At 37.0% G+C, this 57,671-nt stretch carries 57 protein-coding genes and 1 other annotated feature (1 of these 58 cut by a window edge); of the genes, 40 read left to right on the top strand and 17 right to left on the bottom strand.

What is annotated here, in order from left to right; translation table 11 throughout:
• The first annotated feature begins 79 nt into the window (after nt 1-79).
• Both CRI88_RS23220 and CRI88_RS22935 read left to right on the top strand, forming a co-directional pair.
• Nucleotides 80-283: a phage holin family protein gene (locus CRI88_RS23220; protein ID WP_139149515.1), complete on the top strand. Its 204-nt coding sequence runs from the start codon at nt 80-82 to the stop codon at nt 281-283.
• Between the two features lie 36 nt (nt 284-319).
• Nucleotides 320-664 carry an N-acetylmuramoyl-L-alanine amidase gene (locus CRI88_RS22935; RefSeq protein ID WP_308302777.1) on the top strand — a complete coding sequence of 115 codons (345 nt, stop codon included), beginning with the start codon at nt 320-322 and terminating at the stop codon, nt 662-664.
• 313 nt (nt 665-977) lie between these two features.
• On the opposite strand, the gene CRI88_RS13180 is transcribed toward CRI88_RS22935, so the two are convergent.
• A complete protein-coding gene (locus tag CRI88_RS13180) occupies nt 978-1,493 on the bottom strand; it encodes a hypothetical protein (protein ID WP_036117068.1) in 516 nt (171 codons plus the stop codon).
• A gap of 453 nt (nt 1,494-1,946) precedes the next feature.
• On the opposite strand from CRI88_RS13180, the gene CRI88_RS13175 reads away from it, so the two are divergent.
• On the top strand, nt 1,947-2,180 hold the full coding sequence (locus CRI88_RS13175) for a DUF3953 domain-containing protein (RefSeq protein ID WP_101966718.1): 234 nt from the start codon (nt 1,947-1,949) through the stop codon (nt 2,178-2,180).
• Nucleotides 2,181-2,976: 796 nt separating this feature from the next.
• On the opposite strand, the gene CRI88_RS13170 is transcribed toward CRI88_RS13175, so the two are convergent.
• Nucleotides 2,977-3,603: a DUF4352 domain-containing protein gene (locus CRI88_RS13170; protein ID WP_036117064.1), complete on the bottom strand. Its 627-nt coding sequence runs from the start codon at nt 3,601-3,603 to the stop codon at nt 2,977-2,979.
• Between the two features lie 1,557 nt (nt 3,604-5,160).
• On the opposite strand from CRI88_RS13170, the gene CRI88_RS13165 reads away from it, so the two are divergent.
• The 8 genes from CRI88_RS13165 to CRI88_RS13125 all read left to right on the top strand — a co-directional run bounded on the left by CRI88_RS13165 (nt 5,161) and on the right by CRI88_RS13125 (nt 12,303).
• A complete protein-coding gene (locus tag CRI88_RS13165; protein WP_089932714.1) occupies nt 5,161-5,586 on the top strand; it encodes an acyl-CoA thioesterase in 426 nt (141 codons plus the stop codon).
• An 11-nt stretch (nt 5,587-5,597) separates the two neighbouring features.
• The gene (locus CRI88_RS13160; protein ID WP_089932718.1) at nt 5,598-5,972 is read left to right on the top strand and encodes a DUF423 domain-containing protein; all 375 of its coding nucleotides are present in this window, start codon (nt 5,598-5,600) and stop codon (nt 5,970-5,972) included.
• 162 nt (nt 5,973-6,134) lie between these two features.
• Nucleotides 6,135-7,454 carry an SPFH domain-containing protein gene (locus CRI88_RS13155; RefSeq protein WP_101966717.1) on the top strand — a complete coding sequence of 440 codons (1,320 nt, stop codon included), beginning with the start codon at nt 6,135-6,137 and terminating at the stop codon, nt 7,452-7,454.
• A 14-nt stretch (nt 7,455-7,468) separates the two neighbouring features.
• Complete coding sequence (locus CRI88_RS13150; protein ID WP_101966716.1) at nt 7,469-8,572, top strand: TFIIB-type zinc ribbon-containing protein; 1,104 nt, start codon at nt 7,469-7,471, stop codon at nt 8,570-8,572.
• Nucleotides 8,573-9,110: 538 nt separating this feature from the next.
• Nucleotides 9,111-10,316, top strand: a complete 1,206-nt coding sequence (locus CRI88_RS13145) for an EAL-associated domain-containing protein (RefSeq protein ID WP_036117053.1) — start codon at nt 9,111-9,113, stop codon at nt 10,314-10,316.
• 559 nt (nt 10,317-10,875) lie between these two features.
• Nucleotides 10,876-11,061 carry a hypothetical protein gene (locus CRI88_RS13135; protein WP_058843670.1) on the top strand — a complete coding sequence of 62 codons (186 nt, stop codon included), beginning with the start codon at nt 10,876-10,878 and terminating at the stop codon, nt 11,059-11,061.
• Nucleotides 11,062-11,296: 235 nt separating this feature from the next.
• Nucleotides 11,297-11,578: a hypothetical protein gene (locus tag CRI88_RS13130; protein WP_036117048.1), complete on the top strand. Its 282-nt coding sequence runs from the start codon at nt 11,297-11,299 to the stop codon at nt 11,576-11,578.
• Nucleotides 11,579-11,733: 155 nt separating this feature from the next.
• Nucleotides 11,734-12,303, top strand: coding sequence for a GNAT family N-acetyltransferase (locus CRI88_RS13125; protein WP_374703118.1), 570 nt, complete (start codon nt 11,734-11,736; stop codon nt 12,301-12,303).
• A 192-nt stretch (nt 12,304-12,495) separates the two neighbouring features.
• Here the strand turns inward: CRI88_RS13125 and CRI88_RS13120 are convergent, their stop codons facing one another.
• Nucleotides 12,496-13,380, bottom strand: coding sequence for a LysR family transcriptional regulator (locus tag CRI88_RS13120; protein ID WP_089932724.1), 885 nt, complete (start codon nt 13,378-13,380; stop codon nt 12,496-12,498).
• Nucleotides 13,381-13,509: 129 nt separating this feature from the next.
• Here CRI88_RS13120 and CRI88_RS13115 point away from each other — a divergent pair, with 129 nt between their 5' ends.
• Together CRI88_RS13115 and CRI88_RS13110 are read left to right on the top strand one after the other, a co-directional pair.
• On the top strand, nt 13,510-14,523 hold the full coding sequence (locus CRI88_RS13115) for an alpha/beta fold hydrolase (RefSeq protein WP_089932729.1): 1,014 nt from the start codon (nt 13,510-13,512) through the stop codon (nt 14,521-14,523).
• A gap of 680 nt (nt 14,524-15,203) precedes the next feature.
• Entirely contained in the window at nt 15,204-15,596 is a 393-nt protein-coding gene (locus CRI88_RS13110; RefSeq protein ID WP_089932732.1) for a RidA family protein, read from the top strand.
• A gap of 53 nt (nt 15,597-15,649) precedes the next feature.
• Here the strand turns inward: CRI88_RS13110 and CRI88_RS13105 are convergent, their stop codons facing one another.
• Nucleotides 15,650-15,895, bottom strand: a complete 246-nt coding sequence (locus CRI88_RS13105; RefSeq protein ID WP_036117032.1) for a hypothetical protein — start codon at nt 15,893-15,895, stop codon at nt 15,650-15,652.
• An 839-nt stretch (nt 15,896-16,734) separates the two neighbouring features.
• Between CRI88_RS13105 and CRI88_RS13095 the strand changes: the two genes are divergently transcribed.
• Complete coding sequence (locus tag CRI88_RS13095; RefSeq protein WP_101966715.1) at nt 16,735-17,589, top strand: malate synthase; 855 nt, start codon at nt 16,735-16,737, stop codon at nt 17,587-17,589.
• A 147-nt stretch (nt 17,590-17,736) separates the two neighbouring features.
• On the opposite strand, the gene CRI88_RS13090 is transcribed toward CRI88_RS13095, so the two are convergent.
• The 3 genes from CRI88_RS13090 to CRI88_RS13080 form a co-directional block, all read right to left on the bottom strand.
• Entirely contained in the window at nt 17,737-18,600 is an 864-nt protein-coding gene (locus CRI88_RS13090) for a PhzF family phenazine biosynthesis protein (protein WP_101966714.1), read from the bottom strand.
• Between the two features lie 443 nt (nt 18,601-19,043).
• Nucleotides 19,044-20,084 carry a DUF418 domain-containing protein gene (locus tag CRI88_RS13085; RefSeq protein WP_101966713.1) on the bottom strand — a complete coding sequence of 347 codons (1,041 nt, stop codon included), beginning with the start codon at nt 20,082-20,084 and terminating at the stop codon, nt 19,044-19,046.
• 97 nt (nt 20,085-20,181) lie between these two features.
• Nucleotides 20,182-21,132 carry a helix-turn-helix transcriptional regulator gene (locus CRI88_RS13080; RefSeq protein ID WP_058843679.1) on the bottom strand — a complete coding sequence of 317 codons (951 nt, stop codon included), beginning with the start codon at nt 21,130-21,132 and terminating at the stop codon, nt 20,182-20,184.
• A gap of 100 nt (nt 21,133-21,232) precedes the next feature.
• Here CRI88_RS13080 and CRI88_RS13075 point away from each other — a divergent pair, with 100 nt between their 5' ends.
• Both CRI88_RS13075 and CRI88_RS13070 read left to right on the top strand, forming a co-directional pair.
• Nucleotides 21,233-21,763, top strand: coding sequence for a dihydrofolate reductase family protein (locus CRI88_RS13075; RefSeq protein WP_036117023.1), 531 nt, complete (start codon nt 21,233-21,235; stop codon nt 21,761-21,763).
• 303 nt (nt 21,764-22,066) lie between these two features.
• Nucleotides 22,067-22,588, top strand: coding sequence for an AAA family ATPase (locus tag CRI88_RS13070; RefSeq protein ID WP_101966712.1), 522 nt, complete (start codon nt 22,067-22,069; stop codon nt 22,586-22,588).
• 30 nt (nt 22,589-22,618) lie between these two features.
• Here the strand turns inward: CRI88_RS13070 and ku are convergent, their stop codons facing one another.
• Nucleotides 22,619-23,440 carry a non-homologous end joining protein Ku gene (ku, locus tag CRI88_RS13065; RefSeq protein ID WP_058843681.1) on the bottom strand — a complete coding sequence of 274 codons (822 nt, stop codon included), beginning with the start codon at nt 23,438-23,440 and terminating at the stop codon, nt 22,619-22,621.
• A gap of 107 nt (nt 23,441-23,547) precedes the next feature.
• Here ku and CRI88_RS13060 point away from each other — a divergent pair, with 107 nt between their 5' ends.
• On the top strand, nt 23,548-25,365 hold the full coding sequence (locus tag CRI88_RS13060; protein ID WP_101966711.1) for a DNA ligase D: 1,818 nt from the start codon (nt 23,548-23,550) through the stop codon (nt 25,363-25,365).
• Nucleotides 25,366-25,601: 236 nt separating this feature from the next.
• Here CRI88_RS13060 and CRI88_RS13055 read toward each other — a convergent pair whose 3' ends face one another.
• The gene (locus CRI88_RS13055; RefSeq protein ID WP_101966710.1) at nt 25,602-26,564 is read right to left on the bottom strand and encodes an MBL fold metallo-hydrolase; all 963 of its coding nucleotides are present in this window, start codon (nt 26,562-26,564) and stop codon (nt 25,602-25,604) included.
• Between the two features lie 137 nt (nt 26,565-26,701).
• Here CRI88_RS13055 and CRI88_RS13050 point away from each other — a divergent pair, with 137 nt between their 5' ends.
• From CRI88_RS13050 to CRI88_RS13025, 6 genes are all read left to right on the top strand, one after another.
• Nucleotides 26,702-28,177, top strand: a complete 1,476-nt coding sequence (locus CRI88_RS13050) for a methyl-accepting chemotaxis protein (RefSeq protein ID WP_036117013.1) — start codon at nt 26,702-26,704, stop codon at nt 28,175-28,177.
• A gap of 331 nt (nt 28,178-28,508) precedes the next feature.
• Entirely contained in the window at nt 28,509-28,982 is a 474-nt protein-coding gene (locus CRI88_RS13045) for a GNAT family N-acetyltransferase (protein WP_036117011.1), read from the top strand.
• A gap of 46 nt (nt 28,983-29,028) precedes the next feature.
• Entirely contained in the window at nt 29,029-29,685 is a 657-nt protein-coding gene (locus tag CRI88_RS13040; RefSeq protein WP_058843683.1) for a hypothetical protein, read from the top strand.
• Nucleotides 29,686-29,920: 235 nt separating this feature from the next.
• Nucleotides 29,921-30,667 carry an SDR family oxidoreductase gene (locus tag CRI88_RS13035; protein WP_374703117.1) on the top strand — a complete coding sequence of 249 codons (747 nt, stop codon included), beginning with the start codon at nt 29,921-29,923 and terminating at the stop codon, nt 30,665-30,667.
• Between the two features lie 354 nt (nt 30,668-31,021).
• On the top strand, nt 31,022-31,897 hold the full coding sequence (locus CRI88_RS13030; protein WP_101966709.1) for a cation diffusion facilitator family transporter: 876 nt from the start codon (nt 31,022-31,024) through the stop codon (nt 31,895-31,897).
• 471 nt (nt 31,898-32,368) lie between these two features.
• Entirely contained in the window at nt 32,369-32,605 is a 237-nt protein-coding gene (locus tag CRI88_RS13025; RefSeq protein WP_180957806.1) for a hypothetical protein, read from the top strand.
• A 320-nt stretch (nt 32,606-32,925) separates the two neighbouring features.
• Here CRI88_RS13025 and CRI88_RS13020 read toward each other — a convergent pair whose 3' ends face one another.
• The 4 genes from CRI88_RS13020 to CRI88_RS13010 all read right to left on the bottom strand — a co-directional run bounded on the left by CRI88_RS13020 (nt 32,926) and on the right by CRI88_RS13010 (nt 34,608).
• Nucleotides 32,926-33,042 carry a YjcZ family sporulation protein gene (locus CRI88_RS13020; protein WP_080717009.1) on the bottom strand — a complete coding sequence of 39 codons (117 nt, stop codon included), beginning with the start codon at nt 33,040-33,042 and terminating at the stop codon, nt 32,926-32,928.
• 138 nt (nt 33,043-33,180) lie between these two features.
• Nucleotides 33,181-33,303 carry a hypothetical protein gene (locus tag CRI88_RS22925; RefSeq protein WP_256375530.1) on the bottom strand — a complete coding sequence of 41 codons (123 nt, stop codon included), beginning with the start codon at nt 33,301-33,303 and terminating at the stop codon, nt 33,181-33,183.
• A 229-nt stretch (nt 33,304-33,532) separates the two neighbouring features.
• A complete protein-coding gene (locus CRI88_RS13015) occupies nt 33,533-33,667 on the bottom strand; it encodes a YrzO family protein (RefSeq protein WP_080717008.1) in 135 nt (44 codons plus the stop codon).
• 23 nt (nt 33,668-33,690) lie between these two features.
• The gene (locus tag CRI88_RS13010) at nt 33,691-34,608 is read right to left on the bottom strand and encodes a DMT family transporter (protein ID WP_283778197.1); all 918 of its coding nucleotides are present in this window, start codon (nt 34,606-34,608) and stop codon (nt 33,691-33,693) included.
• Nucleotides 34,609-34,793: 185 nt separating this feature from the next.
• On the opposite strand from CRI88_RS13010, the gene CRI88_RS13005 reads away from it, so the two are divergent.
• The 7 genes from CRI88_RS13005 (at nt 34,794) to CRI88_RS12975 (ending at nt 40,480) form a co-directional block, all read left to right on the top strand.
• A complete protein-coding gene (locus CRI88_RS13005; RefSeq protein ID WP_036116998.1) occupies nt 34,794-35,645 on the top strand; it encodes a LysR family transcriptional regulator in 852 nt (283 codons plus the stop codon).
• Nucleotides 35,646-36,744: 1,099 nt separating this feature from the next.
• Nucleotides 36,745-36,981, top strand: a complete 237-nt coding sequence (locus CRI88_RS13000) for a hypothetical protein (protein WP_036116996.1) — start codon at nt 36,745-36,747, stop codon at nt 36,979-36,981.
• Between the two features lie 66 nt (nt 36,982-37,047).
• Nucleotides 37,048-37,815 (top strand): hypothetical protein, encoded by a 768-nt coding sequence (locus tag CRI88_RS12995; RefSeq protein WP_058843688.1) that lies wholly within the window; start codon nt 37,048-37,050, stop codon nt 37,813-37,815.
• A gap of 253 nt (nt 37,816-38,068) precedes the next feature.
• Nucleotides 38,069-38,434 (top strand): phage tail tube protein, encoded by a 366-nt coding sequence (locus tag CRI88_RS12990; protein WP_170829827.1) that lies wholly within the window; start codon nt 38,069-38,071, stop codon nt 38,432-38,434.
• 2 nt (nt 38,435-38,436) lie between these two features.
• Nucleotides 38,437-38,991 carry a M15 family metallopeptidase gene (locus CRI88_RS22510; RefSeq protein WP_036116908.1) on the top strand — a complete coding sequence of 185 codons (555 nt, stop codon included), beginning with the start codon at nt 38,437-38,439 and terminating at the stop codon, nt 38,989-38,991.
• Between the two features lie 400 nt (nt 38,992-39,391).
• Entirely contained in the window at nt 39,392-40,048 is a 657-nt protein-coding gene (locus CRI88_RS12980; RefSeq protein WP_058843689.1) for a DUF4258 domain-containing protein, read from the top strand.
• Between the two features lie 9 nt (nt 40,049-40,057).
• Entirely contained in the window at nt 40,058-40,480 is a 423-nt protein-coding gene (locus CRI88_RS12975; protein WP_036116903.1) for a hypothetical protein, read from the top strand.
• 106 nt (nt 40,481-40,586) lie between these two features.
• Here the strand turns inward: CRI88_RS12975 and CRI88_RS12970 are convergent, their stop codons facing one another.
• Nucleotides 40,587-40,790, bottom strand: coding sequence for a hypothetical protein (locus tag CRI88_RS12970; RefSeq protein ID WP_058843690.1), 204 nt, complete (start codon nt 40,788-40,790; stop codon nt 40,587-40,589).
• 668 nt (nt 40,791-41,458) lie between these two features.
• Here CRI88_RS12970 and acnA point away from each other — a divergent pair.
• Nucleotides 41,459-44,164 (top strand): aconitate hydratase AcnA, encoded by a 2,706-nt coding sequence (acnA, locus tag CRI88_RS12965; protein ID WP_036120887.1) that lies wholly within the window; start codon nt 41,459-41,461, stop codon nt 44,162-44,164.
• A gap of 191 nt (nt 44,165-44,355) precedes the next feature.
• Complete coding sequence (locus CRI88_RS12960; RefSeq protein WP_058843691.1) at nt 44,356-45,846, top strand: S-layer homology domain-containing protein; 1,491 nt, start codon at nt 44,356-44,358, stop codon at nt 45,844-45,846.
• A 280-nt stretch (nt 45,847-46,126) separates the two neighbouring features.
• Here CRI88_RS12960 and CRI88_RS12955 read toward each other — a convergent pair whose 3' ends face one another.
• Nucleotides 46,127-46,711, bottom strand: a complete 585-nt coding sequence (locus CRI88_RS12955) for a DJ-1/PfpI family protein (RefSeq protein ID WP_036120893.1) — start codon at nt 46,709-46,711, stop codon at nt 46,127-46,129.
• Nucleotides 46,712-46,852: 141 nt separating this feature from the next.
• Here CRI88_RS12955 and CRI88_RS12950 point away from each other — a divergent pair, with 141 nt between their 5' ends.
• The 6 genes from CRI88_RS12950 to ileS all read left to right on the top strand — a co-directional run bounded on the left by CRI88_RS12950 (nt 46,853) and on the right by ileS (nt 52,913).
• A complete protein-coding gene (locus tag CRI88_RS12950) occupies nt 46,853-47,296 on the top strand; it encodes an Lrp/AsnC family transcriptional regulator (protein WP_036120896.1) in 444 nt (147 codons plus the stop codon).
• A gap of 698 nt (nt 47,297-47,994) precedes the next feature.
• A complete protein-coding gene (locus CRI88_RS12940) occupies nt 47,995-48,642 on the top strand; it encodes a hypothetical protein (protein ID WP_058843692.1) in 648 nt (215 codons plus the stop codon).
• Between the two features lie 24 nt (nt 48,643-48,666).
• Nucleotides 48,667-48,837, top strand: coding sequence for a hypothetical protein (locus CRI88_RS22915; RefSeq protein ID WP_257982903.1), 171 nt, complete (start codon nt 48,667-48,669; stop codon nt 48,835-48,837).
• A gap of 258 nt (nt 48,838-49,095) precedes the next feature.
• Nucleotides 49,096-49,272: a DUF2785 domain-containing protein gene (locus tag CRI88_RS22910; RefSeq protein ID WP_231744999.1), complete on the top strand. Its 177-nt coding sequence runs from the start codon at nt 49,096-49,098 to the stop codon at nt 49,270-49,272.
• Nucleotides 49,273-49,285: 13 nt separating this feature from the next.
• On the top strand, nt 49,286-49,411 hold the full coding sequence (locus tag CRI88_RS22905) for a hypothetical protein (RefSeq protein ID WP_257982902.1): 126 nt from the start codon (nt 49,286-49,288) through the stop codon (nt 49,409-49,411).
• Between the two features lie 110 nt (nt 49,412-49,521).
• Nucleotides 49,522-49,760: a binding site (T-box leader), on the top strand.
• A gap of 60 nt (nt 49,761-49,820) precedes the next feature.
• Nucleotides 49,821-52,913, top strand: coding sequence for an isoleucine--tRNA ligase (gene ileS, locus CRI88_RS12930; RefSeq protein WP_058843693.1), 3,093 nt, complete (start codon nt 49,821-49,823; stop codon nt 52,911-52,913).
• Between the two features lie 620 nt (nt 52,914-53,533).
• Here ileS and CRI88_RS12915 read toward each other — a convergent pair.
• Entirely contained in the window at nt 53,534-54,136 is a 603-nt protein-coding gene (locus CRI88_RS12915; RefSeq protein ID WP_058843520.1) for a LysE/ArgO family amino acid transporter, read from the bottom strand.
• A gap of 111 nt (nt 54,137-54,247) precedes the next feature.
• Here CRI88_RS12915 and CRI88_RS12910 point away from each other — a divergent pair, with 111 nt between their 5' ends.
• Entirely contained in the window at nt 54,248-55,681 is a 1,434-nt protein-coding gene (locus tag CRI88_RS12910) for an aminotransferase-like domain-containing protein (RefSeq protein WP_058843521.1), read from the top strand.
• A 225-nt stretch (nt 55,682-55,906) separates the two neighbouring features.
• A complete protein-coding gene (locus CRI88_RS12905; protein ID WP_058843522.1) occupies nt 55,907-57,091 on the top strand; it encodes an oxalate decarboxylase family bicupin in 1,185 nt (394 codons plus the stop codon).
• 202 nt (nt 57,092-57,293) lie between these two features.
• Here the strand turns inward: CRI88_RS12905 and CRI88_RS12900 are convergent, their stop codons facing one another.
• On the bottom strand, nt 57,294-57,671 hold the 3' portion of the coding sequence (locus tag CRI88_RS12900; protein ID WP_058843523.1) for a DUF2975 domain-containing protein. It continues 93 nt past the right edge of the window; only the last 378 of its 471 coding nucleotides appear in the window; its start codon lies off the right edge, out of view; the stop codon is at nt 57,294-57,296.

Below are 57,671 nucleotides of genomic sequence, written 5' to 3'. Positions count from 1 at the left end.
AATGGCAGCTAACTGGGGAACGATTAACAGTAAGCGTCGGTATCAAGGCATCATCAAAAAAAGCATGATGTTGGTTTGAATCGTAGCTAATCTCATCTATTTAGTACTGCAAGATCAAGGATTTACAATTGGACAGATTATTCCAGATGCTGTTGTAGTAATGTTTATCTTAAACGAACTAGTTAGCTTAGGCGAAATTTCAGCAAAACTCGGTGTGAATATGTATGTACCAGTTAAGAGAGCATTAGAGATATTCAATACAAAGAAGAAAAAAGCGAAATGACATATGCTTTAAGCAGTCCTTGCTACCAATAAACAAATATCCAATCAAGGCACCATACACAATGGCGCCTCAATTTATCACTATACGCAACAAGGCCACACAGCTAATGAGATTTCATATAGGATTAGCAACAACAATCAGGTGTCTTATCATGTTACTGTGGATGATAAAGAAAGCATTCAGGCTATACCTTTTAATCGAAATGTTTGGCATTGTGGGGGTAGTACTGATCCTAATGCGATAAAGAAAGGAAACTGGCTTTCTATTGATATCAAAATTTGTCACAGCAAAAGTAGTGGATTACGTTATCGAGTTGCAGAGGAAAACGCTGTTCAACACATTGCGAAACATTTAAAACAATTCGGTTGGGGTATTAAGTAAGTGAAGAAGCACCAGGGTTGGAACGGCACGTATTGTCCGCAATGAATTTTAAATGAAGATCGTTGGAATCGTTTTTTGAAATGAATTAAAGGCATCGATGAAGCCAGCGGAAATCTGAAATACCAACAGAAAAGGATGATGTCATAATGCAATTCACAAACAAGCCAACTATAATCGCAGTAGATAAAAAGCCCAACGATAAATCACATCTAGATAAATTCGCTGTTGGTACACTTACCGGCAGTGATTTTGAAGGGAATTAACATTGCACATCGTAGTGTTTAACAGCAAAGGTCAATTACCTTAATGCTTTTTAACCACCTATTTGAATAACGGTTAACGAACGACTGGCGTAACCAGCGACTAGAGAATCCGACGAGGCACTTACTCCTACTAAGTCTCCGGCAGATAAAGTAGCTTGGACAATGTAGCTTGAACTACTTCTATTTAGTACATTAAAAATAGCTATTCCTTCTAAAAAAATAGGTAGTCCATTTACGGTAATGCTGACAGTGAAATACGGTTGATCTGGATCGGGTAATGCTGTTGCTTGTGCATTTATTGAAATAGTAATTTGATATACGCCATTGTTTTGCACTACTAATTCATTTCCAGATGGGCTGACAGTTACATTAGATAAAGGGCCCACTTGCTCAAATGTAACGGGTGTCGATACAGGCGATAAAAAATCTAATGTATCTCCTCGCAGGGACCCATAACCTAATACGCCAGGAGTGACAGGTGCAACGGGGCCAGGAGTAGCAACAATTTTAGGGAAGTAGTTCGCTTCACTTTGACAACAGCTCGTTTGTGTATGCCTACTAAACATTTCTAGATTCCTCCTTTATAGTTTGTTTAGTATTATATTCTAATCTCTTAAAATGATTTGAATTAATACCCATCAAATAACCAACATAATTATCAACAGCAAGTTATTAATCAAGTTCAGGCGCTCACATGAGTACCTGGTCTTTTTTTATTTCCATAAATCTCCTCGACATTAGGGGAGTTGAAAATAATAATGTACAATCGGAGGTAGGTCGGTGAGGTAAGGTTTTCCTCTCTTGGTATTTATCAAAACCTAAATATTAGGGAAAGATAGATCGAGGACCGATCATCGCTGAGCAAATTCGTTCGGAGCATGACATACACGGTCGATCTATATTTTTAAGAGATTAGGTTTATTAATTAATATAAAAGGTAATTAATTTACATTTATTTGCATTTACTCTTTTTTGTAGTATGATAAATAAATATGAAATTTAAAGAGGTGTAGAAGGTTATGCTGAAAATTTTACCAATTGCCTTTGCTATCATAGCAATATCTCTTTCAACTTATGGACTTATTACACGTGATTACCAGCTGAATTTCCTAATGATATTCTTTTTGGGTTTATCTATGTTAACCTTAGGAATTAGAGAATTTCAAAGTAAGAGAAAAGCTTATGGTTTGTTTCTAATAGGAGTATTTTTCTTTTTAACATATGCATCAATTCAAAGTTTCATATGGAGATAAATAAAGGAATGGTTTATAAATGAACTTCCTCCACTTTCCATTTATTTCAGTTAAACTTACTACAGCAACAAAATGCCCGGAAAAGCACCCAATACAATTTGCTACAAAATAATGTGGTGTGTTCTACCACGAGTCGCAAATGAGCTCTCGACAATAGGGTTATCACAATGTCAAAGCTTTCATCTTAGGATGGAGGCTTTTTATTATGTATTCGAAAGGATGAGGAAAGATGGAATTAAACAACATACAAGAGCTAGAACAATACGCCGATGTGTGGTTAGCCAATAATCAATGATTGGTAGCAGGTATTTTTTATCAACTTATGAACCCACCTATATCCAATATGTTATGCTCTGCTCTTTAACTATGTCTGCAATTATTTTTTATAGTATTACAGATATAATTAATGGACTATTTAATGTTAACTGAATTTCAGAAGTAAACAAAAAATATTGTAAGGGTAATCGCGTAATAATATCAAAAGATATTCTATAATTTTTATAGAAAAGCACTCTTGTTTGAGGGTTAAGGAGAGAGATTCTGGAGCTATTCAGTTTACTAAAATTGACCTAGAACCTGTTTGAACGAAATTAGAAGCTACTAAAATATTAAATTTAAATGATGCTCCTGTTACACTTGGTTTTAATAAAGTCGAGAGTTTAGATATAGTAATTGAAGAATTATTAAAATTACGACATATAATGTCTGGTGAAGGTGAGTACGAATGGACTGCTAGTGGAAGAATTGTAGATAAAAGCTAAATATGAACTAAAAAAAGCCACTCATTTGAGTGACTTTAATAATGTCTTAGATTAATCATACCTGTTTCAGTACCGAAAATACCCGTTTGTACTTGCAGTTGTAAATCAGTTGCTTCTGCTACTTCTGGAGCAAGGTCAAATACAACTTTACCTTTAATCTCCATGTCAGGGTTTACTTCTTGTAAGAAGAAGCTATTTTGAATGTTACCATCTTCACCTTGGTTTGCTGACATGCTAGCAACACTATCGGATTCATATGTTTTTTCACCACGTTTTAATTTGAAGAAACTAGCATCAATTGTTACAGCTTTATTTCCATTGTTTTTGTAAGTAACATCTAACACAACATATGTACCACTTGCTTTTGTAGGTAATACAGAAGGCCCTACTTGATCTGTTAAACTAACTCCATTTAGAGTAAACACTGCATCTCCAACTTCTAAAGGAGTATCAATTACGGCAATCTCTTCTTTTTCTTTAGCTTTTTCATCATCTTTTGATGAATCTTTATTTTCTGGCGCTTTTGCAGAAGTCTCAACTTTATCTTTAGAATCCTTCTCCTTTGTTGTATCATTGCCTCCTGCCATATTACCAATGGCGCCGATTACAATGATGGCAACAATTAAAATAAACCACCATTTTTTGTAGAAAGGTTTTTTCATGTAAAATAGTCTCCTTTGTATATGTTGTTAGTACTATTAAATTATATCAATATTACCATGTTATGTAAACTTATTATACTAGAATATGGTTCAAGCTTAGTAAATCACTCAAAGAAATAGCCAGGTGCTCAACAGAGTACCTGGTTTTTTATTTGTTTATATAGAGTTTTGATAGATATTAACTAGAATAATTATGTATATTTTACATAATTTTGAACATTGTGGGAAGTCTATTATTAAGATGTACCAATTAAACAACACAAGGAGGAAATTATTTATGGCAATTAATAAAGGAAATACTGATTTTAATTTAACTGTTTCACAAACAGGGGATAAGAGTTTAAAAGTATCATGGAACTGAAACTAAAGTAGCCAAGAACAGAACAGTTTTATATAAACAAGATAAGAAGTCACCCATTTAAAATAATGAGTGACTTTCTTTTGTTATTTATCACAAGCTAATCCATCACCATCTCTAAAGGCACTTTCTCTCCGTTTTCTCGTTTTAAAAATAGGGTAGCTACCGATTTATCTTTCCCGATATTAGCTCCCATTGCTCCAGCTATAGCTCCCGCATTACCGAATTTACTTCCGATTACTGTCCAGCCAACTATACTTGAAGTACTCTTTTGGACATTTTCTACACGTTCCCATTTAATTAACTTGAAGGTTTCTGGTTCTTTGTAGTCGACAGCAATATTTACATAGCCTTGTTTGGTTTGTATTAAAACAACTTTCTTTTATCTGTTCTTTTCCATTCAGGATGGTCATGTTTAGTTTGATTGCTTTAGGTGCTTTTTCTTTCTTTTGAGGTATTGTTTTTTCTGGAATGCCGAAGATATTTTCAAGTTCATTCGCGAAAGGTTTGGTTGCATTATCATTAGTTAGTTTGAGTTTAATCTCATTCTTTAAATAGGTGAAATCAACTTCTACAGCAAAAATCTTTCTGTTAACGACTAGTTACTAATAGCATTTACATCATAAGAAATAAAAGATTTTACTTTTTTATCTTTTTCCAATGTAAGCAATCTTTTAGTAGTTAACAAGAATAAAAAATAAGTTAACTTTTTTGAACCTGTTGTTGCAGATATTATCTGTTCATCATGCTCAATATGAGCTGACAAAATATCTATATCTTCTTCAACAAACGAAATAACCTGTTTACCAGCTGGCTATAAATAAACTCTTATTTGTTCTTGTATATTCAAATTAACTTCGTCTTTCCATATAGAATGTTGGTAATAAAAGAAAACTATATCAATCCTGTTTGATGTTGTCAGTACGTTATAAATAATAAATAGGTCACTTATTTGAATGAAATGAGTAACCTACTGTGTGTAAATACAGATTAGTGTAACTGCTCGTGCATGTTTATTTATTAATCATAAAGAGGTACCCCAGTGTTTATATGAATTATATTTCATATTAGAAAAATCCATATATATTTTAGATATTTAAGAAATGCTTCCCTCTATTTTTCAACGTTCCAATTTCCATAGAGCAAAAACCCCACCAAATCAATACTTTTACGCTATAATGTAGGACGAGGTGAAGAAAATGTTTGTGAGTGAAAAACAGATTGAGATTCGATATGCGGAGACCGACCAAATGGGCGTGGTGTACCATGCAAACTATATCATTTGGTTGGAGATTGGGCGTTCGCAGCTGGTAAATGATGTAGGTTTTGAGTATGCTGCTTTAGAAAAAGATGGCTATGTTTCGCCAGTAATGGATTTATCGATTTCGTATAAGGCAGCCATGCATTATGGACAAGTAGCGACAGTGCGTACTTGGTTGGAGAAGCATGATCGTTTACGAACAACCTATGGCTATGAAATTTTACATGAGGATGGCACGGTGGCAGCCACAGCTCAATCCGTACATATTCTTGCGCATAAGGATACATTGCGCCCGGTCTCTTTAAGTAAAATTGATCCTGCTTGGGATGCCAAATATAAAGAAATTGCTGTTGAGGCAAAATAGGAGAGCAACAGATGGAAATGTTTTTAGTGTTAGGTGCGATTTTGGCAGGTCTTGGTGTTATTTTAGGTGCTTTCGGGGCACATGCACTGAAGGATAAGTTTGCTTCACCGCATTATGCAGCGATTTGGGAAACGGCTGTGCAATATCAGATGTATCATGCTTTAGGGATTATGGGGCTAGGTATTCTCTCTAATGAGGCACTTTTAGGAAGCTCTAGTCTGCTTTCTTGGGCAGTATATTTGATGTTTACAGGGATTGTTTTCTTTTCTGGTAGCTTATATGTGCTTGCCGTGACAGGTGTGAAAAAGCTAGGGGCGATTACACCAATTGGCGGAATGTTATTTATCGTCGCATGGGTGCTTGTTATAATAGCTGCCTTATCCTAATAAAGAAAATGTAACGAGACAGCTCTTATGATTCATTTCATAGAGGCTGCTCGTTTTTTTAATTATACGAAGAAAATGAAACAATTTGTCTGATTTTGCGTATTACATAGTATTGATAGATGATAAAATAAGCTAAACATTAATATGAAGGTGGGAAAAATTATGGGTTTATTAAAAGCAGGAGTTGGGGCATTAACAGGCGTCTTAGAGGATCAATGGCGTGAGTATTTCTATTGTGAGGCATTATCTGCAGATGTTCTTGTAACAAAGGGTGTGAAACGTACTTCTAAACGAGGTTCAAATAAAGGCAATGACAATATCATTAGCAATGGCTCGATTATTGCCATCAATGAAGGGCAATGTATGATGATTGTTGAGCAGGGGAAAGTTGTTGAATTTTCTTCAGAGGCTGGAGAATATGTTTATGATACATCAACAGAACCATCGATAATGTTTGATTCAGATTTGTCGCAAGGTATTCTGGAAACGTTTAAGCAAATAGGCAAGCGTTTCACTTTTGGAGGAGAGCCTGCGAAAGATCAGCGAGTTTACTATTTTAATAAGAAGGAAATTGTAGGGAACAAATATGGAACACCTGCACCCATTCCATTCCGTGTCATCGATCGCAATATTGGTTTAGATATTGACATTGCAATTCGCTGTCACGGGGAATATTCATATAAAATTATTGATCCATTATTATTCTATACAAATGTTTGTGGCAATGTAGAGCATGAATTCACAAGAGTAGCAATTGATAGCCAGTTAAAATCGGAATTAATGACAGCATTACAGCCTGCTTTCGCGCAAATTTCAGCAAGTGGCGTTCGTTATAGTGAAATACCTGCTCATACAGTTGCTTTAGCAGATGCACTCAATAAGGTATTATCAGAAAAATGGCTTGCAACACGTGGCTTGGCTGTTGTGTCATTTGGTATCAGTACGCTCAAGGCTTCTGATGAAGATGAAGCCATGATTAAACAGCTACAACGTAGTGCCGTTATGCGTGATCCAGGCATGGCAGCTGCCCATTTAACGGGTGCGCAGGCAGAGGCTATGATTGCAGCTGCTAACAATGAGGGCGGTGCGATGGCAGGATTTATGGGCATGAATATGGCCGCACAAGCTGGTGGCGTCAATGCTAGTCAGCTTTATCAAATAAATGAGCAAAATAAGCAAGCCCAAATGGCTCAAAATCAAGCAACGAAAGCAACGGATACATGGACTTGTGCATGTGGTCATGAAAACACGGGGAAATTCTGTTCAGAGTGTGGTGCGGCAAAACCAGTGGAAGAAGGCTGGGCATGTACCTGTGGTGCGGTCAATAAAGGTAAATTCTGTAGTGAGTGTGGGGCAAAAAAACCAGCTGGCGCTTTACTTTATGTATGTGATAAATGTGGATGGACACCAGAGGACCCAGTGAATCCGCCTAAATTCTGTCCAGAATGCGGCGATGTTTTTGATGAGAATGACGTCAAGTAAGGAGATGATGACTGATGTCAACGCAAGATGTTGAAAATGTCAAACAAGTGCAGCTTGACTTTGATGCGGAATGTCCGTCATGTAGCGCATCAATTGAATTTAATCCTTCCACGGGTAAACTGACTTGTCCGTATTGTGGCTTTGAGACTGAAATAGCAACGCCTGATCAGGAGGAACAAAAAGTTGCCCAGGAAATGGACTTCTTCAACGCAGAAGAACGTGGGAATTTCAATTGGGGCGTGGAGAAAAAAACGGTCATTTGTAAAGCCTGTGCAGCTGAAACGATATATGATGCTCTGCAGGTTGCAGATAGTTGCCCTTACTGTGGTTCCAATCAGGTTATGGAGGCTAGCGCTGAAAATACACTTGCGCCGAATGGGGTATGTGCTTTTGAAGTAACAGATAAGCAAGCAGGAGAACATTTTCAAAAATGGATTAAAGGCAGATGGTTTACACCGAAAGCTGCTAAAACTAGTGCAAGACCCGATGCTTTTAAAGGAGTATACCTTCCATATTGGACATTTGACTCCAAAACAAGCTCTAGATATTCTGCTAGATATGGACGTCATCGAACGGTTACTGATAAAGATGGAAAAACGCACACGGAAACCGATTGGTATTCAACAAGTGGCTTTTATCAGGAGTTTATCGATGATCACTTAGTCAGTGCAACGACCCGATATGATCGAGACATGATGCGCAAGATTGAACCTTTTAATCTTTTAAATAATAAAGCCTATAAACCAGAATATGTAGCTGGATTTTTATCAGAGCGTTACAGTATTGGCTTGCAGGATGGATGGAGCCAAGCAAAAAATGAAATCCATGATTATCTCCATGCACAAATTACGTCCAAAATTCGTTGGGAAAATCGTGCGGATGTAGTATCAAATTTACGCTTTTCCACAAATCATGATGATATTACATACAAATATTTAATGTTACCGATTTGGCTATCCTCCTTCCGCTATAAGGAAAAGATTTATCGCTTTATGGTGAACGGACAAACGGGGCGAGTAGGCGGTAATGCGCCAATTTCACCACTTCGCGTAACCATAGCTGTTCTGTTATCTTTAATGGTACTAGCAATCATTTGGTATTTCTTCCTGTCTGAATAATGATGAGCAGCACTCCAATTTGGAATGCTGCTTTTTTTCATCTCTGACTTCTGGGCGACAGACTGTTTAGATTTTTCGAGCAGACGGGCTATTGGACATAGAGTTTTTTTTACAATAAGTATTGAAGGGTGAAACAACATAAAATTGTCCTAAATTGCTGGGTAAATGACTGATTTATTTAGTGTAGATAGGGTTATTATCATGTATTGTCATGGCTGTTTCCGCGGTATATTGCATACGTTATAGTGAGAGTACACCCTTGAAAAAATGTTTTACTGGTTAAAAATGATCAGATAGTAGAGAAAGCAACCTATGCTGTCTGAAAGTCGTTAGAAATGGTGAAAATCAAACACTGGTTAGAGTGAAGAAAAGGCAAAAATTTAGGTGAGATTTTCCATAAATTAAGATAAGTGAAGTTGCGATTTTACTTTAAACCACTTATTATACAGTCAGAGAGCATTTTTTAAGCTATTAATGCACTATATAATGTTATTTTTGAATAACAAATAAGAAGTTATTCATAATGGAGGTTTCGATGATGGATGCAATTGAAGTGTTAACAAATTTAGATCAAATACATGGGTATTATCAACCGATATTTAGTGCAGACGCGCATACGGTGATTGCCTACGAAATTTCCGGACATCTCCAAATTGAAGGGCAACAAATTAATTTAAAGGATTTCGTCAATAATGAAGATATTCCAGAAGAATATCGAATTGATATGGAGCATAAAATTTTACATGCGGCATTAGCCAAAATTGATGAGATTGCATCTGATATAGATATTTACATTCCAAGTAATCCAAATTTATTAATGCAAGATTTTGGTGAAAGTCATTTTAATATTATCCAACAATATATAGCTGAAGAGGATTTACGCCGTATCGTACTGGTTGTATCAGAGCACCGTTTTTTAGGAGATATAAATAAATTACACCACGCCCTGCGTTATTTTACGACTTTTGGGGTGAAAACCGCTGTGCAGGAAGTAGGAGCAGAAAGTCATTTAGAGCATATTGCATTATTGGCACCTCATATTTTAAAGGTTAATACACGTGATTTAAATTATGATTCTTGGTCAGCTCAATCGGACATGATTTCCGCTATTGGTAGCCTTGCCTATAAAATTGGTGCCAATCTTTTATTTGAAGATATCGAAACGGTGTACCAGCTACAATTTGCATGGAAAAACGGCGGTAGATTTTACCAAGGTCCGTACCTAGCAAATCCAGCAATGACCTTTGTCGATAAAGATGTGTTAAAGGAACGTTTTAAAAAGGAATGCCAGCAATTCATTACTTCTGAAAAGAAAATGCTAGAGGCGCAATATGTGCAGCTGAAAAAATTAAGAGAGGAATTAGAGGCAATTGTTCACCGTGTGAAACCAACGAGCGACAATGTATCCCAGTTAGAATATCTAGCCGAGTTATTGGATAATTACTCTTTCCGACTCTATATATGTAATGAGGATGGTTTCCAATTAACACCTAATATTATGCGAATTGATGGTAACTGGGAAGTACAGCCAAGAGCCATTAATAAAAACTGGAGCTGGCGTCCGTACTTCCTCCAAACAATTATTAAAATGCGGAATGATCAAAGTGGGGAAATCTCAGAATTATACCGTGATATTGAAACAGGGGAAATTACTAGAACATTCTCCATCGCCATCAACGAACATGAATATTTGTTTGTTGACCTTTCCTATGACTATCTTTATGAGCACAGTATTTTTAGGTAAGCCTAGAAATGCTTACCTATCAAGGGTTATGGGGCGTAACTTATGATTGTACCCCAAAGTTGAAGATTAAAGTGATTTATCCGAATTGAACTTAACCTTTACGAATAGTTCTCTTAAAGAAGGTTTTCATGAATTTATGCCATAGACTTTTGTTAACTTACAAAGCTTTCATCTTAGGATGGAGGCTTTTTATATGGAAATATATCCTATGTCATTTTAAATGGTCAGATCAAGTGAAAATAGGTGATGTATTAATGGGAAGTGTAGAAAATGAAATATTCGTGATAAAGTAATGTTGTACTAAAGTATCTGTTGCATCTTTAAAGTTGTTCTTGCGATTATGAGTGATAATGGTGTAATATAGCTTCAACAAATAACCCGAGCTTTGACATGAAAAAATTTAAAACGTTTATTGATAAAGCATTTAAATGGCCAGATACACGTCAAAAAATAATAAAACTTCATCAGATGCCCGAGGATTTTGCAGTTCCACATAATTCCCCTGAATTTAACTATTTTAAAGTTATTATTCAAGTTATAAACAAAAAGGACGGATGTAATGAAATATAATAAAACAACAATGCTAAAGCTTATCAATGAACATCGAGCGTTGCATGATGAATTAAAAAAGCTAAAATCTGAAATGGGTTTAGAGAAAAACTTCGCAGTAAAGGCATTGTATCATTCATTTGTTGCAGAGGAAGGTCCTTACATGAAAGAATACCAGGATTTAGAGCGATTATAATAAATCATGGTACCTCTAAAAATGGTTGGGAAAATAAGGGTAATCCTTAGTTTAATTTAGTGGAGCATCATTCAAATAAGGAATGATGCTCTTTAATTTTAGAAAGAGATATTAAGTGTGTCAGAGAGAGCTTCCTTTGCTTTTTTTAGAGATTAGGCATCAAAAATGTTTTAATTTGCTATTCATAACCATATAATACTATTAAAGCTATTATTAGTATGAATGGAGGAATTAAATGGAAATAAAAACACAAAATAAATTTATTGATTTAGTGAAAAATACCATTAGTAATAACGGACAAACTATCGGAAAGCGTCTTGAAGATAAGCACAAAGGCTTTGAGAGCGGCTGGAAGGTTGATGGAAATGAAGTTGTGTTTTGGGTTAGTCCTACACTAAGTCTTAGTGATTATACAGGAAGCTTAATGAATGAATTTAGTTTCACTATAGCTTTTGACGAAGAAACAGATAAATTTATTGTATCTGGCAATAGTGCCAAGTCTCGAACTTTGTTATAAATAATCAATTATTGAGTCACATCCAATAGATGTGGCTTTTGTTTTTGTAATGATAAAAAGAGTTGCATGTACAAATTGAATAGTTATGATAATTTTCTGAATATAATGTGTTACTATTTATTTATGAATAATGCTAATGATGGTGAAAAGGAGTTATGATGAGTATAAATTTCGAATTTAAAGATTTTCCTAAATTGGAAACGGAACGCTTTATCTTACGAAAAGGTATAGTTGATGATTGCAAAGATATTTTTGCACTTTATTCTGATGAAAAAGTGGTCAAGTATTTGCCATTAACATTATTTGCTTCAGTTGATGATGCATTACATGAATTAAACTGGTATGATAAAATTTTCAAAGAACAAACTGGCTTAAGATGGGTAATTGAAGAAGCTAAGACCAAAAAAGTGATTGGCACTTGTGGTTATTTGAATTATGAAAAAGAACATAACCGCATAGAAATTGGCTATGATTTAAACCCTGAACATTGGGGAAAGGGTATTATGCAAGAGGCTTTAAGTAAGATTATACATTTTGCTTTTACGTCGATGGGAATAAATAAAATCGAAGCGAAAATAGAGCCAGAAAACAATTCATCTATAAGATTGTTGGAAAAATTAAATTTTAGTCAAGAGGGTGTTTTGAGACAACACGAACTTGAAAAAGGGAAGTATGTTGATCTTGCCATTTTTTCAATATTGAAAAGTGAATATCAAGAGATTTAGGAAGAAGTCATGTCCCGTAATGGGAGGTGGCTTTTTCTATTGCTTTGAACATAGCCTCAAGCAGCCTTAATTTGATGTTGTAGTCACATTTTTTAAGTCCTTTGTGCACTAATTTGAGTCTGTTTCCTTTCTTTAGAAAAAGGTCGATTCAGTATCATTAACTTCTGAATCCGCCCCTTCCTCCTAAGAATATTACTGTAGTAAATTTCTTGCTAAATCTGTAAAGGCTTTTATCGATGGAGAAATCCATTTTTCTTGATGCCACAACATTTGAGTGGCAAATTGTATTTCAGATAAATCCCAAGGTAGAGGGATCAGCTCACCTCGCTCCATTTCTCCCTTTAGCGCCATTTTTGGTAATAAGGCAATACCGAGTCCCGCCATTGTACATTGTTTAATGGCTTCTACACTATTAAACTCAAGTTCGGTCAAGCTGTCTGCCCCATTCTTTACCAAAGTACGATAAAAGAAAGTCCGATAAGAGCAACCTTTTTCACTTAATAGAATATGCTCTCTATTAAAATCTTCTATGCTTAATGTAGCACGAGAAGCTAATGGATGGTCGGGGGAAACAACCATAAGAAACGGTTCGTCCAATAAAATTTCTGTATGAAGATCTGATGATACGATCGGTTCATCTAGCATAAAGACCACATCAACATCTCCTTCTCTTAGACTTTGTTTCAAATTTTGACCAGACAAAGGCTTAAAAAGCAGACGAACATGGGGATATTGTTGACGATAATCTCTGAGTAATGCTGGTAAACGGTATGTACAGAGTACTTCGTCTGCACCAATGATAATTGTGCCAGTTAATTCTCCGTTCTGACTGGAGACACAACGGGCTTCCTCTATATCGTTTAATATTTTGGTAGCATAGGGCAATAACTGGTGGCCAGCATCTGTTAATACGACACTCTTGCCCAAGCGATCCAATAACCTGACGCCCAATTCTTCTTCTAACGCCTTGATTTGCATGGTTACAGTAGACGGAACATAGTTCAACACTTCGGCAGTGCGACTAAAACTGCGAGTGGAAGCAAGCGTCCAAAATGTTTTAAGCTGACGGATTTCCATTGATACAGCACCTCTTAATTCAAAAAAAATGAACGTTATATTCAAAAACGTTTCGTTGATTTGATGGTAACAGTATCGTAGAGTAAAAATCAAGCTACACGCAAAATTTTATAAAAGGGGATTTGAATTATGAAAGATTACGAAATTTATTCACTTGGAGATGTCTTGCTACAATCGGGACAAAAATTGCCTCAAGCTTTTCTTGCTTATAAAACCTATGGAACTTTAAATACTGCAAAATCAAATGTGATTGTTTATCCTACTTGGTTTGCTGGCCAGCATACGGATAATGAGTGGTTGATTGGTTCTGGCAAAGCACTTGATCCAGACAAATATTTTATAATCGTGCCTAATATGTTTGGGAATGGATTATCCTCCTCTCCAAGCAATACACAGGCTCCTATGGATAAAGGTAATTTTCCACTTGTAACGATCTATGATAATGTTCGGTTACAACATCGACTCATAACTGAAAAATTTGGTATTAAGAAAATTGCTCTAGTCGTTGGATGGTCACTCGGTGCGCTGCAAACCTTTCAATGGGGAAGAAGTTATCCTGAGATGGTCGAACGGATTGCACCGTTTGGCGGAACAGCAAAGACCAGACCACATGCACAAGTTGTTTTTGAGAGCCTTATCGCAGCATTGCAAGCAGACGCCAACTGGAAGCGAGGCTTCTACACTAATCAGCCTACAGCAGGACTTGCTGCGATGGGACGCGCCTATGCGCCATGGGGATTTTCTCAAGCCTACTATTTAGAACAGCTCTATCAAGAAGAAGGGTACACAACATTAAAGGCATATCTAGAAGATTATTGGGATAAAGTGTTTCTTTCCTTTGATGCAAACGACTTGATTGCCATGCTACGAACAGGTATTAACGGAGATATAAGTGCTAATCCTCAAGACAACAGAAATTTTGAAAAAGCGTTAAACTGTATCACTGCTCAAGCCCTTGTTATGCCAGGGTCGACCGATCTTTTTTTTCCGCCAGAGGATAATACTTATGAAGTAAAGCACATGCCTAATGCAGTTTATCGACCAATCGAATCTAAGTGGGGACATTGCTTCGGAATTGGACAAAACGAACAGGATTCTCTTGAGATAGACAACCAATTGAAACAGTTTTTACAATTGGTATAGCAAATTTATGTATGGAGTAAAAGTGAATTTTTATTTGGCATTCATATTGCGAAGAGGGCTAAACGTATAAAATCAATTCACCTTTAATAGAACCTAATTCGAAAAACACCCTCCAAAAAAGAAGTGACTATCTATGCCTATCCAGTAATGAGTAAGTTAAAAATTGAATGAAGTGCAGTATAGAACCATTATGGCATTTATGAATATAACAATTTTAGATAGTCTGTTCAGAATTTGTTGAGGATGCTATGCTATTTTAGTAATGAACATGCATAGGAACAAAAAAACTAGGTGCTCCGATTAGGAGAGCCTAGTTTTTTAAGATGAGAAGAGTCACTTGGGATGGTGTGACCCTGGTAACAATTTCGGAGGTGTAAGGCTAATTTCGCTTTACACTATTATTTATATGCTGTATTCGTTATAGTTATATAGTTAATTGCCTGAGAAATAATAATAAAGAAACTCATAAATCGTCTCTACGCTTCCTTGATTAGCTAGGATAGAAATGGTAAAGTGAAAATAACTTTAGGGAACAGGAGGAGAATTTACATGAAAAAAAGATCTATTCGTTTTTTAAGCATGGGTATAGGGTTCTCCACGGCTGTTTTTTTCTAAAATCGTTGAACAAGGGATAAGTTTGCCCTTTTTTAGAAAAATAAGAACCTAAAGGAGTATGGAAGATGACAGTAAAAATAGTGCGTAAAAATCCAATGCAGGTGCCTTACCCAGTCGGAAAATATAGCCATGTAACAATCATCCCGAAAGATGCAACAATGTATGCATTTTCAGGACAAATAGGTATTGGTCAAGATGATCAATTGCCTCAAGGATTCGAGGAACAAATAACCAATACATTTAATAATATAGAAACGATTTTAGCAGCTGAGGAATTGGATGCTAGTCATGTAGTCAAGGCTAACATTTGGGCAACAGAGGAGACTGATTGGGCTTATTTCGATCAGCAATGGGAAGCCATGTTTGGTGATTCCTATCCCTCTATGACTGTTGCTTATGTTACGGCTTTAGGGCTACCAGATATTAAAATAGAGATTGATCTTTGGGCTGCTAAATAGCCTAAAAACGACAATATCCAAAAGATATTGTCGTTTTTTGTATAAATACTGTTCTAACGTAACATCCTTTTTAATTGCTTCAATTCATAATTTAATTCGTCAATTTGCTTTTGTAGTTTGTCAATATCATTGCTATTGCTTTCATTTTCCTTCAACTCATCCTCTAAAGCAAGACCAGCCGCAATAGTTGCTATTGCGTCACCGAGTGTTGTAATGGCTCCTGCAATGACCGCCAGCTTAGCTGCTTGGCTAACTGATTCGATCCCCTCGCTATTCCTATAGCCCTTGTTATTTTTCATAAAATCCTCCCTACAAAAAAGGGTATTATTTGCATTATATGTTTAGGATAAGTGACAGGTGAAGAATCATTTGGCATACATAGCCTAAAAGGTTACTGATGTTGGCAAAGAGGCAATAGAAAACCACCTACAACAATATAACACTGGGCTCGTTTTTTAGCTCTGATTGGAGTGGTTGTTGATTCTGCAAGCAAATAGGCGTATAAAATGCATTTTTTTTAAATGACAGGTTTTGAATAATAGTGGTGAGTGAAGGGCAACGGTTATTAACAAAGAGAAATTCACTGGAGCGAAAGCAGACCGACCACAATTAAATAAGCTGCTATCTAAAACAGAGGAAGGTAAGAAGCTTGTTAGAACCAAACCCCTAACTTGATTTTCTTACAAAAAACTTTTGCAACAGGGGGTCTCTTTATAGGGAACATCATTGATTTCATGAAGCCCTCCTATGTTTAGCACCAATAATCAAGTGGTTATTTAAAGAGGCGTTTTCCAGAAATTTTGCGATTTTTGGAGGCTTTTATTACATAGCTATTTCAAGGTAATTCAAAGAATAAATAATCATTTTACCTTATGGTAAAATATGATGTCAATAATAAATTTGTAATTTTTTTAAAAAATGTTATAATAGTCTTACAATTACTTTTTTAAAATCGTATTTCGAATTCAGATGTCCTTTTTTACAGATAGAATTTGGGTACGTTTTTTTAATATCCTTTTTTAAGCCGAAGAAAAAATCAAAACAGTTATGTGTGCTTTAAAGGAAGTTAGTTGAATAAAATGATTAATTTACTATCTAATAGTAACCGAGTTTTTATTCCTTAAGGAGGACTAGAATAATGAATCTAATCAATAAGAAAGTTACACACAAGCGTTTTGGCATAGGTAGTATAGTTAAGCATAATGATTCTAGTATTGAAATACATTTCGGATCGGAAAATAAAAGGTTTGTTTTCCCTGATGTATTTGGAAAGCACCTAAAAATACATGATAAAAGTGATGCTAAGTTACTTGAAGAGATTATACAAAAAAAGGAAATTGAGCGAAAAGAGGAAGAATGGAAGAAGGAAGAGGAAAAAATACTACAAAGAAAAAAACTGGTACTTCGTTTGGAACACGAAAAACTTATGCATAACCATAAACTTCATCCTGCATCACAAATGGTTTTTTGGTGTGACTCAGAAGAACAGGATAGTTCTTTTTCAGAGTGGAAAGTTTTTTCGGGTATATTAAAAAGTGGTAATAACAAAGGAAAGCCAAACAAACCGAGCCGTTTGCACCAAAATAGCGCTGTCCTCTTAACAGCAAAAGATTCCAGCATGCTTGAAAAAGACAGACGTATCTTAGGTGTCTATATGGTGAATGAAAACTTTGTCGGCAAGCTTTGTGAAGATGGATATATTCCAGCTCATTCAAAATACAGAATTCAACTTACAGAACAGGAATCGGATCAGCTGCTTTTCTGGCACTATTATATCAATGAAAAATTCCCTGAAAAAATGACATGGAATACAGGTAAATATCGTTATTTTGAAAATTTATGGATGGCTCAAATTTTGCTTGATATAGTTTCATTAAAAAGTGACACAAATGAACGAGAGCTGGCACAACAATTTTTTAAACATTTTTGCAAAATGAATCAAATAACAGCCCAAGAGTTACCAAAGCCTAATGGCGCATTAACGCGTATATAGATGTTAGTCCAAGGATTATAAGAATGACGAACAACTATTTTTTAGCGGTATATTTGATTGCATTTTACCAAGAAGAAAAGACAAAGCATCGAATAATCAGATACTTTGTCTACAGTCTGAGGTTGAGAAATTATTTTCTCAACCTTTTTATTTACACTCAATATTTTCTACATTTAAACACTTAGTTTCACAATAATAGCCTTTGCCGCCAACATAAACTTTTTCTATTTCATTCTTGCTATTGGTTGCTAATTTAACTAATATTTCGGAAGGTGAGTGTAAAGAATACCCTTGTTCAAATACATAGACTTCTTTTTGCAAGTAGTGCTTTTCATAAAGGTAGCAAGCTAATGCACCGTTTGAAGTTCCAGTCGCTGCTTCTTCATTGATGTCGTATAGTGGAGCAAAATTTCTGCATATAATTCGATTGTCATTAAAAGTATATAGATGCATCCCGACAACATTATAATACTTGCTGATTGTTTTAATTTTTTCAAAATTAGGTTGCAGTGGATGTAATCGTGTTTCGCTTTTTATAGGAATTAAAATATCTTTTAAGCCCGTGGAGACAATTTGAATTGGGTATTTATCGTCTATATCTTTAATGTCAAAACAGTCGATGAACTCGTTTGGAGATACAATATCATAGAATTTCGGTTTGTTTTGTTCCATAAATATGATGTCATCTTTTATGGTAATAGTAAGGACACCGCTGTTCGTTTCAATCGTATAGCTATTCCTGAAAAGTTTATTTAAATGCATCAGTATCGCGAAAGAGCCAATTGTGGCATGACCACATAAATCAACTTCTTCTTTTGGTGTAAAATACTCAAATTTATAATCAGCAATTTCAGATTCTGATATAAATGCGGTTTCCGCATAGCCCAGTTGTTTGGCTATTGCCATTTTTTGAGTAGTGGTCAATGTATTCTCAATAAATACCACACCTGCTTTATTTCCGCCTTTATGATCCTTGCTAAATGCACTTGCAACATAAATTGATATTTTCATAAGACACCCTTCTTTCCTCACTTATAGTAAATTGTAGCATAGAAAGCACTAGGTATAAATGATGTTGGATAAATTTGCTATAAAGCAAGAGACAAACTATTTTTTAGCATCTGAACTCTTCAAAAATAGTTTATCTACAGTTTGAGTCACTAGATTTATTTTCTTGTGTTTCCTATAAAGTGCCCCAAATGTTTACTTTCGGTTCTTAATAGCTATTTTATAAAAATAAAAAAACAGCGTCAGCACTGGGCTTACGCTGTTTTTAAATTAGTCACATCTGCATATTTCTGACCGTAATCGTATGTATGCAATAAGTGACCAAATAAAATGGGGATGTGTTTCTTGCTGAAGATATGAGCAAAGATGGAAAGCGAGTAGGGTACATTACCAATATATGACGTTTAATCCACTACTGATAGGTGTTTATCATTGACGATAAATAATTAGTGCCCTTTTTTGCTTTGGCGTAGGGGAGGGGCTGTCCAATAGGTGCCCATTCGCCACAGCCATTCCATAGGACCAAAGCGGAAAAAATGTAACCATAGCTTGCTAAAGAGCAATTGACAAACATAAATACCTAGACAAATCCACAAAGACTCAATGTAACGAAGCTGTCCAATGAGCTGGAAGGCATGACCGATTACTAGAATAAGTGCGGTTTGCCCCAAGTAATTGGTTAAGGCCATTCGTCCATATGCCTTTAATGGTGATAACAGTTGTTGAAATAAAGAGCTTTGTAGTAATAGAATGATTGTCCCCATGTAAAATGCCGAAGCGAATGGGCTAAACTGTAATCCGATTAATGCAAATTGCTCGATATTTGTAATATGGACGTCTAGCTGATCCTTGGACAGCTGATCCATCGTATCGATTGCATCAGGGACATACTGCCATTGATAAATCCAGCTAGCAATACTTATACAGCCCATAACAATCGTTACTAGTATGATTTTATGTCGATGAATTGAGATATTTTCAAATAAGCGATATTGACCAGCAGTTAGACCTAGCAAAATCAGTGGAAAGGGCATCAAAATTTTAAGGCCCCAATAAGCAGTAATAGCTAATAGGATTAATCCAATGATTAGATTGAATTGTTTGCGTATTTTATAAAATGGCAAGGCTACAAAGCCAAAAATGGCATAGACCGTTAAGGCTTCACCTGGTTGGAAATAGAAATGGACAATCCCCATAAGTAATAACATCAAAAGTCTGCGACTAAATAAGGAATAAGCTTTTTCATTTCTTGCAAGGGCACGAGAAATAAAAAGATAGAATCCTATACCAAATAAAAATGAAAAAATGATGAAAAATTTACCCTCTATAAAAAGAGTTAAAAAGCGACTATAGGCGATATCGCTCGTTAATGTAGGGGGTTCAATCCACATTAATGCGGGAATATTAACTAAAATAATGCCAAGTAGAGCGAATCCTCTTAAATAATCTAATGTATCAATTCGTTTGTTGTTGTCGGTTGGTTGCAACGGTCATCTCCTCCTTCAAAGCCAAGTATAAGATAGTTTACTAAAAAGTAGTAACGATGAAGGTTACACGAATCTGACGAAATTGTCATCTAACAGATTAGCTTTCATTTGGCTCTGGATATATCTCTAATAGCTCGTGTGCATGCTGACGCAATAGTTGAATTAATGCTTGGGGTTCTTTGACAATCGCATGTGGACCGAGGCGAAAGAAAAGGGAGCTATTAAATTGAAGTTCACCTTGATCGATTATCGTATCAATATAGCCTGTACCATCACTAAGTAGGACAACAGCTTTTTCAAGATGTGGCTCACTTAAACATTGACGAACCCCTTCACTTGATAATTCTACATATAAGCGAATAGGATGTTGAGGTTCATAGGCACTTTCGAGCCATTGCTGCAAATTCATAGTCGTCTTATGGCTTTCATCGCTGGCTTCAATGGCATGGATACGATCAACACGAAAGAGTAAAATTTTTTCGTTTGATAATAGTAACGCAGGCATATACCATAAGCCATCATGAGCGTACACACCAATAGGCTGGACATGCTTTGAAGTGATACCAGACTTTGATTCATATTGGATATGCAATTGTGATTGCTTGATGATTGCCTCTAAAACGTCTGTTAAGAGTGGTGTTGTAATGGCCCTTTTAGGATTCCAAAAGGCCATATAGGATTGCAGCGTATCCACCTTTTTCTTGGCCTCCTTCTGTAAGGAATCATAAAGCTTTTGAGAAACAGACTTCATTTCGGTATTAAAAGGTAAGTCACGATAATAATGCAAAGATTGGAACGCAAAGAAAATAGAGACCGCTTCTTCCTCAGTAAATAAGATAGGGGGGAGAATCGCATTTGACAATACTGTATAGCCGCCATGTCTGCCCTGCTCCGCATAGATAGGTAGCCCCATGTCACTTAAATCTAAAAGGTAACGATGCACCGTTCGCACCGAAATATTGAATGTGTCGGCAATTTCCTGCGCTGTAAATTTCTTTTTAGCACTGACAAATAACAAAATATCAATTAATCGTTTGGCTTTGGACATATTTTTTCACCTTTTTATTTAATCATGCCAATAGTTGTCATGTTTTATATCTAGTATAGAGATTGTACAAGAGATTTTCAAAAGAACAGGAGTTGACGAGATGTCACGAGAAATAGTGGTATTTATCGGATTAAGTGTAGATGGATTTATTGCCAAGGAAAATGATGATTTACAGTGGCTTGAAGAAACAGAAGGGGAAGGAGATAATGGCTACTCCGATATGTATCAAACTATTGATACTGTTATTATGGGCAAACGAACATACGATTATATTTTAGCGCATAGCGATACGTTCCCATATCCTGATAAAAGGTGCTATGTGTTTACAACATCTCAATCTGGGAAAGATAAACATGTGACGTTTGTTCAAGAGGATGTTGTCGCATTTACTAAGCAATTAAAAGAACAACAAGGTGCAAAAATTTGGATGGTTGGTGGTGCGGGGATTCTAGACGCCTTTTTACAGGAACAGTTAATTGATGAATGGATTATTACCATTACTCCCCATTTGCTAGGTGCAGGGATATCTTTGTTTAAATCTCCACGTCCGTTCGAAAATTTAAGGCTACTGGAGACAAAGCGATATGGTCAAATGGTGCAAATGCATTATCAGGTGAGAAAAGAGGCTTAAATCGAGCCTCTTTATCCGAAGATGCGAGAATTTACATTCGACTGTATCAAATATGATGATAAAGTCTCTTTCTAAATGGAGGTAAGAAATTAGCATACATTTACCAAAATAATGCTAAATATAGTGAAGATCATCTTGATAGTGTTCGTAAAGGTAATCATATTCAGTCGGATAATTATATTTTTGTAGATTCTTTTCGAATTTATGTTGATACATGTATGAACCTCCTCTTTACCATTATTAAAATTATTGTATAATAAAGGGAATATTTCTACAAAGATACATAAGATGGGAGATGATTCGGTGACGATAGGATTTCCACAAAGAATACATATTATTGGATCCGTTGGCAGTGGGAAAACGACATTAGCGAGGGAATTATCTAAAACCTATCAGATTCCTTTTTATGAATTAGATAATGTGGCATGGATTCGAAAGGATTCAGGGGATATTAGGCGAACAGATGAAGAAAAAAAGGAGCACTTACAAAGCATTCTCCAAACGAACACTTGGATTATTGAAGGAATTCATCAAGAGGAGTGGGTTGTTGAAAGCTTCCAACAAGCTGACTGCATCATCTTTCTCAATACGCCTTATCCTATTCGTGTCTTCCGTATTATGAAGCGGTTTATGAAACAAAAAATCGGTATCGAAAAAGCCCATTATCAGCCAACATTTTCGATTTTCTTTAAAATGTTTCGTTGGAATAAACGCTTTGAGCAGAAGGGGAAACCTAAATTTTTTAAACAACAAAGCGATCTGTTAAATAAAATTTTAGTAGTTCAGCATAAAAAGGATTTGCATCACTTCCTTCAACAATTCTAAAGCGTATCCCGATAAAAGGATACGCTTTTTTTAAGCATTTTTCTTTGTGCGTGTAGTACGCTTTCTTGTAGCTGGCTTTTTTGTTTTATCTAAGGAAGCCTGTAGTGCTGTCATTAAATCTGTGACATTATCAGGAATTGGACGTTGTTTATCACTGGTCGCTATCGTATTCGTACCTTTCTTTTCCTCGATTAATTCTAGTAAAGCATTGCGGTAATCGTCCGTATATTTTTCAGGGTTGAATGTAGTCGTCAATTGGTCTACCAGCAATAGAGCTGTTTCAAGCTCCTTTGGTACAACATCCTGTTCACTTGGAATATTTGGAACATCCCCAACACTTCTCACTTCATCTGGATAGTGAATGGTTTCCATCACGAGGGCATTTTGATAAACGCGCACGATGGCAAGCTGTTCCTTAGATCGAATAATAATTTTAGCAATGCCAATTTTTCCTGATTGCTCTAATGTTTTAAGTAATAAGGAATAGGCCTTAGCTCCGGTTGCATCAGGAGAGAGGAAATAAGTGCGCTCAAAATAAATGGGGTCAATTTCAGTTAATTGCACAAAATCAATAATTTCCACAGCTTTATCTTCATTTTCCTTACGCAAGTTTTCTAAATCCTCTTGATCCAACACGACAAATTTATTTTTGGCATATTCATAAGCTTTGACGATCTCTTCATCTTTTACTTCTTGGTTACAGCCCTCGCAAACCTTTTTGTAGCTAATCGGCGTATGGCACTCCTTGTGAAGCTGTCGCAATTTAACATCTTTATTTTCAGTAGCGGCATGTAGTTTCACAGGGATATTAACCAGTCCAAAGGAAATACTGCCTTTCCACACTGTATGCATTGTTTGTCACCTCGTTTTTCTTACTATGATATATTTTGATGCTTTTTATGTATCTTAAATTGAAATCATCAAACACTGAAAATAAAAAGCAAAGTAGGTATGGTGAAATGAAACCAATGCTTTTAACGGAAACAAATGATATTCCTAGTGGCGGTGAATGGTTATTTGAAACGAAATATGACGGTTTTCGCTGTATATTAGTTTGGGATGAAGAGCCGCTGCTCATTAGCCGTAATGGTCGAAATTTAAACCACTTGTTTCCTGAAATTTTGGCTTTTTGTCAGCAAATACATGCGTCCATTCAAGCATTTTTACCACTAACCTTAGATGGGGAGTTAGTTTATTTACGCAATCAATACAAAAGCGAATTTGCCATTGTTCAAAAAAGAGGGAGAATGCAAAATCAAGATGCCATTGAGACACATGCAAAAGCTTTTCCTTTTCGCTATCTTGTGTTTGACGTGCTAGTTTTCAAAGGGGTGTCACTGCAAAACCGCTATTTAAAAACACGTAAAGAGCAATTGTCCAAGCTTGCAACAAGATTAAAACTGCCAAGCGTCGACTATGAGGATCCAAGGTCTATACAAATGATCCAAGGTGATGAGGACAGAGAGAATGTATGGCAAGCCATCAAGGTTTACAATGGTGAGGGCATGGTGGCGAAGAAGAAAACAAGTAAATGGCTGGATAACACCCGTTCTAGTCATTGGTTAAAAATTAAAAATTGGCGTTATGTGACGGTCATAGTAACGCAGTATGATCAGGTCAATGGCTATTTTCATGGCTCAATTTATGATGAGGGACAAATACGAGAAGTCGTTACATTTAAGCATGGCATGGCTGAAGAAGAACAGCAAACACTTGTCGCATTCTTTCAGGCAAATGGGCAGCGCCATAAAGGACTATGGCAGTTAGAGCCTTCTATTTGTGTCGATATCGCATGTATAGATTTCGACGGCAGTAAGCTTCGAGAGCCTAGATTTCATGCTTTCCGATTAGAGCTATCACCAGAAGATTGTCAATGGCAGCATATGCAGCGGCAGCTTTTTCCAATCCCCGAATCAGTACCCATTACCCATCCAGAGAAACCAGTGTGGCCTGCAATGGGTATAACAAAGGATTATTATTTATCCTATTTACAAAGCATCGCGCCCTATTTATTACCTTTTCTAAAGGATCGTCCACTTACATTAATACGATTTCCACATGGTGTTCCAGGAGAAAGCTTTTATCAAAAAAGTAGACCAGAAAAACTGCCTGATTTTGTGGCAACGACGGCGATGGATCATATTGATACTATAATATGTAACAATATGGAAACCCTTTTGTGGTTAGGAAATCAACTGGCTATAGAGCTGCACATTCCATTTCAGACACAGCATTCCATTTATCCAACAGAAATTGTTTTCGATTTGGATCCTCCCTCAGCACAGCATTTTTCATTAGCTATTACAGGTGCACTTGATTTAAAGGACATTATTGACTTTTTTAATCTACAATCTTTTGTCAAAACATCGGGCGGGAAAGGCTTACAGCTTTATATTCCATTACCCGAAAATACTTTTAGCTATGAAGAGGTGCGTGTGTTTACTGAATTTGTTTGTCGTTTTTTATGTCAGCAAAAACCGAATTTATATACAATGGAGCGTTTAAAAAAGAATCGTCATGAAAAATTATATTTAGATTATTTACAGCATGCTGAGGGTAAAACCATTATTGCTCCCTATTCCACTCGTGGCAATGTACAGGGCTTAGTCGCAACACCTCTGCATTGGGGGGAAGTTCATGAGAGTCTATCACCAGAGTTCTTCACGATTCCTGCTGTCATGGAACGTATGAAAAAAGGGAGTAACCCCTTTCAATCATTTCGTGAGGTGGGGGAGCAACAGGATTTTCAAGCTGCTTTGGATCGTTTAAAAGAATGATTCCTTTTCAAATTTATCTAGGTGAATACATGGCCCTTCTAAACCTAGTAAAAAGAATAAGCAAGCATCAGCTAGTAGGAAAAAAGCAATCCTACTGAAAAACAGGCTAGTTTTGACTACATTAGCAGCAGTCCCCTTTATAGGGATGCAAGTGGAGAAGCTAAGCGTTTCGCAAGTTTCCTTGTGGCCCCGAAAAGAGGTGTCTCCAAAATCACTAGAGACACCTCTTTTTACTGTTAGCGTGACGCCTGGGTATTTACTTTTTCTAAGTAGTCCAGTATGCCCATTGATGACACAATCGTATCGAACGGGATTGTTTGATAGACTGGATGATCTGTGGGAATGTCGTTTTCCTGTAAATAGCTGAATAAAAGAGCCTTTAAGCGATCATCTAGATAGCGAACTTGCTGCTGGAAGTCGCTTGATGTTGCTTGTGCGTTTCTACCCTCTGCTAGAAAGAGAGGTGTCCAATAGCGCACCTGACGATAAGCCTCTGTTGGATTTTTATACGCACCGTAATGGCCGAAATATAGTTCACTTGCATGGAGCTTTTCATACAATTGAAGAGATAGCTCCATTGTTTCTGGGTCGTACTGGTTTGGAGAAGTCGACGGAATGATTAAATCAATCGCTTCACCATCCATTTCTGGGTAACGAACGCCTGTTGTATCCCCGACAAACAAGCCATTTGTAGCAGAATAAAGCATTGAAACATGATGTTTAGCATGACCTTCTGTATGAAAGAACGTTAAATGATGTTGTCCTAAAGATAGACGCTGTTCATGGCTAACCTCAATAATTCGCGTAGCATCGATAGGCACAATTGGATCAAAGAGTTTATCAAATTCAGCACCATAAACGCTCTTTGCACTGGAAATAAGGCGACTTGGATCAATCATGTGAGCCGCCCCTCGTGGATGGACTACTAATTTGGCATTAGGACAGCTTTGTAAAAATAAACCTGCGCCGCCAGCATGATCTAAATGGATATGTGTCACGATTACATAGTGAATATCCTCTAATGCAATATTTAATTCCTTTAATCCTGCCATAATATAAGGAACGGAAGGGCTTGCAGAAGTTTCGATCAAGGCAATTTTTTCATCCATTAATAAATAGGAGCTCGTTCGCTGCACACGATTTAAATCATGTGTGTCAATACAATAGAAATTTGGTGCGATTTGTTGGACATTAGTCAAATGTATTTCCCCCTTTTATTTCAAAAATGACTAAAATATGCTTTCGAATGCAATATTTAGCTACAAAAAGTAGTAGTTATACTATATAATAATAGAAAATTAAACTGAATGTCCATTCATTTTTTAGGGGGATAAAAATGGAGAATAAAATTCGTTACGACACACGGAAAGTCCACCGTGTCAATTTGGCTATCATCTCAATCTTAGCCATTTTAATTTGCGGACCAATGATTCTATCGAAAGGAATACATTTTTTATTTATTGGGCTTGCTGTCATTTCATTGGCAGTTTGTAATTATTTATTACCCATCAAAACGTATGTCAAAGGTTTTATCTTTGGCTTAATTCCATCAAGTGTTGTTTTTACACTATTTTTGCTTGATAGCTTTTCATTAAATAAGCATTATATTTTACTATGCACGGTGGCCATTATTGCCTTGTATTTTAAAAAAGAATTAATTGTCTTCTTTGGTATTCTAACAAATCTTAGCTTTTTCATTTTATATATGGTCAACTCGTCATCCTTGTTGGGCCCATTTGATGATATCATCGTCTTTGTAACACTTCTAGCGATTATGAATGGCGTGATTATTGTCTTTTATTTGCTAGCCAAATGGGGGAATGAGCTGATTGAACATGCAAAGGCGCAGCAAAATGAGGTACAAGCATCCTTCAATCAGTTACAAAATACCTTTCTTGAAATCGAAAAAAGCAGTCAGGCCTTGGATGAGCATGTCACGCAATTCCAGCAAACGATGCAAAGGATTTCAGGCTCTAGTAAACAAATATTGCTAGCGACAGAGGCTATTTCGGCAAGTATTCAGCAGGAAGCCTCTAGTCTGCAAGTGATTCATGGCACAATGGGCGATTCCGTCCATTTCGTGAATGAAACTTTGACCATATCAAAGGATACCGTAGGAAAATCAACTGAGCTGCAGCAGGAGGTTTTGGCAGGTTGGAACAAAATGCAGGAGGCGATGGCCCAGATGAGCGTGATGAGTGATGCGATGAGCTCAACTGCAGAAACTGTAAATGAGCTACAGCACAGCTTGCAAACGGTAGATAGCCTATTAAAGGGAATTACGCATATTGCAGAGCAGACCAATTTATTGGCATTGAACGCGGCCATAGAGGCGGCCAGAGCAGGGGAGCATGGTAAAGGATTTGCCGTAGTGGCAGATGAGGTACGCAAGCTAGCAGAGGAAAGCGCGGCGATTACCGTAAGTATTACAAATGTGACGAAAACCTTGTTTGAAAAATCAACAGCAGCACATCAACGTTCTGACGATGGTGAGAAAGCGTTACAGCATGGGGAACAATTGTTGCAGGAAGTCAGTCATTTCTTAAATGTCTTGAAGGATTCATTTGCTCAAACCAATACAGATTTAACTAGGGGAATGCATGAATTAAGCAGTGCGATTTCACAGTTCGAGACAATCCAAGTGCAAATTGAAAGACTTAATAAAATGACTGAGCAAAATGCTGAGTCCACTGGCGATATTTTACATTCAGTGGAAGATGAAAATCAGCTACTGGTGAGGATGACCGATACGACCAATCGCATTCAGACGTTAAGTGATACGTTAAAATCATTAGTGATGGCAAAGGTTTGATTGAATCATTGAAATTGAAATAAATGGTAGGGTAAAATGAGAATATGATTTAACATTGTAGATGGAGGGTATATAGATGTTATTCATCAGCATTGTTTTATCCATACCTGTTTATGGTTATTGTATATGGTGCTTATATGATCCAGAAGAAAGTTTTATTTTTTGAACGTTGGCGCTACAAAGAAACGCCAACGTTATCTGATTTGTAAATCAAATTCATACGTATTGGTAGCGTGTTTGCCAGGGTGATTGTAACGTTTTATTTAATTGCAGTAGCACCTGATCCGTTGCCAAATGTTACAGGATGAGTTGAAAATAGAGGAGGGATTCCATGAACATTCGTAGCTTAAAAAGTTCAGATTACTATATTTTATCTCCATTGATTAATGAGTGGTGGGGAGATAGGAATATGTCAGATAAGCTGCCCAAATTATTTTTTGATCATTTTACGAATACTAGCCTAATTATGGAAAAGGATGGCGAAATTATTGGCTTTCTTGTAGGGTTTTTATCGCAGGCTAACTCAAATGAAGCATTTATCCATTTTGTTGGGGTCCATCCTGATTACAGAAAACAGAATATTGCAAAAAGGTTATACGACGTATTCTTTCATGTAGTGAAGCAATATCATCGAAATATTGTGAAATGTGTCACGTCACCTATAAACGAAATTTCGATAGCCTTTCATACGAATATGGGCTTTAGAATGGAAAAGGGTGACAAAGAGATGGATAAGGTGTCCGTCCACAGCAATTACGGTGGCGAAAATCAAGATCGTGTGTTGTTTTATAAGATTCTACCGTAATTAGCTTTACAGAACTTGCATATAGTCCCGAATAAGGGGGCTATAAATGTTTATCAAAAAGGTATTTACGTTATGGTTTCTACTAGCTGTTATTGTTTGTAGTGGATTTTTCCTTTTGGCGAATGCACCTATTCAATATGCTGAAAAATCCAATGTTTCAGTGCCACAGCCCAGCAATAATGAATTATTGGGTTATATTCAGCAATATCAATTTTTAATCAGTGAGATTTCCCATGCCTTGCGCAAAGAAAATTATAGCTTTCAATTAGATTACGGGGTTCTGCCTAATGACAAAATCGAACTTCTCGTGTCATTACCAGACAAGGCTGATACTAGCACCAAACAAAAAATAGAAGAAATTATGTTGAATGTGTTGAAAGAAAATAATTTAAATCCCGTTTTTTTTCAATTAACGTTAAAAAATCTTTACGAACCAGCAGAGCCTAGCTCAACGCGACTAAGCTATAATGATGTCCTCGCCAATCTATTTGAAGAAATGATTGACCAAAATTATGGCATCTTCAGTATCGATCATAGTATTACATCTGAGGAAATTCAGATAAGGATTAATTTAACACAAGAGAAAAATAACATGATACAAAAGCAGGTTTATCAGCTAGCGGAAGACATGATTAAGAAACATCATTATGATGTAGAGCAATTTTCTATCGATGTTCAAAATAATATCAAAATTTTAGATTAAAGGGTTATGACAAAAGTTTTTTAAATGCAGATCATTGATTAGGAAAGAGCTGTATAGAAAAACTCTGGCATAAACAATCTATGAAATAAATAGTAGCACATCCCACTTATATAGAGAGGAGAGCCTATTTAGGGTGAGGTTGTACGTTAATACTAAAGACTGAGCAGACCAGTTTGGTTATGCTCCTTTTTTATATCAACGAACACCTCTATATCCTATAAAATGGAGGTTAAGAATGATGAATAAAATGGCTATCGTTACAGGTGCAAGTCATCCAAGAGATATTGGTACAGCTATTTGCAGAAGATTGGCTGCGGATGGGGTAAATATTTTTTTCACACACTGGCAAGCTGATCCTGCTTGGATTGATGAATTCCAAATGGAGATAGAGAGTATGAGGGTCTCTTGTGAAGATATGACGATTGATTTATCAAATCCACTGGCAGCACAAACGATATGTCAGAAGGTTGTTGAAAAACTAGGCGTACCTTCCATTCTAGTAAATAATGCAGCTCATTCAGCACAAGATGGCTATTTAAAGTTAGATGCGCTAACACTCGACCAACATTACGCAGTCAATATGAGGTCAACCTTTCTTCTTTCTGTTGAATTTGCCCGACTGTGGAAAAAGGCCAATTTAAAAGCAGGCAGAATTATTAATATGACATCAGGTCAGGATTTAGGTCCGATGGTTGGGGAATTAGCCTATGTCTCGACGAAAGGAGCTATTTCAGCGTTTACAAGGTCCTTAGCTCAAGAACTCGCTCCCTTAGATATTACCGTAAATGCTGTCAATCCAGGGCCAACAGATTCTACTTGGATGAATGACGGCATTAGAACCCATCTGTTACCGAAATTTCCACTGGGTCGGATTGGTACGCCTGATGACGTGGCGAAAACCATTAGCTTTCTTGCAAGTGAAGAGGCTACCTGGATAACTGGACAAATCATTCATTCAGAAGGTGGGTTTTTGCGAGGATAGAAAAGTTGAGATTAAGAGTCTTGCTAGGCATTGGGGCAGGCTCTTTGTATGTCAGCAAATGACCTAACATAAAAAGGGTCACTCCCAAATATGGAAATGACCAAGTTTTGTAAGGTGTGTTCGTTGGAGGAAAAAATCTTAAAGAACAGATTCTATATTATTTTATTCGTTTAAAATAATAATTTCTAGGTTTTTAACCAGTGACTAAGCTTCTTCCTCAAGGCTGTATTTTTTCCCATAATCAACACTTTTATACTCCTCCTACTTATGTATCGTAAGGCAAAAAGGTTGCTGTAGACCCACTCGATGTTGAGTTGTTATTATAAAAATGTACGTAAGTGGGAGGTAAGTGAATTGGAAGCAGAAAGATATAATAATCTTAAATTAGGTGAGCGTGGTGCAATCATCAGTATTATTGCCTATATAGTTTTGTCCATTATAAAAGTTGTAATGGGATACATGACGGGTTCAGAAGCTTTGAAGGCAGATGGGCTAAATAATACGACCGATATTATTGCTTCTATTGCAGTACTTATAGGGCTAAAGCTTTCTCAAAAACCTGCAGACCATGATCATCGATACGGTCATTGGAAAAGTGAAACCATTGCATCGATGGTAGCTTCATTTATTATGATGGCAGTTGGTATTCAAGTATTAGTGGGTGCTTTTACGTCCATTTTTCAAGGTGGAAAAGAATCTCCAGATATGATCGCAGCCTATGTTGGGTTAGGATCAGCAGTGGTTATGTATGCTGTCTATCGTTACAATAAAAAATTGGCTGACAAGATAAACAGTAAAGCAGTCATGGCTGCCGCTAAAGATAATTTGTCAGACGCTTGGGTAAGTATTGGCACTGCTGTAGGGATTTTAGGATCACAACTACATATGCCTTGGTTGGATACGGTAACTGCTATAGTGGTAGGTTTCATCATTTGTAAAACAGCTTGGGACATCTTTAAAGAAGCTTCTCATGAACTTTCTGATGGATTTGATGAGAAAATTCTTCAAACATACAAAGATATTATTTTAAAAATAGAGGGAGTCAAAGGGCTAAAAGAAATCAGAGGAAGAAATTATGGTAACAACGAGGTGATAGACGTCGTCATTCTTGTAGATGCAAACTTAGATATAACGGAAGCTCACGATGTCGCGTCTGTTGTTGAAAAAAATATGGTTGAAGAACAAGGCGTTTATGAAGTGCATGTACATGTTGAACCCAAGGAAGCATAGTCGGGTATAGCAGTTACGATGAACATTCATCAAGTTTGAGGAATTTTGGTACATTCCTGTCCAATTCAATAATAATTAAATTTGTAAGGATAAAATTTTATAATAGCACCTACAATTCAATTCGCGGCTTTTAGACTGTGGCAAATACAATGTTTGTCACAGTTTTTTCTTTTGATATCTTACTCTTCATTCTTTTGCGTAGTAGCATGTTGTTTTGGAGACAGTCTAAATGATATTCATAAGCTAATGGATATCTTTTAAATAAAAGACTGTCGAAATGATGAAGGTTAATGTAGTGTAAAGAGCTGTTAGAACACTTTGGAGTAGCAGAAGTAGTTGTTCGTTCTGCTTGAAATGGTAGAAACAGTGCATAGCATGTTTGAGACATACCTGTCGAAAAATATATGAGCAGTTGAGCTTGCTTTAGAAGGGGATTGTCTGATGAAGGCTACCACAATTAAGCAACCTTGAGTGAGCTTAATCACTCTTGGTGAGAAAAAATTGAAACATGTAGTAGGACAACACCTTGATCCAATTGCTATCCAAGCTGGTAAAACAATGGACATAGGATATTGTGAATGTCCTCTAATTAAAAAAGCGCTTCAAAAGTATGGAATTGGAAATGCAAATTTATCAATGGGTCTTGTCATTGCAACTGCAAAATTAGTTGAATATCATTGGGTACCGAATCAGTTAAATGGTCATTGAATTCGAAAATAATTAGAGCGCTTGGTGATTTAAAGGGTGGTTGTTATGCATGGAAGCTGAATACAGTGAAAGTATTATCTAAGCCAGTGCTGACAAAAGGGAAGTTAAGCCTATAGGAATGAGATAAGGAAATAGTTGAAAGAAGTGTTCAGTAAACGAGTTGTGACAATATATGCAGGTGAAGAAAAGAAATTAATAAAAGGGTCACTGGGGTGGGGGAAGACCCTTTGATCATAATATGTGTGTAGAAGGATGTTAGATAGCATTAGATTATGGTAGCTTAAAGAAGGCGTTTATGGATGTAGCCAATAATAAAGGTGTTACTTATGCATAAAACGAGCGCCAACAATAATTAAAAGAATAAATAGGACAACGATTAGTGCAAATGATAAATTATCATGTTTGCCATAGTCTGTATGATAAACTTCATTTCCCATATTAAATCTCCCCCTTTCTATAATCTAGAATATGTAGAGTTATAGATAGGAGAGATGCTATTCATCTAATTAATCATTCCTTCCTTTCGTAAAAAAATAATTTAATCACTCTATTAACCTATTTATGTATTAAAGTAATTACTTGTGTTTTTCAAGTTCTTCGATACGTTTTTCTAGCTTTTTAATCTTAGCATCAGCTGATGAAGCAAAAGCAAAAGAAGCTGCTGCAAATAGAAAAGCTATTAAAGCAAAAGTATTCATCGGAAACCTCCTAATAATGATAAAGGAAAACTGTCTGCATTAATTTACGGATGAAACTGGCAAAGGTTTCAAATAGTTTAAAGGCGATGAATAAAGAAAAAGCCGCAGCGTTTGTATACGCCACAGCTCGAATTGGTTTATGCCCGTCGATGGCTTAGTCAGATACGCACTATAACACATTGAAGATACATAGTAATCACATTCCTAATAATGCCTTTATTAAACTTAATTATTTTCTAAGTACATCTTTTAATAGCTGTATCATTTCAGCCTGCTGTTCTATTTTTTTACGACCATTTCGATTAATTGCAGCAAGCTCTAAGCCAATTGCAGCAGCAAAGAAGAATAATAAACTTTCATACATATAAAAACCTCCAAACGTTTAAATCAAATAACCTTACTCAACTGTTCCTTTAGTAAATTCTTCTGATGCTCGTTTTCTTCTTTACGCTGATATACATTGTTTCGCATGAGGGCGATAATAACAAGCAATGTCCCTGCAACATCAAAAATTGTTATTTTATATCCTTGGATCATCATAATGACTAATGTTGTGATTGGGACGAAGTTAATGAATAAAATTGCATTTACGGACGATAAAATTTTTACGCCATAGTTCCAACTAAGTAATGCCACAAAACCTGGTAATATCATCATGAATAATAAATCATACTTAACTACAGAAATCGTTCCTATGTTTGGCATAGACACATGCCCTTGGATTGTAAATAACACTGTTAAGAAACCTGTTACAATTGTTCCAAAAACACATGTCAATGTTGAATAGCGAAGGGTAGACCAATCACTAAATGATGCTCCACCCATCGTATAAATCACCCATCCAACAACACCAATGAGGATAAATGCGAGTGAAAACAGATTATGCTTAAGTGTAAGTAAGAAGCTTATATCACCTTTTGTAATGACAAAAATTGCACCAATAAAAGCAATAGCCATACTGATCATCATGTATTTCTTCGGTTTCACATGTTTAAATCCCCATAAAACGCCAATTGAAATCATCGGCATGAGCGCCTCCATAATAGAAGCTACCATAATACCTGATTTTCCCATTAACATTTGGCCATAGAAAATTAGCACATTATATACAGTAAAAGCCATCGTTCCGTAGAAGACTAGCAGCTTTCCTTTTCCTTCAAAACGAAATGCCTGTCTTCCTTCTTTTATCCATAAGAAAATGACTAGTATAATAGCTACAGCTCCATATCGTATAGTTGAAAAATAGAATGGATCTATGTAGGCCAAAGCATGATCTGCGACTGGAAACATTGCTCCCCATGACATACTTGCTATTAAACATGCCACTGCGCCTTTTAATAATTGAACATTTTTCACATTTATCACTCCGTATATCCCAATTCTTTTTAAATTCCGCAATAGCCATTATAAAAAAGAATATGCATCATGTATAATGATTGAAAACGATTAATAACATCATTTAAAATGATATTTTACAAGAGGAGCACTTAATGGAACTACGAGACTTGTTGATTTTTAAGAGCGTCGCAAATCACGGAAGTGTGAGCCATGCAGCAAAGGAATTAAATTATGTTCAATCTAATGTAACAGCGCGTATAAAGCTATTAGAAAAGGAGCTCAAAACATCGCTTTTTTACCGCCATAAAAAGGGGATGACATTAAATGCAGAAGGAAGAAAAATGCTAGTATATGTTAATAAAATTTTGCAGGATGTCGAAGAATTGAAACAAGTATTTTTAGATAGTGATTCACCAGCAGGTACTTTAAAAATTGGTACAGTTGAAACGGTGAATATATTGCCAAATATTCTTGCTTCTTATTACAAAGAGTGTCCCAATGTCGATTTAACACTGCAAGCTGGTTTAACTGAAGAACTCATTAAAGAAGTTACAGATCACCAATTAGACGGGGCTTTTATTACCGGGCCCATTAAACATCCACTTTTAGAACAATACGATGTATGTAATGAAGAACTCGTTCTTATAACCCCCAAAAAAACTTTTCATATAGAGGAATTTATGACTACACCAATTCTTATGTCAAACCAAGGTTGCGGTTATCGAGCGAAGCTAGAGCAGTGGCTTAAAGACGAGGGCTTACTCCCTAAAAGGATCATTGAATTTAACATATTAGAAACCATTTTAAAAAGTGTTGCAATTGGTCTAGGAGTTACGATTGTTCCGCGATCAACTGTTGAACATCTTTCTACTACAGGCAAGGTTTATTGTCATCCAATCCCAGATAAATACGGCATTATTTCAACCGTCTTTATACGACGGAAAGATGCATATATGACAAAATCGATGGAATATTTTTTGAAAAAAATTGTTGAGCACCAATAACTTTCACGGTTTGTTTTGACGTCCCGATACTGATTTAAATAGTGTCCTTAGAGTATTAGCGATTTTAAGGGCATTGAATCCAAAGTGAATGGCAAGATTTAAAAGATACAGGAGCAATTGGGAAAGAATAAATATAAAGAGCGCGTATATCCTTTTCGCCAGGTATTAATATTGCTGAAATAATGGTCCTTTGAAAGAATATTTTATTGCGTTAAAAGTACATTAAGGTTTTTCTATTTAAAGCTAGTCTCATTTTGTGGATATAACTCTAAATGAATTGTATTTTTATAAAAGTCAATAGACCTTTTCAAATTTTGTACAAACAATTCTAAACGCATATAAATTTCCATTTTCAAGCCCCCGTAGATAAAAAATAGTTATATCAACGTGATAACGAGTTGAAATGATTGGTGTTACGAATGTTAATGTTACAAATTTTTTTATTATTCATCCCAAAGGACTGAATATATTCTCCGATTTAAGAGCTTTTATGTTACTTCACATTTTGAGGATAAAACAGGCTATGTGAATGAAAATTAATAATGAAATCGAATTATTGCATGAACGGCATCGTTTTTGAAAGAAATTGTACATTAAATGGGTTTCATGGTGGGGTTAGAAAATAATAAAGGGTCACGCTGCGAGTAGTGACCCTTTACTAGCATAGTTTTAGTGCAAACTTCAAAAGTACTAATTATATTTTAGTGAAACTACCTGTATAGAGACGTATAATCAAACGCGTACCTTATGACCAATGTATTGGGCTCTTTCCAATTTAATTGATATGCCCCTTCTGAAAAGGGTCTATAGCCATCATCGGTATGTGTATTTATTAAATATTTACTCTATGATATCAAAGGGGTGGGGGAGTTTCAGCTCAATTCGTAGTCTTACAAAATGTATTACATGAAGGGCTACCTTTGTTGAATGAGTATGTCCCCATTTGAATTAAAAATGCATAAATGAATAACTAGTTGCAAATCCACGGGGTGAAGCTTTTCTACAAGAATCCAAGTACTAAGAAACAAATGAAAGAGGGATTTTTTCCCTAATTGGAGAATATAATACTAATAAGAAAATTTAAAGGGGTGACGAAAAAATGAATAACAATATTAAAGATGTGGAAAAAAAGCATAAATATAAAATCTATCCAAAATCAGAAAGACTAACAGTAGTCTTTTTATTTACATCCGTCCTAGTTTGGGGGTTTTATGATAGATTTACGACAGGTCATTGGGGAGTTCCAGCATATTTGATAATCATGACTTTTGTCTTTAATTTAATTGTTAGAAGTTATTATAGTAGAAAGGAAAAAAAAGGAGACGGAAAATTATAACTTTACATAAATACCTAATTAAGTTGGTGTAAAATAGTACCAAAAATACTATTATGAGGTGATGAAATGTTAAATTCAAAAAAAATAATTGCTAGTGCTCTTTGTTCAACTATGTTATTTGCAAGTAGCAGTGTATGTATTCCTAATGCATATGCCTCAGAAATTGCTCCAACAGAGTATAGGGTAGTAGATTCTGTAACTACGGATAGTTCGCTTAATTTTAATCTAGTTAATTCTTTAAATAATATTGATATTAATGTTGAATATACTGACGATGGTTTTGTAGTAAACTCACTCAATAACGGAAATGAAAAAAGTACTTTGATTTATAATAGTTCTACTGGTATTGCTACTTTAAATGGTAAAGATATTAATCTTGAGATAACTGAACCTGACTTTAATGCAGATACAAATTCAGATATGTCAGTTTATGCTACTGATTATGTTTATGTAGCTCCAGCCAGTCTTTCTTTTAAAGGTGTAGCTACATCATTTAGTGATGTAGCCACTTTAATGACAGGTGTAATTGTTATAGGTGCATGGTTAGGAGTAAAGCTTCCTAATAAATTAGTATCTGATAAAGTATCAAAAGCATTAGGTGCAATTGGTGTTACAGCTCTAATAGTAGAAAGACAGGTGAGCGGCACATGGAAAGCGGATTTGGTCAGAACAAAAGATAAATTTAATACTGGGTACCCAGGTTCTATAAATCAATATCAATACAAGTTTCGTTATCAAGATATTAATTCATCGCTAACAATTGGACCTTGGAAAATAGATTTTGCTGTTGATAATGTTGGCGATTGGTGGTTCCAAGATAAACCTATGAGATAAGAAACATTTATTTTTAAGAGCTCTGCACTAACTGAATATGACTGTTTAATGTATCATCTTATCGTAAAAAACCAGGCGCTCGAATGAGTACCTGGTTATTTTTCTATTTTAATACAGAATCATTTAACAAAACATTAAATTCGTCAACTTTACTGTTGTCTGAAATCTGTTGTTACGAGCGAAGTTGTAAACGTAACAGGGCTATATCTCAGCTCTATATCACAACGGTAGTAGCAGAGGGGAGGGCAATAAATTGGAACAAAAGAAACCAGTGATTCCGTTGAATCTTCAGTACTTTGCAGACACAACCATGCATGCTCGTGATGCTATTCATGGTGCACAAGGGAAAGCGTATGTGAGGGTTGAAGGAAAACGTTATTTATTTGCACAGCTAATCAACCTAGAGGCACGTATGGACAAAACCAAAACACAAGTCCCTATTATGGGTCGTGTAGCTAAAGGGAATAGATCAACAGGTGCAGAGTATCCAGAAAGTGCCACATTCTATTTCAATACATCTATTTTCCGTAAATTATTGAAGCGTTATAAAGACACTGGAGAAGATGGCACAAACAGCCTGCCGACTACTCTTTCAAGAGTGCTACAAGGCAGGTATTGACTTTGTTTTCATCACAGAAATATCGTAGCCAAGCTCGCCAAAACTATCTATATGAGCAAGGTAGAACAAGACCAGGGCAAGTAGTTACCTGGACACGAAATAGTAATCATACATCGCGTAGAGCTTGGGATATTGCTGTAGCACCGCCAAGAAATTTATATGATATTTCTACTCTTTCAAAGGTTGGGGCAATAGCTAAAAAACTAGGAATCACTAGGGGAGGCTATTGGCCTGTAGGTCAGTATGATGCACCTCATTTTGAAATTCCTACAACATGGAAGATGCCTGCAGGTTATAAATTTGAAGGACAAGTAATCGTGCCCTCAAGTAGTGCCATAAAGGTACAACTCATTGTAGAGGATACACAAAAACAAAAGGAGGATGATACTATGAAATTCACAAGCACAACCGCAAAAGCTGCAGTACGTGATTACATTCAACAAGCCGTAGACAAAAAGGTGATTGATAAGTCATGGCTTGAAAAATTCGATAATGGAACTATGACAAGTGGTGATTTTGAAGGATTGAAGATTATCATTGCACAACGTAGCGTTTAACAGCAAATGCCTGTTACCTTAATCGGTAATGGGCATTTCATAAAAATATTATAAGAATAGTAATGTAAATAATATGTCAATAGTCAAATTAGTGAACTTGTTATTAGCAATATTTTTTTGTTTTTATTGAAAATATCAAGCATAAAATGGAGTTAACGCTATAAATGTATATATAGCACTAAAAAAATATCGATACCACTAAAAAAAGATGGGAATAAGTAGCGTGATTTGGCGGACTTGACGAATTTCCTTTGAGTAGCGCCAAATTAATGGCGTTCACACCGTCAAAAAAGTGGCGTGAACATAATATTGAATTGGGGAAGTTACCAATGATAGGATAATAATTAACTCGAGGTAAGGATTTGCTAGTGAATCAAATACAAGTTTGAAGGGATAAATCATGAAACATACAAAAATTATTAGTATTTTACTAACATTTACTTTATTAATTAGCATTGTATTTCCATCAGCTGCCTCAGCAATGGAATTCACAGATAATGATCAAAATGAAAGTTTATATTCGGAAACTGAATTATTAGTTCCTCAACTAGATACAGAGGAATATAATAAATACATTTTAGATACTGAAAATTATATAAATGAGCATCCAGAATTTAAGGAACTATATGAATCATTTACCGATGTTGAAAGACAATATTTTTTTTGGGATTCTATTAACACTGCACGAACTCCTTTTATGAATTCACTGGAATCTGAACAATTTATTGTTGCTCCGAGGGTCGCTCCGATTGTATGGTTCGTTGCAGCTACATGTGTTAAACTAGTTGTAAAACAAATTCCAAAAGCAACAGTGAAATTTTCTTCACACGCAGTTATACAGGCTAATGCACGTCAACTTTCTTCCAAACAAGTTGCTGATGCAATTGTAAATGGAAAAAAATTCATGGATAAACATACACGTGCTAGAGCTATTTATGATAAAGATCAAAATATTAATGTAGTGTTTATAGGGAATTCAAAAGAGGTTGTAACGGTTTACAAACCTGATAGTGGGGAAATCGCTAAGAAATTTATTAGTAGTAACTGGGGATGGTAAGATTTAATTATGGCAACCTTATACGATAGATCATTTGATGCATCAAAGACAAGTTTAGAAGTGGTTAATATAGAGAGTGATACTGTTTCCAGTAATATTTTGATTAAATTTAATTGTGGTGAACATCATTTAGATTTTAAGTTTTTGGTTTTACGAAGTGATCTTATAATGCTGCATACGCTGATATTAAATAATTGGGACGAATTATTGGAAGCAGAAGTATGGGACTCAACGGATCCATCTTTTTCATTTGCTATTTTAGCGAATAATAGTGACCTAATTGATGAACAGATTTATCAATTCCAATTTTGGATTGATGCAGGAGAATATAACTCTCATAGAGCTACTCGTTCCGGTATTGGTATTACAATTTATCAAGATAGAAAATCTATTGAACAATTTGCATTACAGATAAAAAAAGAATTTGATTAGGATTTAAAGCAAAGGCCAGGCGCTCATTCAACAATGAGTACCTGGTTTTTTTTATTTCCACAAATTAATTACTTAATAAAATACAAAAATAAATAAACCAAGACAGCTACATGCCATCTTGGTTTATTTTCATTTCTAATAATACTTGTTTACGTTCTAATATTAATTCCATGAGCTCGTCTAAATCTTCCTCTAAGGCGTGGTCTCTTATAAAGCTACGTGCTCCAGATCGTGCACTAAGATATTTAGCACGTTCTTTATTCTTCGCTTGCCAACGTTTATTCGCCTCAGTCTGCGGATTTTTCTTCATTAAATCCTCCTCTTTAATATAGTACGATGTCTTTAAAAAGAAGTACCTAAATTTTTCCCCAATTTACATTTAAAAAACACAAGTTGAAAAACTGTTGGTTAATCATATGAATGGTACCAGACGCTCAAATGTGCACCTGGTTTGTTTTTTATTAAAGCAGAACTGATTATCCAAAAAGAAACAAATTGTAAGGTATTGTCATATGTGTATATGTATATTATATAGTTATTAAAATAGTTGCATCATTTCTTTAATGTTTAATTATAAAGAAGTTAATAATCTAAAAGTAAAAGTTGTTGTATTGATTTTTTCTACTACTCATACGTGTCCGGATGAATTTTTATTTACTATTTATTCCTGCGGTACACTTTTTACAAAAAGTTCGTGTACCGCAGCTCGTACCGCAATCTGTACCACAGTTAAATACATTTAGATATGCTTCGTTAGATAGGTATAGAAACCCACATTAATACAAACCCTTGATATTATGCACATCAAAAAATTAAAAACATCAGGGTAGAAACCAAGGTCATAAGTTATGCTTATCAAAAAAGATAATATTAATGTAATTTACTTATGAATATAAATGCGCTATCATGGGTATTGGAGAAAAGATGCTACACATTTTTAAAGCCTTTTCAAAAAGATATATTTAGGGGGATCCGCAAATGGCACAAGGTAATTTACACAACAGCCGTGCATCATTCGAAGTGAATGGTAAAACTTACAATTACTATGACTTAGCTGCGATTGAAAAAGCTGGCGTTGCAAAAGTTTCAAACCTTCCTTACTCAATTAAAGTGTTATTAGAATCTGTTTTACGTCAATATGATGCGTATGTAATTAAAGAAGAACATGTAAACGAATTAGCAAAATGGGGCAATGGTGCTGACCCTGAAGCAGAAGTACCATTCAAACCATCTCGCGTTGTATTACAAGACTTTACTGGTGTACCAGTAGTTGTTGACCTTGCATCACTTCGTTCTGCAATGAAGGAAATGGGCGGTGACCCAAGCAAAATCAACCCTGCTATTCCAGTTGACCTTGTAATTGACCACTCAGTACAAGTTGACAAATACGGTAATGCATCTGCACTGCAAGCAAACATGGACCTTGAGTTTGAACGTAACGCTGAGCGTTATAACTTCTTAAAATGGGCTCAAACTGCTTACAATAACTTCCGTGCTGTACCACCAGCAACAGGTATCGTTCACCAAGTAAACTTAGAGTACTTAGCTCCAGTTGTACACGTAAACGAAAATGCTGACGGCACATTCGAAACTTTCCCAGATTCAGTAGTAGGTACTGACTCTCATACAACAATGATCAACGGTATCGGTGTTCTTGGATGGGGCGTAGGTGGTATTGAAGCCGAAGCAGGTATGCTTGGTCAGCCTTCATACTTCCCAATTCCAGAAGTTATCGGTGTTAAATTAGTTGGCGATCTTCCAAACGGAACAACTGCTACTGACTTAGCATTAAAAGTAACACAAGTATTACGTCAACGTGGCGTAGTTGGTAAATTCGTTGAGTTCTTCGGACCTGGCGTATCTAAATTACCACTAGCTGACCGTGCGACAATCTCAAACATGGCTCCTGAATATGGTGCTACATGTGGTTACTTCGCAATCGACGAAGAATCATTAAACTACATGCGTTTAACTGGTCGTGACGAAGAGCACATCGCGGTTGTTGAAGCTTACCTTAAAGCAAACCACATGTTCTTCGATCCAGCATTAGAGCCAGTTTACACTGATGTTTTAGAAGTAAACTTAGCTGAAATCGAACCAAACCTTTCTGGTCCAAAACGTCCACAAGACTTAATTCCACTATCTCAAATGCGTTCTCGTTACAAAGAAGCAGTGGTGGCACCACAAGGTACACAAGGTTTCGGTTTAACAGAAGATGAATTCGCAAAAACTTCTGTAGCGAAATTCGCTGAAGGCGATGTAGAAATTCCAACAGGTGCTGTTGCAATTGCAGCGATCACTTCTTGTACAAATACATCTAACCCATACGTATTAATTGCTGCGGGCTTAGTGGCGAAAAAAGCTGTAGAAAAAGGTCTAACAGTGCCTAAATGGGTAAAAACTTCTTTAGCACCAGGTTCTAAAGTTGTAACTGGTTACCTTGAAGATTCAGGTTTACAAACGTACCTTGATACAATCGGCTTCAACACTGTAGGTTATGGTTGTACAACATGTATCGGTAACTCAGGTCCATTACTTCCTGAAATCGAAGATGCAATTAAAGCAAATGACTTATTCGTAACTTCTGTACTTTCTGGTAACCGTAACTTTGAAGGTCGTGTACACCCACTTGTAAAAGCTAACTACTTAGCTTCTCCACCACTTGTTGTTGCTTATGCACTTGCTGGTACAGTGGATATCGATCTACAAAAAGATTCATTCGGTAAAGACAAAGATGGGAATGAAGTATTCTTCGCGGATATTTGGCCATCAACAGAAGAAGTTAATGCAGTATTAAGTACTGTTGTTAACCGTGAGTTATTCCAAAAAGAATACGAAACAGTATTCACAGCGAACGAAAAATGGAATGCAATTGAAACATCAACTGAGTCTCTATACACATTTGATGATAAATCAACTTACATCCAAAACCCACCATTCTTCCAAGGTCTTGCAAAAGAGCCAGAAGCAATCCAAGGCTTAGACGGCTTACGCATTATGGCGAAGTTCGGTGACTCAATCACAACTGACCATATTTCTCCAGCTGGTGCAATCGGTAAAGATACACCTGCAGGTAAATATTTAATTGAAAACGGTGTTGCAATCCGTGACTTCAACTCTTACGGTTCTCGTCGTGGTAACCACGAAGTAATGATGCGTGGTACATTTGCAAACATCCGTATCCGTAACCAAGTGGCTCCTGGTACAGAAGGTGGATTCACTACTTACTGGCCAACAGGCGAAGTAGAGTATATCTATGACGCATGTATGAAATACCAAGAGCAAGGTACTGGCTTAGTCGTACTTGCTGGTAATGACTACGGTATGGGTTCTTCTCGTGACTGGGCTGCGAAAGGTACATTCCTACTTGGCGTGAAAACTGTTATCGCACAATCTTACGAGCGTATCCACCGTTCTAACTTAGTAATGATGGGTGTTCTTCCACTTCAATTTATGCCAGGTGAATCTGCTGAGACACTAGGCTTAACTGGTAAAGAAGAAATCTCTGTTAACATTACTGACAACGTAAAACCACGTGAAATCTTAACAGTAACTGCTAAATCTGAAGACGGCACAGTTAAAACTTTCCAAGCTTTAGCTCGTTTCGACTCAGAAGTAGAAGTAGACTACTACCGTCACGGTGGTATCCTACAAATGGTTCTACGCGCAAAAGCTGCTGAGTAATCATCATCATAAAAACCGATCTCTTAGGAGGTCGGTTTTTTTATATGGAGGATAAAAATTAGATCGAACCAAATGACGGATATATTGGATAATTATATTTTAATTTCCAACTAACCTAGCATTTTCCCAAATCTTTAGATAAAATTAATATGTAAGCATTACATTTTACATAAATGGGGGGACGATTAATTATGACAAAGAAAAAACATAAGCTTTATACGGCGGCAACAGCTGCAATGGCGGTTACAGCTGTTGCAGTAGTACCTGTTTCGGCTGCTAGTCCATTTTCAGATGTGAGCGAAGATCATGCATATTTTAACGGTATTTCCACATTACATGCAGCAGATATTATTCATGGTTTTCCAGATGGTACATTTAAGCCCTCACAGGACGTAACACGTGGACAGGCGGCAAAGATGATAGCAAGTGCTTTTCAATTAACAACAACGGATTTGACTGTAGAAAATCCGAATTTCAAGGATGTTGACTCATCTAGCCCATACTATAAGGCGATAGTTACACTAGTAAATCTTGGGGTTGTACAAGGCTATGAGGATGATACATTCCGTCCAGATGACACGATTACACGTGGTCAAATGGCGATAATGGTAGCAGAGGCAGCAGGTTTAACAGCGAAAGGCAAAAGCCCATTTACTGATGTACAGCAAAATAGTCCATTTGCAGAGGCAGTAACAGCACTGTATGAGGCAGGCGTTGCGAAGGGGGTTTCTGCCACAGAATTTGGTGTAGATAAAAATGTTACGCGTGGTCAGTTAGCAACATTTATCGTCAACGCATTAGACTTACCTGTGGATACACAGCCTATACCGGAAGAAAAAGGGGAAGACCCTAAAGGGGAGCAGGTAAAGGAAGAACAGTCTACTACAACAAAAAATAGTGCTTTGTTAGAGGAAGTATTTACTAAAACAGTAGCCAAGCAAAAAGAGCTAAAAAGCATGAAGGCTACCATGACCATCTCTCAGTCAGTGGAGGCAAACGATGGCAAGGAAACCATGAAAATGGATTCTAAAGGCAACATGAAGATGGAAATTGTTACAGAGCCGATGCAATTCTTTGCTGATGGTACAATGTCGCTAACAGATCCAACAAGTGGTGAAGCGATTAATTTGCCGATTAAAATGTATATGACGGCTAAAGATGGTATGTATATGTATGAGGCAGAGCAAAAGGCTTGGGTAAAGTTCCCGAAACAATTATTTGAGGATGTACTTAGCCAAACAGGGATACAGCCAGATGCAACAGAACAATTGGAGATGCTACAAGCATTTGCTGAAGATTTCACATTAGTTGAAACAGCAAACCGTTATGAATTAACACTAAAGGGTGCTGGGGATAAATTCACAGAGCTAGTGAAGCAGCAGCTTGGCGCAATGAATTTAGGAATGGATGCTGATCTAGAGGCACAATTAGGTAACATGTCCTTTGATAGTCTCACATATAAATTATTGATTAATAAAGAAACATTTGATGTAGAAGAAATTGCTATGGATATGACCTTAAAGATGAAAGTGGAAGGCAATTCGATCAAAACAAGACAGCAAACTACAATTAAATATCATGATTTCAATGCGGTAACAACGATTACGATTCCAAAAGATGTGCTAGACAACGCGAAGGAAATGGATTTTAACACATCAGAAACAGCACCATTAGAAAAATAATAGCAATAAAGTAAAAAGTAGGGTTACATCATAATATTTGGTGTAAGCCTGCTTTTTATCCTGCTGTAAATCATGTTTAAACGATGTTTACTAACTCAAAACTGGTAGCCAGTGCCTTAGCGGTTCGTGATTGACACCTATATATTGATCCTTAATCAGAACTATATCATTAGTTTCAAGAAGTAAAGAGTTAGGAGTGAAGTTATTACAATCAATATCAGAAAACAAATGTACATAATGAAGCTGTCCAAAATGAACTCTTTTGGACAGCTTTATAAAATTATTTAAAGCCCATTAAATCCTTTACTTTCAATGTATTATCAGGTGATGTTAGCATTTCAAGTAAGCCAAATGCGACATCGAATGCAGTGCCTGGGTTCGAAGATGTAATAATGTGCTCTGTGTAGACAATTCGTTCATTAGCAACATTTGCACCATAGGATTGAAGCTGCTCTAATCGTTTACTTGTTGGATGATTATAAGTTGTCGCCTTCTTATTTTGTAGAATACCGCTATGCCCTAATATTAGGGAGGCTACACAGATTGTTGCAATAGGCTTTTTCTGTTCATCAAAATGACGCACAACTGTTTGAAATTCCTCGCTAAAGGCATCTTCGTAAAAGCCTGCTTCCTCAAAGCCCCCTGGGATTGCTAAAGCATCAAAATCCTTTAAATCAATTTCATGCAGCAATTTTTCAGGAATGACGCTAAAATTCCATGTACATTGCAATTGTTTATGTAACCCGACTGTAATGACTTCTGTTGATTCATCGCCTTCCCATTTATTCCAGCCAAGCACATCTGTAAAAACACTGGCTTCCACGGCCTCGAAGCCATTTGCTAAAAGTAATAATATTTTTTTCATATTGATTCTGCCTCCTTTATTGCTTTTATTGTAATCAAAAGAGCTGAATGTTAACAGAAGCTGTATAATGTATTTTGGATAAAAAACTTTATTTGAAAAGGTATTATAGAAAAAATAATTGATTTAGAAAGGTGAAGGACCATGGATCAAATTGATATACAAATATTACAGCAATTACAGCACAATGCAAAAATCTCGATGAAGGAATTAGCAGCAATTGTTCATTTATCTTCTCCCGCTGTTATTGAACGGGTCAAAAAGCTGGAGGAACAAGGTGTGATTGAAGGGTATCATGCAAGGGTGAATTTGAAAAAGATGGAGCGCACTATCGAGGCCATTATTTTATTTAAATCCATTGATTGTAAAAGCCTCTCTGCATTTTGTAAGGCTCATCCTGATGTCTTGGCGTGCTATCGAGTGGCGGGGGAAATTAGCTATATTGTCAAACTAGCGACTTATTCAGTAGAAACATTAGAGCAGTTTATTGATGCAGCTATGCCCTATGGTACACCTTCTACCAATATCGTGTTATCTTCAACGGAAAAAAAGGTTATTAGCCCGTTTGCTGACAATGATTTAGAATAAATGACAAAAAAAGCAAACCTCGAAGCTATGAGCACCGTTTATAGGAAAGAGAGGGCTCATTTACGAACTAGAAAGAATAATGGAACAGCATACAGAGAGGCTTATTCGTCTTGCCTTTTACTATGGAAGAGATTGACAAAGTGCAGAAGATATCGTGCAGGATGTCTTAATTAAATTTTATGATAACCAACAAAACTATGAGGAACGTGGCGAGCTAAAGGCTTATTTATCGAAGCATCGAGGCAAAGATTTACGCAGTTGGGCCTATTGCAAAATTCAAGTACAACAGAAGCTTTTTGCAAAGCAAACTACCACTAGAAGGGTATACTTGTACAGCAAGACGAACGCATTTTGATTGAAAATGTGATTCTAGCACTCCTATTCAAGCAGCGTGAGGTCATTTTTGAAACAATGTCTGTGGTGGATATAATTATCTGTAGATGAATTGGTGCAAAAACATAGCAATGGTACACGGTTTCCTTTAGTGGATGTCCCAAAACGCTATCAAAGTACAATATAGCCAGGTGATTGGGAACAATGCCTCTCAACCTCTCATCGATTTTCCTAGAGATGAAAATAGTGGAAGAACATCAATAAAAGGAAGCTAGATATTCAACGTTTTAGAATGTCTAGCCTTTCCTGTACAATTGGATTAAAATACAATAGTTGTAACATTTTTCTACGTAGGAGGTGTTGTATTGGTATTTGCTCTATTAGATAATGCGACAGCCTTTTTCCTAAGCTTACCTCTTCTACTGATTTATTTAAAAAGTATACCGCAGGAAGAATCCCTATGGCGGTGGTCGATGCCTTTATGGTTGTTGAATTACAATGTCATTCGATATTTTGTCTCGGATGGCGAGATTTTTTGGGTTGTTCTTTGTTGGCAGTTATTATTTTTGTGGCCAATAAGTCTAGCAATATATATTCATTTATACAATAAGGAAAAGCAGTGGGCGTTTTACATAGGATTAAAGAAAAAGCATGTACTCATTGTGGCTTCATTGATGGTGCTATTTGGGGGAGCTCTCATCTATTCACTTCATCAGGCAAATGAGCAAGTAATTGTTTTTCATCAGGAGGTCATGGAAGAACTTGAGATCAGTTCAGATCGACAGCATTATTTAATGTATAATGCGAATGCACCTTCTACACTTCTTGGTGTAGCGGATGACATAGCTGAGGTACGCAGAGGTCGGGTTTATGCAGCCACTTTCCCTTGGAGCAGTAAGGTGATTGTGCACCTAGATAATTGGCAAAAGGAATTGACCTATGTCCGTTTTTATAATGGATGGAAGCTGGATGGGCTATACCGAGAAAGTAGTACGGAGTATCACAATGAATAAGCAAAGTGGAATTAGCCAGTTGTATTGAAGGAAGATGAATTAAAGGCTAGATTAATGGCATTGAAAAAGGGTCAGGCTACTTGGCAGCAAGAGCATCAACAGCAGGTTTTGCATGCCATGCTAGCACATATCGGTTCTACTGAAGTGAGCTACGAGATACATGGATTTAGGGCAGCTTTTATGAATGGATTTTAGAAAAAATTTGCTGAATCATCGTTGCTTCATTGAACTTTGGGATTAAAGCTTAAACCATTTATTATTCAAAGGAATCTGATTGGGTTTTTTACTCACTCGTTTACAATCTTATTGCTCGTACTTATTTTAGCTAGGGATCTACACAGATATTTTTTTATCTAAGGATAGCATGAGGCTTGTCAAACGAAGTTATGAACTTACATATCATCTGAAAAGGATGTAAGAAGCTATGTACCTGGCAAAGGATGGGCACATAGTGTGGCACATGTATCGGATGCTATTGATGAACTAGTGAAAAATCCTAAAATGAATGGATCAGCCTATGTCGCTATGTTACATGCACTTTGGTTTTTCTATTTACAACCTGCTTATGTATTTATTCATGATGAGGAGGAAAGGTTGTTAGTCCTGATTTTCGCTATGTTGGAAAAATGAAATCATCCAAATATTGCAGCAAACACTGTCAACAGTAGCCACATTAAAGGGGCAATTGGATGAAGTAAACTTTTATATCGGGCTATTTAATGTCAAAATATTGCTGAAGAGCTTTATTCAAACCAATCCGCAATCTTAATATATGACTCTCCATCAAAGTATTGTCACTTGTCTCAACGAAATTTTTTAAGGTTGTCCACTGTTGACAGACAATTGGTAATTTGTTACGATGAGTGACAATAAAAGCATACAAATTCGTTGATGAGAAAGAGTAGTGTTTCATTTTGTTCTACAGAGAGCCGACATTTGGTGGAAGTCGGTGTGCAGGTGTTACATGAAAATCCTCTCTGAGAAGATTGGCTGAATAGAGTAAGCCAATCCGGGTGTCTACCGTTAAAAAGAACACGTATGATTGTACGTTGCTGAGCGCTATTGACCATTGTGTCAATAGAATTAGGGTGGTATTCGCGGTTAACCCCGTCCCTTTCCTTGGGACGGGGTTTTTTGTATGCCTTTTATACAAAATGGATTGTATAGGAGGAACTCATATGCAGGAAGAACAAAAGAAGGAAACAGTGGTTGAACGAGAAACAAGGATTCGTGCGTTGTGGGCGCAAGAAGGAACCTTGGCAAAGTCCATCAACAATCGTGCTGGACAGCAGCCCTTTGTATTTTACGAGGGACCGCCAACAGCGAATGGTTTACCACATGTTGGTCATGCTTTTGGCAGAACAATTAAAGATGTTGTGGCACGCTATAAAACGATGCAAGGCTATCTCGTTGAACGAAAAGCAGGCTGGGATACACATGGATTGCCTGTGGAATTAGGAGTAGAAAAGGCATTAGGCATCTCTGGGAAGCAGGAAATTGAGAATTACGGGGTAGAGCGATTTATTCAGGCATGTAAAAAGAGCGTTTTTACCTATGAGCAAAAATGGCGTACCTTTACCGAGCAGCTTGGCTACTGGCTTGATATGGATAATCCTTATCTGACACTAAGCAATGATTATATCGAATCTGTGTGGCATATTTTAAGCCATGTACACAAGGAACAACTTTTATATAAAGGGCATCGTGTTTCACCTTATTGCCCTAGCTGCCAAACATCCTTAAGTTCACATGAGGTAGCACAGGGGTATAAGGATGTCAAAGACTTATCCGTTACAGCGATGTTTAAGCTTCGGGATCGCGACGAATATTTCTTAGGCTGGACAACGACGCCTTGGACATTACCTGCTAATGTAGCCTTGGCTATGAACCCATCTCTTCAATATGTACGTGTAAAGCATGAGAATAACATATACATCCTCGCTAAATCACTGGTAGAAAAGGTTTTTACAGAGCCTATCGAAGTACTAAGTGAGCATGATGGGCAAGAGTTTGCGGGTGTTTCCTATCAACCACCATTTTCTTATGTAACGGTCGAAAAAGGGCAAGTTGTCGTTATGGCGGATTACGTGACGGAGCATAGTGGAACAGGAATTGTGCACATTGCTCCAGCCTATGGAGAGGACGATTATAAAACAGTACAGTACCATGGTTTGTCCTTTGTCAATGTAGTTGATTTAAAAGGCTGTTATATAGAAGCTGTGTCTGAGCTTGTCGGACGCTTTGTAAAAGATTGTGATGTTGATATCATTAAAATGCTAGCGGCAAAAAAACTTCTATTTGCTAAAGAGAAATATGAGCATAGCTACCCACATTGCTGGCGCTGTGATTCACCTTTGCTGTACTACGCAACAGATAGCTGGTTTATCAAGATGTCAGCATTAAAGGAGCAGCTTTTACAAAATAATCAGCAAGTGACATGGTATCCAGGTCATATTAAGGACGGTCGATTTGGCAACTTCCTAGAAAATTTAGTGGATTGGAATATTAGCCGTAATCGTTACTGGGGTACACCATTGAATGTCTGGGTTTGTCGGGAGTGTGCTCATGAGGTGGCTCCAAGTAGTGTTGCAGCATTAAGAAAATTAGCTAAAGGGGCTTTCGATGAAAATTTAGAGCTTCATAAACCATTTATTGATGACATTGTCTGTACATGTCCTGTCTGTCAAGGAGACATGAAGCGGACGCCAGAAGTTATTGATGTTTGGTTTGACAGTGGCTCGATGCCATTTGCCCAGCAGCATTATCCTTTTGAAGATGTCACGACTTTTCGTCAGCAGTTCCCTGCAGATGTCGTCATTGAGGGAATCGACCAAACAAGAGGCTTTTTCTATAGCTTATTAGCGGTATCGACGTTATTTACAGGCAAGCCACCTTATAAAAATGTTCTATCGTTAGGGCATGTCTTAGATGAGCATGGGCAGAAGATGTCAAAAAGTAAAGGTAATGCTTTAGAGCCTGTTGAATTAATCGAGCAATATGGAGCGGATGCTTTACGGTGGGCATTTTTAGTCGACAGCTCCCCTTGGAATCCGAAGCGTTTTTCTAAGAAAATTATCTTAGATGCGAAATCGAAACTAGTGGATACACTTGACAATACGTTTAAATTTTATGCAATGTATGCCCATATCGATGGCTTTACGTATGATGCTACAAATAAAGGGAGTCGATCACCTCTAGATCATTGGATTTTGTCTCGTCTCCATCACACTATCCAACTTGTCACAACGTTCATGGATGATTATCAATTTACACAGGCTACACGAGAAATTGCTCAGTTGGTAGAGGAGTTAAGCAATTGGTATATTCGCCGTTCACGAGCTAGATTTTGGGCAAATGGACTGACAGCAGATAAACGAGGTGCATTTAGTACGCTTTATGAAGTGCTTACATCTATTTGTCAATTGGTAGCACCGTTTACGCCATTTATTGCTGAAGACATCTACCGTCAATTATGTGGGAAAAGTGTTCATCTGGAGAACTACCCAGCATGTGACGAACAATTAGTGGATGTCAAGCTTGAACAAGAAATGGCAATGGTTTTAACAGTAGTGGAACTTGGACGCAGCATTCGCAATAGTCAGGGAATGAAGGTTAAGCAACCTTTAAGTGAACTCATTGTTGCCGTAAAAGGAGACCTGATGGATTGTCAAGTCTATAGTGAGCTCATTCAAGATGAGTTAAACATCAAAGCCTGTAGGTGGGCGCATGATTTTTCAGCCTATGAAAGCATCCAATATAAGCTGAATTTTAAAACTGCTGGAGCTGCATTTGGTGCAAAGGTTAATCAAGTAAAAGAATATGTGATGGCATTAACGAATGAAGAAAAGCAAAAGCTTCAGCATAATGGTTCGATTAATTTTGAGATGGAAGGACAACAGCTAACATTATTAGCAGCCCATGTTGTTGCTGAAGCGGTTGTGAAGGAGTATTATAGGTTAGCTGAGGATAGCACATGTCGTGTATTGATGAATGTTCAACTAACAGAAAGCTTGCTACAAGAAGGGCAAATGCGAGAATTAATTCGCACAATTCAAGACGCAAGGAAAAAATGGCAGCTACCAGTGGTCCAATATGTGTCGATTGCCTTTAACGGTAGTACAAAGGTACTTTCTATCATCCGACAGCATGAAGCAATATTACAAGCGAATGTATTAGTCAAGGCTATTCATTATGGTGAAGCGTGGTCTAAAGCGAAATCCGTTGAAACAACATTGTTTAATGAACAGCTCACGGTATTTGTCTCACTCTAAAAGAAATGCTCAGGAGGAATCCTGAGCATTTCTTAGTGTTGAAAAACAAAACAGTCAATTGAAAGGGAGAAATGGATTTCCGTTGCAGGCTACTTGCTTTCCTGTGGGCGAGCGCCGAGCCGCTTCCTCCGCTACCGCTCCGTTTAGAGGCTCGCCTGTCTCGCTATCCCACGGGAGTCAAGTAGCCTTCCACTCCACCCCACAAAAGTGTTACCTTTTTAGCAAAGGTTTTTAAATAAAGTGAAGGTGTTCACTTCTCTTTATGGAGAGGTGTTGTCACGCATCACTTCTCCACATTGAAAATAAGAGCCTATCCCCTCTAAGAATACAGATAATGGGCTATTTGATCGCTATACTACTATGAAAAAAAGTAAAGACACTTTGCAGAATGGTTGATTGGAGTGGAGCCAGCGTCACTCCTAGGGGATTTAGCGTCACAGATGAGACCCTGGAGCGAGCGTAAGTGAGTGAAGCGGCTCATCGGACGCCCCCTGGAAAGGGCGCTGGCGGAACGGAAATCAACCTCTCACCTTGCAAATTTGCTTTTTCTGCCGTTGACATCATCTTTTTTCAACAACATGAAATGCTTCAGGAGGAATCCTGAGCATTTTCTATGTAGGCTACAGTAAGCCACTTGCGAGATAACACGCTGTTGCCCAAATAAAGATGGCTGAGCATTTATTCAAGATGCCCATCAACTTACCAGAGCTATCAAGTTTTTTGAACGAGGCACCAGTCAACGTGAGACCGAAAAACCATAGCCAAGAAATTAGCACGCAGGCTACCGTGAAAATCATTTGCTCTGTACCACTATATTTTAATGCGCTCGTACCAATGACGCCGATTGTATCTAATATAGCATGTGGATTAAGTAACGACACAGAGAGGGCAAAGAGAATTTGTTTTTTTATGGGCAGTGGTTCACTTTTTTTTGTAGTGCTCGGATTTGAGCGCCAGATGGTATAGCCCATATAAAGTAAAAAAACAATACCAACAGTCATTAAAGCGATACGTAGCCACTCAAATTGTAAAACAATTAAGGATAGTCCGAATACCGCAAGCACAATTAGCATTGTATCACAGAGGGCAGCTGTTACACTTGCTGGCAGGGCGCGTAATAAATTGGGTTGTGTAGCACCTTGAGAAAAAACAAAAACATTTTGTACACCTAAAGGTAAAATGAGTCCAAATGCTAAAATGATGCCATGAAGAAAAGCTTCCAACAATCATCCCTCCTTTCACTACTCATTTTAGATATGGTATAACTAAAAGAAAACGACCAATTGGATGGTTTTTTATCCACCCAATTTTCTAGCAGGAAAGGTGATGGATAAATGAACTGGCAGCCAAATAGACAAAGAGATACCTCATTACAACAGCAAATTGTGCAATGGATAACAGCACTGGTGGAACGAGGAGACTGGGTAGCAGGAACAAAACTGCCCACCCAAAGACAGTTAGCCATGCAGTTTGGCGTCAATCGTAGCACGGTTCAACAGGCTTTAGAGGAATTAAAAGCAATAGGTCTCCTTGAATCAAAGGTAGGCTCTGGGGTTTACGTTACGCATAATTCATGGCATGCATTAATTCAACAAACACAGCCGAATTGGCAAACCTATATCGAAACAAGTATCCATAAGCCAAACTATCACACTATCCAATTAATTAATGAATACGAGCAGCGTGAGGATGTCATTCGTTTAGGAACGGGTGAGCTAGCACCAAGCTTATTGCCCACAGAGGCCATAGAAGCTTCACTAAGGGAGCTATCTTTTCAGCCCAAAGCATTGGGCTATTCCTCACCACAGGGTAATGATCACCTTCGTGCAGCTATCTGTGACTATGTACGAAAAAGAGGCATCGTTGCTGAGCCTCAACAGGTCTGCATTGTCTCAGGTGCACTTCAGGCATTGCAGTTAATTGCCGTTGGTTTACTAGAACAAGGGTCTATTGTATTTCAGGAGCCAACCTCCTATTTAAATTCTGTCCATCCATTTCAATCAGTAGGGATGCAAATGGTGAGCATTCACCGCGATGAACAGCTTGCCCAAACATTGTCTCAAAGGAAACGGAAAAAACAAGCCGTATTTTACGCTATCCCAACTTTACATAATCCAACGGGCCAAGTATGGACATCTCTGGAAAAAAAGCAGCTCTATGAAGCCTGTCAGGCATCACGTATTCCAATTATTGAGGATGATGTCTATCATGAATTACTTTTTGAAGCGACCTCTCCTCCTATTAAAGCAATGGATAGCAGCGGACAAGTCCTTTATATTGGGAGTGTCTCCAAAACCTTAAGCCCTGGGCTACGCATTGGCTGGCTTATTGGTCCAACCACCGTCATCGAACGATTAGCCGATATAAAAATGCAAACGGACTATGGCTCAAGTGCTATCTCACAAGAAATTGTCCTACATTGGCTACAATCAGGAAAATATGAATCGCATCTTGCATCTTTACGTCAGCACTTGCAGGATCGAGCCCATTTCACTGAGCAAATTTTACAGGGAAAATTTAAAGACATTGCTACTTGGAGCAAACCAAAGGGAGGCTTTTATATTTGGCTCAAGTTTCATGAGCCACTTATAGACAAAGAATTCTTTATGAAGCTATTGCAGCAACAAGTATTAATCAATCCTGGCTATATTTATGACCCACAAGATCATCATCATATTCGTCTATCTTATGCCTATGCAACATATGACGAATTGCAGGAAGGCCTCCAAATCTTGCATAAATGTGTAGTGGAGGCTTTGCTACAGTGACTGATTATGTTTTCATGGGAATGAATTTGCTCTACGTTTAGAGGAGTGATGCCTCCGCTCCATAATGTGAGGAAAGCGGTCAAAAAAGTAATCATTCCTCGTAACCAAATAGCCATTCTCATGCACTCGCCCAACAGAAAAGCAAGTGAATAGTACAAGCTGTGTGCCCATACATTTAGAAGGATGAAAGTATTTTTTAAATTTCTACGATAAAGAGGTGAACGATTGGACAATTTGCCGCCGGGTTATTTTCAAGTGCCTCAGCCTATTCGGAATGATGGAGCTGGAGGGGTGGATAAGGGGCCACGCGATATTATGAGGGATTTAGAAAATCCGGATATGCTGGTGCCACCAACGACAGATGCGGGTTTGATCCCTAACCTACGATTCTCGTTTTCAGACACGCATATGACATTAAATCAAGGTGGGTGGTCACGGGAAATTACGGTTCGTGAATTACCGATTGCTACGACATTGGCGGGTGTAAATATGAGCTTGACACCGGGAGGCGTGCGTGAACTGCATTGGCATCAGCAGGCGGAGTGGTCTTATATGCTACTCGGCCATGCTCGGATTACGGCAGTTGATCAAAATGGCTGTAATTTTATTGCCGATGTAGGACCAGGTGATTTATGGTATTTTCCACCTGGCATTCCTCATTCAATTCAGGGGTTAGAGGATGGCTGTGAATTTTTATTAGTGTTTGATGATGGCAATTTCTCAGATCTGAATACATTGTCGATTTCAGATTGGTTTGCGCACACCCCGAAGGATGTGCTATCTGCCAATTTTGGGGTTCCAATTAGTGCTTTTGATCATATTCCGAATGAGCAAGTGTATATTTATCAGGATCAGGTTCCTGGTCCCATCAATTCACAAAAAGTGGAGTCTCCTTATGGGCAGGTTCCACAAACTTTTAAGCATCGCTTATTAGCACAGCCACCACTGAAAACACCAGGTGGCAGTGTGCGTATTGTGGATTCAACTAATTTTCCGATTTCCCAAAATATCGCAGCGGCACTGGTAGAAATTGAGCCTGGGGCGATGCGCGAATTACATTGGCATCCGAACAACGATGAATGGCAATATTATCTACAAGGAAAAGGGCGAATGACTGTTTTCACAGGGAATGGAACAGCACGAACATTTGATTATCGTGCAGGTGATGTTGGCTATGTGCCGTTTGCGACGGGGCATTACGTTGAAAATACTGGCACAGAGCCATTATGGTTTTTAGAAATGTTTAAAAGTGACCGATTCCAGGATGTATCTTTAAATCAATGGATGGCCTTAACGCCAACAGAATTGGTGCAAAGTAATTTGCAGGTTGGCCCTGAGTTGCTACAGGCTCTTAGAAAGGAAAAATGGCCAGTGGTGAAGTACCCTGGTTTTTCGTATTATCCAAAATAAGAATGCAGGTGAATACTTTGTAAAATTAAAGATAAGTGAACGCATGTTTTTATTTTAAAACAGTAACTTATCTTTAATGTCACACATTATAGGATAGTTGGTACATCACTTATATAGTAGTGGTGTACTTTTTTATTTAGTAGACCTCATTTATTACTACAACAACGAAGGGAGTTTTATAAAAATGGTTATTATGAAACACCTACATATTTTCTAGGATATTTTTTATGGGTTTTTGAAGTACGTCTATAATGGCAGCGATGATAGCTGTTACTAAAATCCCTATTAGACCAAGTGCTATCGGACCTGCTGCGTCTTCACCCGTGAACAGAGCAGAAACCCTTAAGTAAACTATTAAAAACAAAATGAAGAAAATAATTGTCAAAGCGCATTTTTTTATAATCTGTAAGGAATTAAGGGATAGCTCAGAAAAAGCATTGTTTATATTGATATAACTCAATAGTTTATAGGCTTGATACAATGCAACAGAAAACGTAATGCATACTCCATAGGCACATATTAACAATGGATATATCGAGTAATCTCCTGGACGCACTTTGGCATCTCGTAAAGCTGCTTG

Origin of the sequence: Lysinibacillus fusiformis, from assembly GCF_002845985.1 — a bacterium.
GTDB lineage: Bacteria > Bacillota > Bacilli > Bacillales_A > Planococcaceae > Lysinibacillus > Lysinibacillus fusiformis_D.
The sequence above is the reverse complement of the archived record's forward strand: the minus strand, read 5'-3'. Positions and strand labels throughout refer to the sequence as shown.

Excerpts from the sequence above, each read along its gene's own strand:
- CRI88_RS12995 (WP_058843688.1), top strand. The coding sequence starts at position 37,048 with ATGTTAAATTCAAAAAAAATAATTGCTAGTGCTCTTTGTTCAACTATG.
- CRI88_RS13120 (WP_089932724.1), bottom strand. The coding sequence starts at position 13,380 with ATGGAAATCCGTCAGCTTAAAACATTTTGGACGCTTGCTTCCACTCGC.
- CRI88_RS13175 (WP_101966718.1), top strand. The coding sequence starts at position 1,947 with ATGCTGAAAATTTTACCAATTGCCTTTGCTATCATAGCAATATCTCTT.
- ileS (WP_058843693.1), top strand. The coding sequence starts at position 49,821 with ATGCAGGAAGAACAAAAGAAGGAAACAGTGGTTGAACGAGAAACAAGG.
- CRI88_RS13050 (WP_036117013.1), top strand. The coding sequence starts at position 26,702 with ATGGAGAATAAAATTCGTTACGACACACGGAAAGTCCACCGTGTCAAT.
- CRI88_RS13150 (WP_101966716.1), top strand. The coding sequence starts at position 7,469 with ATGTCAACGCAAGATGTTGAAAATGTCAAACAAGTGCAGCTTGACTTT.
- CRI88_RS22925 (WP_256375530.1), bottom strand. The coding sequence starts at position 33,303 with ATGAATACTTTTGCTTTAATAGCTTTTCTATTTGCAGCAGCTTCTTTT.
- CRI88_RS12980 (WP_058843689.1), top strand. The coding sequence starts at position 39,392 with ATGAAACATACAAAAATTATTAGTATTTTACTAACATTTACTTTATTA.
- CRI88_RS13090 (WP_101966714.1), bottom strand. The coding sequence starts at position 18,600 with ATGAAAATATCAATTTATGTTGCAAGTGCATTTAGCAAGGATCATAAA.
- CRI88_RS13165 (WP_089932714.1), top strand. The coding sequence starts at position 5,161 with ATGTTTGTGAGTGAAAAACAGATTGAGATTCGATATGCGGAGACCGAC.
- CRI88_RS13125 (WP_374703118.1), top strand. The coding sequence starts at position 11,734 with ATGATGAGTATAAATTTCGAATTTAAAGATTTTCCTAAATTGGAAACG.
- CRI88_RS13170 (WP_036117064.1), bottom strand. The coding sequence starts at position 3,603 with ATGAAAAAACCTTTCTACAAAAAATGGTGGTTTATTTTAATTGTTGCC.
- CRI88_RS13040 (WP_058843683.1), top strand. The coding sequence starts at position 29,029 with ATGTTTATCAAAAAGGTATTTACGTTATGGTTTCTACTAGCTGTTATT.
- CRI88_RS13180 (WP_036117068.1), bottom strand. The coding sequence starts at position 1,493 with ATGTTTAGTAGGCATACACAAACGAGCTGTTGTCAAAGTGAAGCGAAC.
- CRI88_RS13045 (WP_036117011.1), top strand. The coding sequence starts at position 28,509 with ATGAACATTCGTAGCTTAAAAAGTTCAGATTACTATATTTTATCTCCA.
- ku (WP_058843681.1), bottom strand. The coding sequence starts at position 23,440 with ATGCATACAGTGTGGAAAGGCAGTATTTCCTTTGGACTGGTTAATATC.
- CRI88_RS13160 (WP_089932718.1), top strand. The coding sequence starts at position 5,598 with ATGGAAATGTTTTTAGTGTTAGGTGCGATTTTGGCAGGTCTTGGTGTT.
- CRI88_RS13130 (WP_036117048.1), top strand. The coding sequence starts at position 11,297 with ATGGAAATAAAAACACAAAATAAATTTATTGATTTAGTGAAAAATACC.
- CRI88_RS13095 (WP_101966715.1), top strand. The coding sequence starts at position 16,735 with ATGAATCTAATCAATAAGAAAGTTACACACAAGCGTTTTGGCATAGGT.
- CRI88_RS12975 (WP_036116903.1), top strand. The coding sequence starts at position 40,058 with ATGGCAACCTTATACGATAGATCATTTGATGCATCAAAGACAAGTTTA.
- CRI88_RS13115 (WP_089932729.1), top strand. The coding sequence starts at position 13,510 with ATGAAAGATTACGAAATTTATTCACTTGGAGATGTCTTGCTACAATCG.
- acnA (WP_036120887.1), top strand. The coding sequence starts at position 41,459 with ATGGCACAAGGTAATTTACACAACAGCCGTGCATCATTCGAAGTGAAT.
- CRI88_RS13145 (WP_036117053.1), top strand. The coding sequence starts at position 9,111 with ATGGATGCAATTGAAGTGTTAACAAATTTAGATCAAATACATGGGTAT.
- CRI88_RS13105 (WP_036117032.1), bottom strand. The coding sequence starts at position 15,895 with ATGAAAAATAACAAGGGCTATAGGAATAGCGAGGGGATCGAATCAGTT.
- CRI88_RS12960 (WP_058843691.1), top strand. The coding sequence starts at position 44,356 with ATGACAAAGAAAAAACATAAGCTTTATACGGCGGCAACAGCTGCAATG.
- CRI88_RS13135 (WP_058843670.1), top strand. The coding sequence starts at position 10,876 with ATGAAATATAATAAAACAACAATGCTAAAGCTTATCAATGAACATCGA.
- CRI88_RS13020 (WP_080717009.1), bottom strand. The coding sequence starts at position 33,042 with ATGGGAAATGAAGTTTATCATACAGACTATGGCAAACATGATAATTTA.
- CRI88_RS13110 (WP_089932732.1), top strand. The coding sequence starts at position 15,204 with ATGACAGTAAAAATAGTGCGTAAAAATCCAATGCAGGTGCCTTACCCA.
- CRI88_RS12950 (WP_036120896.1), top strand. The coding sequence starts at position 46,853 with ATGGATCAAATTGATATACAAATATTACAGCAATTACAGCACAATGCA.
- CRI88_RS12955 (WP_036120893.1), bottom strand. The coding sequence starts at position 46,711 with ATGAAAAAAATATTATTACTTTTAGCAAATGGCTTCGAGGCCGTGGAA.
- CRI88_RS13075 (WP_036117023.1), top strand. The coding sequence starts at position 21,233 with ATGTCACGAGAAATAGTGGTATTTATCGGATTAAGTGTAGATGGATTT.
- CRI88_RS13000 (WP_036116996.1), top strand. The coding sequence starts at position 36,745 with ATGAATAACAATATTAAAGATGTGGAAAAAAAGCATAAATATAAAATC.
- CRI88_RS13155 (WP_101966717.1), top strand. The coding sequence starts at position 6,135 with ATGGGTTTATTAAAAGCAGGAGTTGGGGCATTAACAGGCGTCTTAGAG.
- CRI88_RS13015 (WP_080717008.1), bottom strand. The coding sequence starts at position 33,667 with ATGTATGAAAGTTTATTATTCTTCTTTGCTGCTGCAATTGGCTTAGAG.
- CRI88_RS13060 (WP_101966711.1), top strand. The coding sequence starts at position 23,548 with ATGAAACCAATGCTTTTAACGGAAACAAATGATATTCCTAGTGGCGGT.
- CRI88_RS12970 (WP_058843690.1), bottom strand. The coding sequence starts at position 40,790 with ATGAAGAAAAATCCGCAGACTGAGGCGAATAAACGTTGGCAAGCGAAG.
- CRI88_RS13010 (WP_283778197.1), bottom strand. The coding sequence starts at position 34,608 with ATGTCATGGGGAGCAATGTTTCCAGTCGCAGATCATGCTTTGGCCTAC.
- CRI88_RS13080 (WP_058843679.1), bottom strand. The coding sequence starts at position 21,132 with ATGTCCAAAGCCAAACGATTAATTGATATTTTGTTATTTGTCAGTGCT.
- CRI88_RS13035 (WP_374703117.1), top strand. The coding sequence starts at position 29,921 with ATGATGAATAAAATGGCTATCGTTACAGGTGCAAGTCATCCAAGAGAT.
- CRI88_RS13005 (WP_036116998.1), top strand. The coding sequence starts at position 34,794 with ATGGAACTACGAGACTTGTTGATTTTTAAGAGCGTCGCAAATCACGGA.
- CRI88_RS12910 (WP_058843521.1), top strand. The coding sequence starts at position 54,248 with ATGAACTGGCAGCCAAATAGACAAAGAGATACCTCATTACAACAGCAA.